This window comes from Halomicrobium mukohataei DSM 12286 (genome assembly GCF_000023965.1).
Taxonomy (GTDB): domain Archaea; phylum Halobacteriota; class Halobacteria; order Halobacteriales; family Haloarculaceae; genus Halomicrobium; species Halomicrobium mukohataei.
Window position 1 is genome coordinate 1386023 of the sequence record NC_013202.1, and the last position, 56838, is coordinate 1442860.

A 56838-nucleotide genomic window follows, 5' to 3' on the forward strand; every position below is an offset into this window, starting at 1 on the left:
ACAAGCGATACACGCTGGCGGTGCGCCGTCTCGTCGACGGCGACACCGCCAGCAGTGTCCTCGCTGAGTTTCTTGGCCTCCTCGACGGCCTTGGCCTCGGCGTCAAGGCCGTCTATCTTGATCGAGAATTCTACGATAGCAAGTGTCTCACGCTGCTTCAGGCGCACAACTACGCGTACGTGATGCCAATCGTCCGATGGGGAAAGACGATCAAGCAGGAACTCTCGGAAGGATGGAGTCGCGTCATCCAACACGAGCTGACGGGGAAACTCGACGGTCACAGCTGGACCGTCGAGTTTCCCGTCTACATCGACTGTACCTATCAAAAAGGACGGTATGGAGAACACGGAGTGGCGCGTCACGGCTACGCCGCTGACGCGCCGTTCATTGACACACCACGAGACGCTCGATACCACTACGCGAAACGCTTCGGTATCGAGGCCAGCTATCGACTCTCCGAGCAAAGCATTGTAACGACCACGACGCAGAATCCGGTCGTACGGCTGCTGTATGTCGTGGTTAGTCTACTCTTGCAGAACGTATGGCGGTATCTCCATTGGGAGTATGTGGCGACGCCCCGCCGTGGCGGGCGTCGCCTCTGGAAGTGGTCATTCGAGGAGTTCATCAACATGCTGTGTCGGGCAGCGTGGACGGCCCTCGCGGTGCGTCGGGCCGTCCCCGCGAACCGACCACCGGACGACCGGTTCCACCGGTAATTACTCACCGAGGACGCCGCCTTGTGAGTGGCAACACTGCCGCGTCGGCGGCTGATCGCCGCCGACGGCGGCAGCTCTACCTTCGATTAGCGTTCTCCAACCACTATCAACGACCCATCCCAACAGAACAGGTGACTCAGGTCAGGTTAACTGGCGACGCTTTGTGAGGTACTGACTGTGAGTTAATCCCACTCGGTCGCCGCTGCTACGCTCTCAACCTGTAAGGTGTCCGCACTATCGGGTTTAGTCTGAAACGAGCCACAGCAGTCTGTGTCAATATCGATTCGATTTGACAAGTAGTTCGGTGTCGAGGTCGATATTCGCAAGTACATCCGCGATTCGCGGGCCGCTGTTGCCGTCGCCGTAGTACGTGGTGTCGGTCTGCTCAAGGAGATCTGCCCGCCGTGTGTCGTCTGTGAGTCGCTGGACCGCCTCAACGATCTCGTCCACGTCGTGGTCGACGTAAACGACGTTGCCGGCGTTAGTCCGTCCGGTCTGCCTGTTCCCGATATTGACCGCGGGCAGTGACAGAAACGGTGCTTCGAGAATTCCCGCACTCGAGTTACCGACGAGTGCCGTTGCGTACCTGAGGAGGTTCACGAACAGGTCTCGCTCGAAATTCTCGTGTACCGAAACGAAATCATAGTTCTGGTACTCGTGCAATACGTCGATAATCTCCTCGCTTCCGGGGTCCGTGTTCGGATGGATAGCGACAGTCGGGATCGAGAGGTCCGCGAGCGCCTTCATCGTGGTTTCCATCTGCGAGCCGGCCGCCGTCCGCTCTGAGGAGAGAGGATGTTTGATTAAGACGAGAAAGGGTCCCTCGGTGATGTCGAACCCGATTTCGCGGGACAGCTCCTCGCGTGACAGTTCGGGCACGGTCCTAATACGGTCAAGCCCGGGGTTACCTACATCGAAGGTGCGAAATTCGTGTTCGCCCATCTGGACCAGTCGGTCGCGGTGGTCGGCACAAGCGGTCAGGTGAATATGTGTCATCTTCGAGACGGCGTGGCGAACCGGATCGTCCGCGTTGCCCCATACGGGGTCGCCGCCGAAGATGTGTGCGACGGGGATGTCGAGGTAGTTTCCGACGATAGCCGTCGCCAGGGGCTCCTCACGGTCACCAGCTACAAGGAGGATATCGGGCGACTCACGGCTCACGACCTCCGTCAGGGAGGCAACCAGCGTCCCGACGCCTTTGGCACGCATGCGTTTGTCATCGCCGCGCAGCAGATACGCCACGGAGTCGACCACCTCAAAGCCATTCTGCTGGATGTAGGAGATCGTATCTCCATGGGTGTCAGCCACGTGTCCGCCACTGGCAACCACGCCGGCCGATAACTCTTCGTGGGCCTGAATAGCGTCGAGAGCGGGATAGAGAATATCGTACTCTGACCGGATTCCCGTTATCGCAAGAATGTCGCGCGGCACACTTAGACTGTGCTCAACACAATCGTAAATCCGTTTTGATTGCGGCACACTGGGAACATCTAATACGCCGACCAACGAAGCACCGGGGAATGACTAACCTGACCATCCTCCGGACCGCAGTTGGCAGCCTCCCCTCACGCGGTCTCATTGATGCGCTCCGCGAGTACGGGTTCAGCGTGGTCGGTGCCGACGCAAACCCGGCGGCCTACGGCCACCTCTATCTTGACGAGTCGGAAGTCGTGCCGCGGGCTGACGAGCCGACCTTTCTCGACACCGTGACTGACCTCGTCGCGGACCACAACATCGACGCCATTCTCGCCGGGCCCGAGGCCGAGCTGTTGGCGCTCGCGGGCGAAAAGGCGAAACTCGGCAGACAGGGCGCGACGGTGCTGTGTCCCGACGCCAAGACGGTCGAATTGTGTGCGGACAAGCGACAGACTCAAGCGGCGTTTGCTGACGCAGAGATTCCGGTCCCAGACCTGTACGAGCGCGATGCCGTTGAGTTTCCGTGTATTGTCAAACCGCGGTTCGGTGGCGGCAGCACGGCCGTCAACGTCGCCCGCTCCGAGAGCGAGTTAGCGGTGTACGCCGCCGACCTCAACGACCCAATCTTCCAGAATTACGTCGATGGCCCAGAGTACACCGTGGACGTGCTATCGGGAGATGACGGCCGTCCGCTATCGGTGGTGCCCCGGCGACGCCACGGCGTCGAGTCCGGCAAGTCCGTCACGGGTGAAACGGTCGCACGCGAGGATATTATCGAGCACTGCGAAACCATCTCCCGGGAGTTTGACCTGTTCGGACCTTCTTGCATTCAGTGTATCGACGGGCCGGACGGACTGCGGTTTATCGAGGTTAACACGCGCTTTGGCGGCGGGGCAGTCCTCTCAATGCAGGCTGACGACTCGGTGTTGCCAAATGTTGAGCGGCTGATCCGCGGCGAGCGCGGTGTCAAGAGTGAAAGCTTTCGAGACGGGCTTGTTATGATACGCAACTATACCGAACTATACGCCGACCGAACAGAGGTGTGGGACGATAATGCGTGACGTGATTCTGTTTGATCTAGACAACACGCTGTTCGATGTCGAGCAGTACATGACCGGTGCGTTCGCGGATGTCGCAGCCCATCTGGAAGCAGAATACGGCGTCAATGGCGAACAGATCCACGCAGACCTGCTTGAGCTGTGGCGCAAAGAAACCAGTATGTACCCGCACCTTTTCGACGATCTCATCGCGGACCACAGCATCAACGCGGATATTGAGCAGATAGTTGCGGTGTTCAATGATCACGAGCCAGTGCTTGAGCCATACGATGGGGTACCAGAGGTGCTCAACAATCTTCAACAGAGAGGATACACGCTTGGTATCGTTACTGATGGCACGGCTCGCAGACAGCGACGGAAACTTGACGCACTTGGACTCCGGTCAGCGTTCGAGACAGTCGTGTTGACAGCCGAACTCAACGAACCAAAGCCCTCACCGCTCCCGTTCGAGGAGGCTGCGCGCCGACTCGAACGGTCTGGAGACAGGTGTGTATATGTCGGTGATAACCCACAGGTCGACTTTGCCGGGGCAAAAAAAGTCGATATGTGTACGATCAGGGTTCGCCAGGGTGAGTTCCGGCATCTACCGTCAGGCCCTCATTCCGATATTTCAATTGAAAATATTAATGAGGTCTACGAAGCTATTGTGAATGCGTCAAAAGATCACCAAGAGAGTCATTGAAGCGAAGATATGTGTAGACGGCGAGAAGTCCGCTCCTGAGCGTGACAGTCGAGTGTTCTAAAACGGTACCAGTCTGTTCTCGTACGTACAGTCATAATTCTACAGCGGTATCGTCGATAGCTGCCCTACCTAATCCATGATTCGGCAGGGCCGCCTGGACAATCGACGTCGTCACGCCGGTGAATCTGTGCCAGCAGATTAGCGGCACAACGCTTCGAGACGAACGTTTTGGTCGACATCACGACTCGTCTGGGGGCGCGTCCGGGCCACCCTTTTCGGCTATGACTCTCGGCCACCGCTAAGAACTGACCAACGGTCCTCGACCTCCTGGATGGCGTCCATCGCCGGTTTGAGCAACCCGTATTCGGCTCTAGTTCCGGTCAGTACCGTGATCGTGCGTCGACCCTGCTCGTCCATGCGAAGAACGTTCTCGCCACGGCGGCGTGTAGGTTTCGTCTTCGAGACATAGACGAACTCCAAGCCGTGAGCGGACTCACTTGATCGTCCAACCACCGTCGACGACGAGGTTGTGCCCGGTAACGTACCCCGCCGCGTCAGACGCCAAAAAGACGACAGGACCGACCATATCTTCCGGTGCAGCCATGCGCCCCAACGGCGTCCTCCGCTCGTAGTTCTCGACGAACTGCTCGTCCTGTCCGTCGAACACACCGCCCGGACTGACCGCATTCACTCGGACGTCGTACTCACCGAGGTAGGAGGCCATGTACCGGACCAGGTTCAGGATACCCCCTTTGATCGCCGAGTACTCCACGGGACTGGTCATACCCGTCCCGTCGTAGACGCCGAAGTCGGGCGCTTGCACACCGTAGACTGAGCCGAGGTTGATGATACTCCCGCCGTCGGCTTGGTCTTTCATCGCCATCGACGCGCAGTACGAACTGTAGAAGTAGCTGTTCAGGTGGAGATCGACGTTCTCTCGCCAGTCTGCGAGTGTCATCTCCTCGTAGCGCTGCCCGTAATTCTTGTTCCGTGGGTACGCCGTGTTGACGAGGACGTCAAGCGAGCCGAACTCGTCGATTACAGACGCCACCGTCTCCTCGACCGCCTCGGCCTTCGTGATATCGAGCGATCGGAACTGTCCGTTCTCGCCGATCGAATCCGCGACCGCCTGTCCCTCTTCTGCTGCCGGATCGGCGACGACGACTGTTGCTCCGTGATCCGCGAGCCCCTCACAGATCTCTCGACCCAGCAGTCCCGCGCCCCCGGTAACGAGGGCGACGTCACCGTCAAGATCGAACGCATCAATCAAAGTCGACACCCCACTCTTCGACGAGGAACTTCACGAGAGCGAAGTCGATGGGGCGATCGATGTCGACAGAGCGCTCCGGTGGCATCTCCGCGACGCCGGTTCGGTCGCCGTGAGTCGAGTCCGCATCAGCCAGGTACGATCGCTCGTAGGTGTACACGGAGGCGTTCATCTCGTAGACGCTCGGCGCGTCCTGGCGCCTGACGACCTCGTCGTCAAGCGACTTCGAGAGCGACGCATAGCCGTTCTCGTCCAGTTCGACCATGTTGAAGTACGGGTTCTTGTCGGCCTCCGTCACGGTGTAGGCGTTGGTGGCCTCCGTCCCGTGGACCCGCTGAAAGCAGTTCTCTATGTCCGCGACGAGGCGGAGCGGTGCCGTCGCGTCGAGATCGACGACGTAGTCGTAGGTCCGACCCGTGATGGACTCCATCTGCTCGTGTGCGTGCTGGATGACCGGGAGCTTGGCTGCTTCGTCCGTGGCGAGTTCGTCGGGACGGCGGAACGGGACCCGCGCACCGGCGTCCTCGGCCACCATCGAGATTCCGTCGCTGTCGGTCGAGACGACAAGATCAGTCGTCCGATCCCACTGCTTTGCCTGGCGGATCGTGTGTGTGATCAGCGGCTGTCCGTCCAGGTCACGCACGTTCTTGTCGGGGACGCCCTTCGACCCGCCCCGGGCACAGATCGTTACGAGCGTCGAAGCATCTACTGTCATACCTGATTCTCCTTTGCTTCGAGGGCAATTTCTAAAACCCTTTTTGCTTCGGGCACGTCGTTGTGGCACGGTTCTCGGGTTCGGACGTGCTCGAGGAAGTACCCCAGCTGGTCGCGAAACACGTCGTCGCGTGTGTAGTCGAACTCTCGGTGATCTGTCTCGGCTGGCGTTTCGATCGTCACCGTCTGTTCGTTCAGGTCGGCACGGACGACGCCGGCTTCGCCAATCACCACCAGTGTCCGCTTTGGCACACGTCGGAAGTAATCTAGATGGACACTACCGAGCGCGCCCGACCGCGTCCGGAGAACGATCTCAGCCACATCTTCGGTCTCGATCTCGAGAGAGCTGAGATGACCGATGTGTCCATCGACCGTCGCCACGTCGCCGAGCAACCAGTAGATATAGTCGAGTTCGTGAACGAGGTCGAGCACGACCCCGCCACCGAGTTCGGACGAAGCGCTGTACGAGTTCCGGTAGTCCTGCCCGGGTCGCCACTCTGGGAGGTGCGAGCCGGCGGTCGCACGAAAGGAGAGCACGTCACCGATCCTGTCTGCCCCCAGTGCATCCCGGACCGCCGCCAAGACGGGCGAAAACCGGAGCTGGCACCCCACGTACGTGATCAGGTCCCGTTCGTCGACGACCTGCTGGAGTTCCTCGACGCCAGCCAGTGAGTCGGATAGCGGCTTCTCGAGGAAGAGGTCACACCCACTGCGGGCACACCGTGTGGCGGTCTCAACGTGCAACGCGGTCGGGTTCGTGACGAACGCGACATCCGGGTCAACGGCGAGCCCCGCCTCTAGTGAGTCGTGCTCAACGATGCCCGCCGGCCCGTCCCCTTCTGCAGTGCCGCTCCGGTAGGCGTGTACCTCGAACTCCTCCGGCCGTTCATCGAGAAGTCGCAGATGCCGCCGACCGATCGATCCGAGACCGGTAAACAGTATACGCATACGACGCCTTTCCGGCCCGGTTACAAAAGCGTTTGAATGGCACTGTTAGTTCTGGAGCTCCTGAGCTGGCGTTCGTCCGTCGAGTGCTTGGTTCGGCCGTTCGTGGTTGTAGTGGTGTCTGAAGCGTCGTAACCATTGTCTGGCGCTCGATTGACTGCCCCGCCAGAAGGTGTGGAAGCCGTCGATTCGCATGGTGACGGTCTGGAACACTTTTCGATGTGGTTCCGAGTTCGATAGTCGAGCCGACCGCTCAATTCGTGACGCGCGAGGGCAGTCAGATAGCCGCTATCATCGACGAGAAACTCTGTATTGTCGATATCGTGTTTCTCGGTGAGTCGATGCAAAAACGCCGTCCTCAGAAATCTTCGATTTCTGATGTGCGAACGAGAGCAGCGCTCTCGTTAACGCCGCGGGGTCAGTCTCGCGGCGGCTGAAAACGTCAATGTCGAGCAATAACTTTGAGTCGGTGTCGATGGCAGCGTAGAGCCACTTTTTCTCACCATCAACCTCGATCTGCTTCTCGTCGACCGCAACCCGCGACGGCTCCGCCGTCGGTGGGTGGCTCTGTGCTTCAGACAACGTATGCACCCAATTCCAGACCGCCCCGTGAGAACGATCGACAACCAACAGTTCTAAGATCACCACCGTCTCCCTGATCGACAGCCCCGCCGTGTGGAGACGTACCCCAAACCGCCGGACGGGTGTCGGGGTGCGCTCGTTCTCCCAAACGTCATGACTGTCTATTTCCAACGTTTCTCTGAGCAGGTTTGCGAGTGATATGAACACCTCTCGCTACGGCCTGCTCGTTCCTCAATCCCTCAACTAGACAGTGCCGTTTGAATACGCCTGTCGAACCGCGGACAGTCCGTTCGCACGTGGTCAGTCGAGTGCTGCTGCCACACAGTCGACCACGCGGTCGATGTCCTCCTCGGCCATGTGCGAAAACATCGGCAGTGAGAGGACGCTCTCGGAGACGGCGTCGGTCGTCGGAAGAGACCAGGCACCATCTCCGTATCGCTCGGTGTAGTATTCTGACCGGTGGACAGGATCGAAGTAGACTTTCGATGCGATGTTCTCGTCTTCGAGTGACTGAACGACAGCGTCGCGATCGACATCGTCGTCAAACCGGACCGTGAACAGCTGGTAGACGTGGCGTCCGTCTGCCGGAGCGCGAGGCGGCGTGACTCCGGCGATTTTCTCCAGTTGTTCCCGATAGCGTGCCGCCACGCGTTGGCGGCCGGCGATGAGCGTGTCTTCGACTTTTTGCATCTGTGCGACACCGATGCTGGCGACCACGTCGGGCATCCGAAAGTTGTTCCCGAGCGCGACGTAGTCGCCGCCACTGGCCGAGTCGAAGTAGTCCCGCGAAGCTCGTCCGTGCGACCGAAGGAGCCGAGCCTTGCGTGCCACGTCGTCGTCTCCCGTCAGGACAGCCCCTCCTTCGCCCGTCGCAACCACTTTGTTCTGACAGAAGCTCAGCATCCCAGCGTCGCCGAATGTCCCGACCTTCTGTCCCCGTGATTCCGCACCGAGCGCCTCCGCTGCGTCTTCGACGAGTCGAAGATCGTGGTCGGTTGCGATCTCGCGCAGCTCCCTGATCTTGCAGGGTTTGCCTGCGTAGTGAATCGGGAGAATTGCAGCGGTGTCGTCCGTAATCCTGTCACGAACGTCGTCGGGATCGAGACCGAACGACTCCGGTTCGATGTCTGCGAAGACCGGTTTCGCGTCGACCATCTCTATGACGTTGGCCGTCGAGATGAACGTGAACGACGGGACGATGACCTCGTCGCCCGGGCCGACGTTCAACGCCCGGAGAGCGCTGACCAGCGCCGTCGTCCCCGAGTTGAATACGACGGCGTGGTCGACATCGTGATACTCCTCAAGAGCCGTCTCGAAGTCGTCGATGTAGGGACCGTTGGCCCAGTATGACCCTCGAGTGACCGAGTCAAGGACGTTCTTGACGTCGTCACGATCCCATGTGATCTCGAAGAGTGGAATTGCGTCGGCCATCGTCACCAGCCTCCATTCGGCGCTTGCGATTCGATGAGGGCCGAGAGTTCGTCCGAAGAGAGCAGGTCGGCCTCTTCGGACGTGTACTCTCTGGTGAGCGAGTTGGAGATGTTCGACGTCGTCGTGTAGCTACTGAGGTCGATCTCGGGATACAGGACGAACATCTTGTCTTCCTCTTTCGTCTGTCGACGTTCGTCCGCTGATATCAGTTTCTCGTGGGTCCGCTCGGCCGGCCGCGGACCGATGATCTCGATCTCGATGTCCTCGGGATCGTAGCCCGCTCGCGGTGCGTAGGTGTCCCGGATGACGACCGCAAGATCCTCAAGTTTGAACGCCGGCATCTTCAGGATGAACACCTCGCCGCCCTCCAGCCGTGCATGCGACTTGAGGACGAACTCAACGGCACGCTCAATCGACATGAGGAACCGGGTCATATCGGGATCGGTGACGGTCAGCGGCCCACCGTCCCTGACTTGATCGATGAAGAGGGGAACGACCGAACCGCTCGACCCGAGGACGTTGCCAAACCGGACGCATCCGAACTTCGTCTGTCGGTTCCCCTTGTACGTGTTGGCTGCGATGACCAGCCGTTCGGAGAGCAGTTTTGTCGCTCCCATCACCGACGTTGGGTTCGATGCCTTGTCCGTACTGATTGCCAGCAGCGATTCGACGTTCTCTTCTCGCGCTGCGTTGATGAGGTTCTGTGTCCCCTGGATGTTGGTCTGGACCGCTTCGAACGGATTGTACTCGCTAATTTCGACGTGTTTCAGCGCTGCGGCGTGAAAGACGACGTCTACATCTTCGACTGCCATTTCCAATCGCGATTCATCGCGGATATCACCCAATAGCATCCGGAGTGTATCACTGTGTTCTTCATGTTTCCGTTCGAGATGAAAGAGCCCCTCCTCGTCGTTGTCGAAGACGCGAACGGCCGCGGGATCCCGCTCAAGACACTGTTTCACGATCCCGGAGCCGATCGAGCCACAGCCGCCAGTAACGAGAATTTTCTTCCCCTCAAGTGAGGACATATGTGTTGTACGTTCGTACCCGAGCTACTGGATTAAGCGTTTTCGTTGCTCTGGCAGTATCGTGTTTAGTTACTTGGAACGAACATCCGGGGCCCCAACTGTTGTATTTGCTAGTTTGGGCTCAGACACCGCTCCGTGATCGGTAGTTGGTGTAACTGACAAGTAGTGGGGAAATCTTGAGATAGTCGTCCCGTCGAGAAAGGGAAAGTTAGCGTAAACTGGTGGTTTCGCGACTGTTTCGAAACAACTGTTGTGATCATAGATCTCACTGGAGAAATAAGATTGCGCTAGAGACGACACTCCACAATCTCTGGCGAATATCCAGTGATTGGTCGTACAGATTCTACACCTCCGTTTCGAACAAAGTGCCTTGTTGAATCCAGGGATGGCGTAGTGATCACTCCTTGATGGCTTGTTCGAGGTTGTAGACGGCCACGGTCAGCACCAGTTCTCTGAATTCGCGGTACCACGCGCTCGGCCCGACAGCGGAGCCGAATAGGCGGTTGATGGCCGAGAATGCGGTCTCGGCCATCCATCGCTGCCCGTAGAGATCGCTGTCCAACCGTGCGTTGTGGGCGTGATCGTAGTGCGCAAACAGCCGGTGTCTGATGACCGGCCGGACGCCTTCGGAACGGAGTGCGTCCCGCAGTGACTGATCGTCGTAGCCTTTGTCACCGGCGAGATCTCGATTTCAGCGGTATTGCGCAGTGCCACCCGACGGCCGACCTGTGTATCGTGGGGCCAGTGTGCCGAACAGTGGAGGTCGAGGACGGCACACGACGCCGTGTCTACGAGGGCCGTCGTTTTCAGCGTGCGTATGTGGCGATCCGACCGGTCGACGTAGTGGCTGGATGCCGCTTCACGGTCGAAAAATGTGGCATCCAGCGCCCCATGATTGCCGGGATCGCAGCGGGTCGCCGACCGACGGAGCAGTTGCCGCCAGATACGGGTCGGCACCCGTTCGAAGGACCGCCACAGCGTCGAGGGGGCCGGGAAGTCGGTCCGAGCCAACTGTAACAGGCCACGAACGCGATCCATCTCACTCGCCCAATCGACGATCTCGCGGTAGCTCGCGTCCATGTGGTTCCGCAAGAAATGCAGCGTCAGATGCTTCCAATCCGCAAATCCGTTGCCAGCCGGGTCACTCACCACCGCCGTGGGGCTGGCGGCACAGCGTTTTTGAGCCAGTGATGCGGCTTGTGTAACGAAGCGGAAGAGTGGCATTGGTACATTCACTCTCTCCGCTTCGCTTCCACCTTCACAGCAACGCTATCCGCTCGCAGTCATCGGATTCAACAGAGTAGCATACTGGAATTCTGAAGTCAGTCGTTTCTCGAAACGATCGATAGAAAGCCTTTTTAAAAAATATCGTATATCTCAGATATGCATAGAATAATCCACCGCCCACTTGAAATCCTCCGTGAAGGCGGTCCGAGAGCACTCTTCCGGAAGTCGTGTTCGAAACTCAATAGGCAGTTTTATCGGAACTTCACTACCGGTCATTTCAATTCTTCGGGAACAAGCGTGTTCGAACGGGACTGGGACAATCTCCTAATCCTAGATGCTTGTCGGTACGACATCTTCGAAGAAGTGAACTCTTTCCGCGGTGACCTCGAGACACATTGCTCACTCGGATCATCGAGTCGTGAGTTCGTCAGGGCGAACTTCGCTGACCGGACACTCCATGACGTTGTTGTCGTATCAGCCAATGGATGGTATAAAAAAATATCCGACACCTCTGGAAAAATAAATGTTGATGTTCACGATCTGATTGTCGTAGATAACAAAAGCGTAGAGTCCCACAAGTCTGATATTGACACGGTGCGACCGGATCGTGAATGGATTCTCCCCGAAGCAGTTACAAATGAAGCCTGCGATGCCATCGAACGATATCCGAACAAACGTATTATAGTCCACTATCACCAGCCCCATACGCCGTACATCGGACCGACAGGCAAGGAGTACGCAGGGGAGCTACCGCAGAAGTTTGACGGCAAAGAGGAGTTACGGACATCCCATGAGATTCTCCGCAGAGCGTATCGAGAAAACTTAGAGATTGTTCTGGAGGAAGTCGGAGGTCTCTATCCAGAACTGACCGGGAAAACGGTCATCTCCGCAGATCACGGCGATCTACTTGGGGAACGTGGGTTTCCGATTCCTGTCCGGGAATACGGGCACCCCTCCCAGGCGTATCGTGAGGAACTCGTCCGAGTCCCCTGGTTCAACTTACCATTCGATGAGCGAAAAGAGATTATAGCGGAGTCACCATCGGATAATAGGAAAAACGATCTCTCCATTGACGAGGTCAATGAACGACTGAAGAAACTGGGATACAAGATTTGAGGAGGACTCGTTCCGGTTGTATGATCGAAACACTTGAAAGCGCGGTTAATCGAAAAAGCACCCGTCAGGAGCGGTGGATATTCTATTCAATTATTGTGATTAGCGTCCTCTCGTCCTCGGTGATTCTCCCAAGGCTGGCCGGTATCGTGCTTCTCGTTGGCACGTATGCCGTGTTTATCCTGATAACCTTCTCTCGACGGGGATACTTCCTGATAGGTCCTCACTACGCCTTTTTTGCACTAGCTTTGCTATCGTCTTTAATGGTCTTGAACCACGTGATGGGAAAGGTCGGAGATATCACTCACGTTCTTTTCCCGGCAGTCACGGTCTTTCTATTGGTTGCGAATCTATTCGTCATCCCTCACGTGATCAATAGCGAGTACTTTGCTTTCATCACCAGCCGCGTCTCTGCTGTCGTCGTTATCGTTGGTTTACTGATGCTTGTTTTTGGTGACATCAGTTTACTCTGGTTTGAACTTCAAAACTGGCCGGGCACTGACCAAGTGTATTATTTCGGGGAGCTTCACCCATTGCGGTCGATCTATCGTGGAAGCCAGAACAACACAGCTGTCCTGTTATTCGTGGGGTTCCTGGCGTCAATCTATCAACTTGTCCAAGAGAAAACCTCTGTGTACATCGCGTTATCGGTGATAAACGGCGTCGGGTTGTATCTAACCCACAGTCGTGGCGGAATCGGCGTAGCCCTGATCGGTTTTTCCCTCATTTTTCTGTATTTAGTGTATAGGTACGAGGCCGTAGGGGTAGTCACCATATCGGGGGGAGTGCTATTCTTGGCAGGTATATTGACGTATTCCAGTATCTTCCCCGGGCCGAGCTGGTTCGACGTCGTGAATTTGAATGACCGACAGGAGATCTGGCGTGCGGGATACAAAGCCTTCAAGCAAAAGCCTGCTCTAGGATACGGGGTGAAAGAGACGGCTGATATTATAGAACTGTATCTTCCTGAAAACAAGCGAGGGCACTCCATTCACAATGCCTATTTTCGAATATTTTTATATACTGGATTTATTGGGGGTATAACATATATGGCCTTTATTTTCTACAGCCTCATAGATACTGTTTTTGACGATAGAATCAATATCTTTATTTTCGCCCTCGCTGTAGCATTTGCGGTTCATCACTTTCAAGGGGGAGCACCGCTCTTTGGAGCAAATTTCAAATCTGTCAGTATCGGACTAACCTTTGGGTACCTCATAAACGGTCGATACGACTTCTCCGAGGGCTGAGAGCAACAATATGAACGCTCGTATTGGATTCGGACGTTCGATCTATTCTGGACTCGTCAAGCTTTTAGCCGATTTTTCAAGACAACTTCACTAGAACCGATAGATACTTATTCACCCCTCGAAAACTCCTGCGAAGTGACAGAACTGCTGAAAAAAGCGAAAAATGCGTATCACCGCGAAGGTCCTACAGGAATTGTCAACGGAGGCTTAGATTTACTTCTAAGCACGTCGACATCCGCGTATTGCAAGAAGAAATCTATCGAGCAGAACTGGTATATAAAAAGATTGAATGAAAAAGGTCTCGGGACCCCACTCAATCGTTCCATCTTGACCCGGAAGAAGTCCAGCAACACGGTTTTTATCCTCGGTTCTGGAAGCTCAATAAATAGGATATCCGAAGAAGAATGGGATGTAATCGACAATCACGATTCGATGGGGCTGAATCGTTGGCCTATCCACGATTTCTCACCTACCTATCTGGTTTTTGAGATACCTTCATTGAATGCAGGTCAAGAGATAAGAAAACAGTATTGGGAGTTATTAGATATGAAAAAAAGAGACTACGAGGAGACACAGCTGATTCTTAAAGATGTGGACCGGTTCTTTCATACATCTTCTGTAGATGCAGTTCCGGATTGGTTCACTACGGGGATTATGTTGTCTCCTGACATCGAACTTCCTCCCTTGTTTGGAGATTCCAGAGAGCGATTTCGAACCGTATTGCGGTACCTGGACAACCAGAATTACCTCACCCAAGATGGCCGAATTAATCAATTATTCAAGAAACGGGGTTCGGTCAGCTACACACTCTTTCTCGCCACGGTTCTAGGATACGACCGAATCGTTCTATGTGGTGTCGACATGGTGGACTCGAAGTATTTTTGGGACGAGCGGAGAGGTCAACTGAACGAAGAAGATATTCCTATCCCGGAGCCGAACATGGAACGGAACCCCGAGGAAGTTCACAAGACGAACGACGCTTCAAGACAAGGAATCCCCCTCGAACAGATCATCTACGATATCGACGAAGAACTATTACGTCCGAACGGGATCGAATTGTATACCGAAACGAAACGCTCTGCACTTCATCCAAAGGTACCCCACTTCGAAGTCCAGTAGCCCAACGAGTCAGAAGAGTCGGTTCCAGGCGCGAATCTTAAATTGGAGAACTCCCTTAGCTGGGATAACGCTTGAGTTTATGGCTTTCCGTCCTGTTGTTGACCGGCTATATTGTCTGACGCCGTTAACACCGGTTCGCTCTTGCGAAGGAGATTGTTGATAGCGATGGCTGGAGCTGAAAGTCGAAGAGGGCAAGGGCACCGCGCTAGCGGTGCCCGATATGTTCCCAATAAGCCGGTTCGTGTCGGAATCGGCTGCAGCGGACCTGCTGGAACAGGTTCGCTGGCGTGATGGCGTCGAGTGCCCCCGCTGCCGTTCTGACCTGACGGTCAGAAACGGCAGCTACCGGGTGTATCAACGGTATCTGTGTAAGAATTGCGGTCGCACGTTCAACGACAAGACCGACACGATCTTCGCTCACTCGAAGCTGAAGCTCAAAGAATGGTACTTCACGATCTACGTGTTCTTACGGTTCAACACGAGTATTCGGCAAATCGAGGCAGAGCTTGATTGTTCCTACCGGACGGTGAGACGGCACGTCGAGCAGTTCGCCAGAACTCTCGACGCGCCTTCGATTACGCTGTCTGGACCGGTCGAAATCGACGAAGTGTACGTCTCTGCTGGTCTCAAAGGCCGCGAGCGTGACCAGGAGTCGCGCTCGCGTGGCCTGTCCACGCGTGGACGGGGATCGTACGACGGCGACAAACCGCCGGTGTTCACGCTCGTCGATCGTGGTTCGGACGAGCGGTACGTCGTGCCAGCGAAATCCGCTGACGAATCGACCGTTCGACTCCTGCTTGCTGACCACGAAGAGGAGTCACTGACCGTCTATACGGACGGATTTCGGGCCTACGACCCACTAGAAGACGACGACTCATTCACCCGCAAATACGTCGTCCACAGCGACGGTGAATACGCTGATGGCGAAGTACACGTCAACGGCTGCGAGAGCCACGCGTCGCTGACGCGACGGTGGCTCTCGCCCCATCGAGGCGTCTCGAAAGACAAGCTAACGCCGTATCTCAGAGCCTTCGAACTCCGCCGTGAACTCTACAGAAAACCAGGTGACGAAGCACTCAAACATGCTCTCAACGCCGCACTCTGAAAATCAACAACGTGCTTCACAAGAGCGACACCGGTTTGATGTCTTTCCCTACAGATGCTGATCTTGAATACGGCATTCAATTCCTAGCGGCCTCAGGGAGTCCTGCGACCGCAGCAACCCCAAAATTTCATAACCAAATTCTCGAAAGCCTTCGAAACTGCTGTAACTTTGTCCACCGGGGTGCTTCCGTAGTCTGGGAATGAGTGTCGGTAGGGTCTGATACGTTCTCCAAATCGAACTAAGCATTGCTGGGCGAATACGTCTTCGGTGAGAGATCAAGACGTTCCTGTCGAGGAGGGGCAGCACGGGTCAAGAAACGGGCCAACCTTGACTACCGAAAAGAGAGAATAGTGGAAGCGATAACCTCCCCAAAATGCCGAAATATAACCCTCCCCAATATGCATAAGAATCTCACAAGGAGATAGAGTTGCTGGCCTATCGGAGTGGAACATCGAATGCGTGATATCGACTGTAAATTCTCGAATTCACCGATTTGGGCCTGGACACTCGATGCGTATAATGTTACGTACGTCACTCATTCAATTTACCACCATGTCTTGAGGGCACTCAGTTTGGTATCCATGGCTGCGGGCTCTTCGTGGAGAAGCCGTTATTAGACAGATTCAATAGTAGACAAACTCCTCACAGCGACTATCGGAGCTTAATGACATAAATCGGTATCACAGCCGATATAGGCCTGGGCAGGCAACGGACGAGCGTTGAAGTAACATTAACAACCCACCATCCCGTCTCCAAATACTATGTATTCAATAGAGCAAGTAAAAGAGGGTGTAAAAAGCCCCTCGTTGTTTAAAAGGGGGATGATCAATATATGTTGGCGTGGCATATCAACGGTATCAAGAAAGATGCTCGGACAAAATGATCCTCCGATCCCCGAACGGGACTGGGACAATTTGCTCCTCCTGGATGCCTGTCGATACGATCTCTTCGAAGAACTCAATTCGCTTCCGGGCGAACTCAACTCCTACTATTCTGTTGCGTCCAACACGACTGAGTACGTCCAGAGGACGTTCAATGGGAATGAATTCCCGGACATCGTCTGCGTCACATCAACTCCGAAGTACTACAAGCCGAATGTCGAAGACAGTTTTCACGACATCATCCATGTCTGGAGGGAAGATTGGAATACAGAACTTGGGACGATTACTGCAGAGACGATGAACAAGCACGTCCTCCAAGCGATTGACGAGTACCCGAGTAAGCGGATTCTCGCACATTACATCCCTCCACACCAGCCTTTTATTGGACCAACCGGCCAAGAAATTCCTCACGAGGTTAGATTCTCCGGGGACGTCATCGCTCAGGACACGGAAGCACCGAACCTGTGGGGGAGCATTCGAAACGGAGAAATTGAGCCGGACCGAGTCAGGCAAGCCTACCGGGAGAACCTCGAACTGACCCTCCCAGCGATTGAGGAGATCCTTGACGAACTTCCTGGGAAGACCGTTGTAACGTCCGACCACGGTAATGTGTTCGGATCATTCAACGAGTGGGGCGTCGTCGGGCATCCGCCATATCGTCACATTGAACCGTTAATCAAAGTGCCGTGGCTCGTTCACTCCAATGGAGACCGGAAGGATATCTACGAAGGATCAATCGACAGAGACAACACGGATATAAACCACGAACTCGTGGAAGAGCGACTCGGGGATCTCGGCTACCTCGAATAGCCGCTCAAGTAGACGAGGAAGAGCCAGATTCTGAATTGGCTACTCATCCTCGTTCTGACCGGCAAGCCCGGTACCCCCACATGAACGCCTCGGGTCCCGTTTCGTACATCGAGGGGTGGCATGCGTTGCAAGCGTAGTCATCGCCCATCGTCTCCGACATGTGATCACGAAGTTCGTCAACTAATATTTCCGACGTTCGAGCGAAGTGCCGACCGGATCCACTAACAGGGAGAGGAGGAGCAAGTCATGGTGGCCGTAGTTCAGGCTTAGACAACGCACTGGCGGAACGGTTGAGGGCTCTGAAACCGCCTGAATCGATGGTTCAGTGCTTGCTAACCAAGCGACCAGTATGAGCGTGTTAGCAGTTAGGAACAATCCTCAACGAGACGAATAATTCGATATAAAAATATAATTTATTATAATATCGGGAAGATTAGAATGGGAGAATCGACGAGACACTGATTCCCGATCAAACCCTCAAACACAGTCATGCTCGCTCTGTTGTTCATCTAGATGCTCAGCCTCGTCCTCACTCGGCAGAAGACGCTGTCGGCCATCCCAGCACCAATTCTCTTTGCTTGGATCGTCGCACCAGACAGATTTCGCGCCGACTGGATACTCACAGAACTCGCTGAAAATCGCTTCGGCAGACTTGCGAAGACATTCTTCGAGCTACTATAGATTCCAAAAAAGGCCGATAATTCCATTGGGAGTCGGTGACTTTATTCTGGCTACCGAACACCACCGCATATGAGCGATGAGGGCGACGTGAACGCGCTTCTCGATGAGCGTCCGGATCTCCGAGACGCCCTCGATACAGTTATGTATGTCGACGAACAATATGACACTTGGACGTTCGAAGACGTACCGATCGCTTCCGGTCCATTCGGTGAACTCGTTTCCAGCGGTGTCGTAGAGTCTGTCGGTAACGAGTACCGACTCACGAACCCTGACGTCACGGCAGCGGCGCTCTCAAGTGGCCCAACAGACCAAGCGGAGTCGCTCGATTTCGGCGATCCCCTCTCTGGATTCGAGTGGCCAATGTTCGACCGAATAACCTCCCTTGCACTCACCGCCGCGCTCGCCGTCGTCGCACTCGTTCGCGCCCACCCTCTCGGAAGCGTCTACCGGGGTGGTAACGTCGTCCTCTCGGGCAACGATCCCTACTACTACCGGTACTGGGTCGAGCGGGTCCTCGCGGAGAGCCAGTCGGTGTTCAGTCTTGACACCCTCGCTGCGTTACCAGGCGGTGTCACGAATGGCGAACCACTGCTGGTCGCGACGCTGTGGTGGGTCTCGGAACTCCTCGGTGACGGCGCGGCTGTCGTCGGCGACGTGATGGCGTGGTACCCCGTCGTCACGGCAGTCGTCACGGCGATTTTCGTCTACCTGCTGGCAGTCGCTGTTACCGGCGACAGACGCGTCGGTCTCGCGGCAGTCCTCCTCTTCGCGATTATCCCCGGCCACGCAATGCGGACCAGCCTGGGTTTCGCGGATCACCACGCCTTCGACTACCCGTGGCTGGCGGCGACGGCCTACGCGCTGACGGTACTCGCAAGCGTCGACCGGGACGCAGTCACGACCTCGAAAACGTGGCTCGCGAGCGCCCTCCTCGGGATCGTGATCGCCGGCCAGACGCTGGCCTGGGAGTCCGCGCCGCTGCTCATCGCGGCGGTCGGCCTCGCAGTCGCCGCTGTCGCCCTGGCAGCGGTCGATCAGGGTGAGTCCCCGCTCGTCCCCGGAGCGCCGATCCTCACCGGCCTCACGATCGCTGCTGGCCTCGCCGCGGCGGGCCACATCTTCGTCGGCTGGCACACGCCACGCGTCGCGTTCTCGCCGGCGCTGGTCCTCGGTGGGGTCGCCCTCGCACTCCTCGTCGCCGAAGCCGTCCACCGGACGACCGACGATGCGCGCCACCTCCTGGTCATCGATGCCGTTCTCGCTCCGATTGGCATCCTCACCTTCCGCGAAGCTCGCCCGGAAGACTGGGAGGCGCTCCTGCGGGGCACCGGACGGATCACGGCCGAGCGCAACATCGCCGAGACGGTCGGCCTGTTCGATCCGGACTCCCTGGGAGTCTTGCTCTTGCTGGGGTTTACGCTCGTCATCGCGATCCCGGCGATGGTCGCTGGCGTCCAACGTGCTCGAACGGCACCGAAGTGGGCGGTGCCGACCGCGTACGTCTGGTACTTCTTCGGACTCGCGACGCTGTCGGTCCGTTTCGTCGGCGAACTCGCGCCGGTCCTCGCGGTGTTCGCGGGCATCGGTTTCGTGCGACTCGCGGCCTGGATCGACGCTGTCGAGGCGCTCTCGGTCGATGCGACCCGCGCGGCGCTCCCTGGACTGACCGTGCCGGATCGACGGACGCTCGGGACGCTCACCCTGATCTTCCTGCTCGTCGGCAGCCTCGGAATCGTCCAAGTGCCGGTCAAGACCGGCCAGCTCACGGTCGAGGACAGCACCTACCAGAGCGCTGCCTACGTCGCGAACCACTCGGCCCAGCTCAACGAATCCTATCCGGAGAACTACGTCCTGAGCCAGTGGGGTCGCAACCGCGTGTACAACTACTTTGTCAACGGTGCATCGGAGAGTTACAGCTACGCTCGACAGACGTACGCCGAGTTTCTCGCGAGCCCCAATGCCGACGAGTGGTACAGTCGGTTCGACGGCCGCGTCGGCTACGTCGTCCTCTCCGAGGACGTCAACACCACCGGTGGGACTGCCTACGCACACCTCACAGACCACTACGGGAGTCGAACCGCAGATCGGGACGGACTCGCTCACTTCCAGCCACTGTACGTCACGGCAGGCGGCGAGAAACTCACCTACCAGGTCGTCCCCGGTGCGAACCTGACGGGGCAGGTCGCGCCCAACGAGACAGTCACAGTCCAGACGGACGTGACGATCCCTGGTGCGTCGTTCACGTACGAACGACAGACGACGGCCGACGCGGCCGGTCACTACAGCGTCCGCGTTGCCAACCCCGGCACGTACACCATTGAGACGGCCAACGAGACGCGGGAAGCGACCGTCCAGGCCGGCGCTGTCCGGAACGGTACGGCTGTCGAAGGCTGAGGGACCAACCATCGTCCGCTCGTGAGGAATTGACTAACCGGAGCGTGTCATACACTAGTTCTCAGCTAGATCATTTCCCGAGAAATCATGCGAATATAATATAAAATACAGCGTTCCTCTGTATCAAGCGTGAGGCGAAGTGCTCAAAGTCACTGTGTAGAGGGTGTGAGACGCATTCTATGACACGCTGTAACCGACCTATTTCCGAGGTGGAACCAACCATCCCCTGGCGGAGTGAAAGGGGAAGCAGGCTTGTGGTGAGCGACCGGCGGATTCGAACCGTGTCGCCTGCGAGCCCCTCTTTGATCGAACGTCATGAGCGAGGAGATGTCGAGCAGCGACCGCGAGTCTGCCGAGGGCTTTCGAGGTATCCGTTGTCGTAGTCACCTCTCGTCAGGTCGCTGCAAAAATATCAACCGTCGTAGCGAAACCTCTTTTATAACAGCCCGACATTCCGAAGCGAATGCAACTCATCGACGACGAAGGGAACGTCTTCGGACGCGTCAACGTCATCGACGGGCTCGTGGTCCTCCTGGTTCTCGCTGTCGTGGTTGCCGGTGTCTCGCTCGTCTTCGGGAACAACGAGCAATCCGAACCGGACCTCCCGACGACGAACGTCACGCTCGATCTCGGTCCCCAACCCGATTACGTCGTCGCGGAGATGAACCAAGGCGACTCCTACAGTCCCGGCGATAATTCCAATCTCACAATCACGGACATCTATCTCTCACCACAGGACGATCAGACGCACGTCACCGTCCGTGCTGAGATCCAGGATCGGCCAGACGACAACAGCGATGGTCCCACCTACGCTGACGGTCTCCTTCGCCTCGGCCGTACACTCGATATTGCCACGAGTCGCTACGAAGTTAGCGGCCAGATCCGTGCCATCGGCGGCGGAACCTCTCTTGATCGAGAGACGACCACTGTCGTCGTTCAGGACACAGTCCCGGCAACTGATGCTCGTGCAATTACGACTGGCGATGAGATCCGACTCGCGGGACGGACCATCGCCACGGTAACGGACGTAGCCGCGTACCCGACGAATAAATCGGCGCAACGAACCGTCTACGTCGAAGCCGAACTCGAGACGTACGCCCAGCGGGGCGAGCGTCGCTTCGGGAACACGCAACTCCGTCGCGGTCAGACAGTCACCCTCCCAGCGAGCGAGTACACGATCGACGGCCGACTCGAACGAGTCGGGGGCGGTCTCGATCGCGGGGAGGTCGACGTGCTCGTCGAGAGCACCGTCGACGTCGAAACGGCAAACCGAATCGCCGAAGGTGACATCGCGACGGTCGCCGGACACGAAACAGCTGAAGTACAGCGGGTCACGACGTACGCGACGGGGAATCCCGACAAAGCGCACGTGTTCGTCGGGATCACGCTTCAGACGCTATCGGACGACCAGTACCAGCAGTTCGGAAGCACGCACGTCCAGCGGGGCAACAACGTCGAAATCGAGACCGAGAGCTACGCACTGTCGGGACCGATCCGTCGCGTCGGCGCACTCGAAGAACGTGGTACGCTCAGTAACCGTACCGTCACGCTCCGGATGACCGACATCCGCGAGGATACGACGGACGCGATCGATGTGGGCATGACCGAACACTCGGGTGGCACGACCGTCGCCCGTGTGACCCGCGTCGACATTGACCCAGCGGTCATCATCGCCACAGACGACAGCGGTTCTGTGAACGTCGTCGATCACCCGTTCCTCCGTGATGTCACACTCACGACGGAGCTGCGGGTCAGAGAAACGACCAGCGGCGTCCGGTTCAAGGGCGACACGATCAGACAGGACTCGACGGTCGTGCTCGATTTGGGGACGATCACCGTCCGGACCGAGGTCGCCAGTATCGGCGGGTGACCGCGTTCGAACACCGAAAGCGGGATATCATTCCAGTCAAACTGGTACCCACTTCGAATGGACGCTGAGGAACGCTCGATAACAGCGTATCTCGAGGCTGCGGCTGAAGAAGTGGCCCGCCTACCGGATGGTTCACACACCATTCAGATCGGCCAGTCACTCACCGGGTGGATCACAGATGTCACGCGGGAGTCGTCCCTCTACCGTTGGCTCACCAAAGAGCCGGACCCAGAGGTCATGGTTATTGACCTGGCCGAGACCTACACCGTCGGTCCGTTCATCCGATTGCTCGATCGACTTATCCCATACGTCGAGCGGGCCTGGAACGGATCAGTGCTCAAGCGCACGACTGCTCGCACGGCCGAGCTGGTACGCGATGTCCCGATCAAGGTCGCGAGCGTGCTCTTCATCGCCGTGTTACTTGCTCAGACGATTCAGCTTCTCCCGTCTATTCAAAACGAACCCACGACGACCCTCGGGATACACGCTGTCGCGTGGCTCCTCGCGCTGGGTGGCCTTCGCGTCGACTGGACGCTCGAGGAACTCTCCCAGAGTCGCGTTGGCCGACTTACCCGGGCACTTCTCGAACCGCCGGAACCACCGGACGACGACTGAATCCACCGGGGGTCGGTGACTCTGTTCTCCCCAGCGAGGACGGCGCTCAAGTGCGAGACAGTTCAGCGTGGTCGTACGGTCACATTCGACCTGGGCGAGCAGACAATCCGGGCGACGGTCGTCTCGCTGTAACGGGACACTACGATTTTGCGACGCTCTATTTCTCAGGATCTCTTTCTGTCGGTCACTCTCTCGTTGACACTCTATTCTCAAATAATTGTGCGTCCGACAATTATATTGCGGTAGGCGACGTACAGTTTGTATGGACGAGTTCGACCCTGCTCCTGAGCCCGATCGCCAGCGGTGGCAAGCGGGCACGGACACGTTCGGGCGGGTGTACGACGTGTTGCTCGGGACGACGGCACCCACGCCGTACGCCGAGATCGCGGAGACGGCCGACTGTTCGCCGAACGCGGCAAAGAAACACCTCGATCGCCTCACGGAGATGGACATCGCTCGTGCCGACACGGACGGACAGCCCGCCCGGTACGCGCGCAACGACGCGTATTTCGAGTGGCAAGAGGCCAGTCGGATCGCTCGCGAGCACAGCGTCGACGATATCGTCGAACGCGTCCACGAACTCGAAACGAAGCGTTCGGCATACGAAGAACGGTTCGATGCGACCGATCCGTCGGGAGTCTCGGCGTTCGACGCCGACGGCCACGACGCAGTACACGAGCGAATGGCCGCGATCGGCGACTGGCAAGGGATCGTCCGTGAGATTCGCCTGTACGAACTCGCGCGCCAGATCACCCAGAACGACGGCCACCTCATCCCAGCGTGACGCCGCCCACAGGCCCGTCGGGGACGACCGGTCCCCCGGATCGACAGACACTGCGACTCCTCGAGAAGCATCTCCGTGACGACCCGCTGGTCGCGGCGACGAGCTTCGAACCGAGTACACACGAGTTGCGCTCGCTCCGGGCCGAACTCGACGCGGACCGATACCCTGTGTCCGTGGTCGACACTCATCTAGATGTCCGCTGGTTCGTGTCTGGTGATTTTTCCTTTCACTATAACGAGACGCACGACAGCGGCCGATGGGAGTGTCGATGGGATCGCCATCCGAATGAGCACAACGCGCGACTCCACTTTCATCGACCTCCAGACGGGAACGCCGTCGAAACCCTCTCGCTGGAGGACACGCATCCGCTCGATCTCTATTCGATCGTGCTTGGCGCGGTCGAAGAACGTATCGACCACCTGTGGGAAGACTCGACCGAGTCCGACTGACCGAAATCAACTTCGAACCAATGCACCTGCGCTACTACGCCGAAGCCGACACCGACGTTGACCACCGTCAGACGGTCGAACTCCTCGAATCGATCGCTGATCGACACGCGATCGCAGTCGAGATCGTACAGGTCGAGCCACAGAGAGCACCACCCGAGGACTTCTCGGGGACCGTCGAACACCGCACGCTTGCGGAAGCGTGGGACGATTTCACGTACAATCCGGCGCTACAGCAGGGACTGGGCGAGCCACCGTCGAGTTGCTACGACGGCCCCGAGGACCTCGTCGGCAACGTCGGGATCGTCGTCGACGGCGATCTCGTCTGGGCCACGCGCTTCTGGGGGACACACCACGGCTGGGGACCCGTCGATCCCGAGGAGACGGCGATCGGCTTCCTCGAAGCGGTCGAAGAGCGAGGTGTCACGGCAATCGACGAACGTCTTCCGCCTGAAGCACAATTCCTTGAAGAGTCATGACCCGCTCCGATCCCGATTCCGAACTTGATCCCGACTCCCGCGACCTGACACCGACCCGCGATGCCATCAGGAGCATCTGCACCGCACAGTCATTCCAGCGCGGCGTCGAGTACGTCGAGGACGGTCGAGTGCGCGACCTCACCGTCACAGGTACCGAGGCGGAGGCGACGGTCAGGGGAAGCCACGACTACCGAACGGCCGTCGACCTGTCAGTCGAGGGGTTCGACCCGCAGTGTTCGTGCCCGTACGACCACGCCGGCGAGTGCAAGCACGTCGTCGCGGTGTTACTGACTGTGATTGAACAGTCGGCAGAACTGTTCGATGAACATGCGGAACACGATTTTGGAGTGCCAGATCACGAAATGTTGACATCAGGCGTCGCGGTTGACGATCGATCGACACGGCATGCCGTCGAACGAGCTGTCGACGAGGCTGACCCGGAGACGATGCGGGCGTTCCTGCGCGACGTGCTCGCCGAGGACTCCGACCGTCGAGAGCAGTTTCTGGTCGCCGTCGGGACGCCGGCCGAGAAGAGCGTCGCAGACTATCGGCGTGAGATCGACCGGAAGTTCGAGCAGGCCACGGATCGCCGCGGGATCGTCGCGTACGACACGCAACTCGACTTCCGCCAGTACTACGACCGCGCGGACACCTATCGGGAGCACGGCGACCACGAGCGAGCGCTGACGATCTATCGAGCGCTCGCCGAGGGAATCCAGCAGAACCTCGACCGGATCGACGACAGCGGCGGCCACTACGCGGGCCAGATCGAGCGCGCGATGGACGTAGCCGTCGACTGCATCAACGAGATGGAGTCCGACGCCGAGCGGCGACGCGAGTTCCTCGACACTCTCTTCGAGCAGTACGAGGCGACTGAATACGCCTTCGTCATGGAGTACTACGACGACGCGCTCCGGTCGATCTGTGAGACGACCGCGGACCTCGAACACCTCCGTTCGCTGCTGGAGCCACACCTCCCCTCGCCTGTGGCGGAAGGCGACAAACGCATGGACGAAACGGAAACCAGTGAGGGCGACGAGGGTGGCCTCCCGGACCCGACCCGGGACCGCCTCGACGCCGATCTGCTCACCGGTGGTGTGCTCGACATCGACCGTCTCTCCGAGAGCCCGCTCGACGTATCCGATTTCGTCGGCGAGACGCTCGCGACAAAGCTCGCGTCGACGGAGGCGGGGGGCGCGACTGCAGGCGACAGCCAGCACTCCCAGACGGGACTCTCGGCCGAGGCACAGACGGTGGTCTCGACCTACGCTTGGGTGCTGTCGGAACTCGACGAGAACGAGGCACTCCGCGCTGTGCTCGAACCGGTCGCAACCGAGACCCCGACGCTCTGTTGCCGATACGTCGAGGCGCTCCTCGCGGACGGCAGCGACGAACGCGCCCCAGCGGCGCTCGAATGCGGACTCGATCGGTTCGGCCACTCACGGGAACTCCATCGCTTCGCGGCCGATTGCTACCGTGATCGCGACGACGAGCGCTACCGCGACCTCCTGCAGACGATGTTCGTCCGCTTTGCGGACTGGGAGGCCTACGACGAACTCGTGAGCGCCTGTCCCGACGACGAGTGGGAGTCAGTCTTCCACGGGCTCGTCTCGCAACTCGGACGACTCGACGCCGACCGGCTGATCGACCTCTACATCCGCGAGGGGGAACGCGAGAAAGCCCTGTCGCGCGTGCTCGACGGCGAGGATCCCGAACTCCTTCGTCAGTACCAGACAGACCTCGCCGATCTTGATCCCGAGGCGTACTTCGAGACCTACCGAGAGGTACTGGCGTCGCATCTGGCCGACGACACCGGGCGAGACCACTACCGGGCGGTGATCGGCCACCTCCGTGAGATGTCACAGCTGGCCTTCGACGAGGAACTGGCCGCGTTCGTCGCCCGGCTGCGAGAGAGCCACTCGAACCGCCCGGCGCTGCTGGACGAACTCGACGACGCCAGATTCTAGCGCCGCCGCGAATCCGCGTCGTGGCTCCGGTTTCGCGTCGATTTAGTACTTCATCGAGTGGATTTCGACGGATCGGCCGTCAGTTCCGTCGTCGCCGTCTCGGGTCACAACTCTGCGAGCGCCTCGCAACCTGAACTGTCCGCTCGCCGATGTCGTGGTTTCACGGTGCGGTCGAGGAGAACCGACCGGCCCTCGGCCTGCAGGCGGAACTCCTCGAGAAGTTCCAGGCTCGCGAGGAATCGTTCAAACTCGATGGGGGCTTACTGTTCAAAGGACATCAGTCGGCAGCTTCGCACCGTGTTCAACTAGCTCACTATCGAACGAGACGAGTGTTGCGTCGATCGCATCCGCGGCCGCGAGTATCATCGCGTCCATCGGATACAGCAGGGTCTCGGACTGAAGCCGGTTGGCTGCTATCATATCTGACGCGTCGGGAAAGGTGACTGTTGTCCGAGACGAGATGCGTTGCTCGATCTGCTCGATTCGCTCTCGTTCGAACTGCTTCTTTTTCGTTAGCACACTGCGGAGTTCCATGAGACTCAACACGGAAACGTGGGGGTCGTCTGCTTGATTGAGCAATTCGATCGCTTCGTCGGAACGGTCGGTATCGGCTGTCACTGCTGCAACGAGCACGTTCGTGTCGAACAGAACCGTCATAGCTGTTCGCGCACGTCACGAACGGCTTCGACAGCGTCGACCTCGACATCGACGGCTAACTCGTCGAGTGCATCCCCGAGTGGGTCTGTCTCGTCGTCATCAGGATCCGTTATCAAGAAATCACGGAAATCCTCTGCTGTGAGACTCATAACTGTCTCTTGCAGCAGAGTTTGCAAAAAGCTGCTGGTGATATGAGTTGCAGCCCTCGTTCTGTCTTGACGTCAGGAACTTGTTCTTGGACTGAACTGCTGGCCGACCCACCCAGTTATCCGGCTCGCGCTCTCACACCCGACCGTATGCACTACCGACGACTCGGTACCACGGGACTGCAGGTATCGCCGATCTGTCTCGGGACGTGGCGCTTCGGCAAGGAACACGAGGACAGCGGCGTCGTCGAGACGGACCGCGAGGACGCCCACGAGCTGCTCGACGCCTTCGCAGAGCGCGGCGGCAACTTCATCGACACCGCCAACGGCTACGGCGGCGGGGACTCCGAGCGGTGGATCGGCGAGTGGCTCGAAGACCGGGACCGCGAGGACTACGTCATCGCCTCGAAGTGCTTCTGGTCGACGGTCTCGCGCTTTCAGGAGAACCTCTCGAAGAAGAACGTCCGCGCGGAGGTCGAGGGATCGCTCGACCGGCTGGGCACCGACTACCTCGATGTTCTCTACCTGCATCGGTTCGACGACGACACGCCGATCGAGCAGACGCTGCGCGCCGTCGACGACCTCGTCAGCGAGGGGAAAGTCCACAACGTCGGCCTGTCGACGGCCGACGCCTGGAAGCTCACAAAGGGACTGTGGAAGGCGGACGTGAACAACTACGAGGCCTTTACCGTCACGCAGCCCCTCTTTCACGCCGCCTACTACGAGGACGTGGCCGAGTACCTCGACGTGTGTGCCGACCAGAATCTCGCGGTCTGTCCGTACTCGCCACTGGCCGGTGGCTTCCTCACTGGCAAGTACGAGCGTGCGGGCGACGGGACTTACGAGCTGGACGCGCCCGAAGACACCCGCGCCCAGTTCGACGATCGCTTCCTCGATTTCTACGTCTCGGAACGGGGCTGGCACGTCCTCGACGAGGTCCGAGCCGTCGCCGAGGAGGTCGACGCCTCGCCGGCACAGGTCGCTCTGCGGTGGCTAATGGACCAGCCGGACTTCGACTGCGTCCCGATCGTCGGCGCGCGGACCGTCGACCAGCTCGACGAGAACCTCGGGGCGATCGACGTGACCATCTCCGACGATCAGTTCGACCGGATCTTCGAGGCCCGCTACGACGACGACGGCAGCCTGTACAGGACGAACGCCTAGGAAGACGCCTCGTCGCCGCGAGCCCGTCGCCCGCGACCACATCGCTTTTAGCCCTCTCTGTCGGCAACGTAGCCAATGAACGACCTTCGCGTCCCGCTGTTGCCGTCGCGGCTCCGGTGGCTCGCCGTCGCCGTGGTGGGCGGTGTGATCTTCACGCTCTCGGTGGTCGTCGCGCCGCCGGTAGAGCCGGTCGTCAGGCCCTTCGATTTCCTCCCGCTGGACAAGTGGCGTCACTTCCTCGCGTACGCCGCCTTCGGTGGGACACTGGCGTACGCCACGAGCACCTGGCGGTGGTCGACCGGTCGGCTCGCGGTGTTCGTCCTCGGGATCACCGTGGCCTACGGCGTCGGCATCGAGATCTGGCAGTCGTTCCTGCCGAACCGCTACTTCGGGCTGGGAGACGCCTACGCCAACGCGCTCGGGGCGGTGCTGGCGAGTCCGTGGTTCCTCCTCCGCGATCGCCTCTCGTTCGTGTCGCTGTCGGAGTGGGCGTCCGCGATCGTCGACTGACACGGACGGTCGTCACGACCGTTCGAACGAGGCCCGAAAGTCGGCGGTGGCGTCGCGCCACGCGTCGATCAGCGCGTCGTCGGTCTCGCTGTCCCATGGTTCGATCCGGTCCTCGGCGTCGAGTCGCTCGACGGTACGACCAACCCCTTCCTCGAAGGTGACGGTGTACTCGAAGTCCAGGTCCCGTCTCGCCTTGCTGTTGTCGAAGACCGTCGAGAACTGGAAGTGATCGAGCAGCATCGCCGTGCGGTCCGGGGCGGCCTCGACGAGCGCGTCAGTGGGGATGTGGACCAGTTCTGGCTCGGGAGCGTCCAGCGCGTCGGCGACGGTCCGGTGGTACTGGTTCCAGGTGATCACCTCCTCGCTGGTGACGTGGTAGCATTCGCCGTAGGCGTCTCCGTTGCCGACGGCGGCGACGAACGCCGCGGCCACGTCGTCGCGGTAGCACGGTCCCCACAGCGACTGGCCGTCGCCGTGGACGACGATCGGCTTGCCCTTCCGGATCCGGTCGACGTAGTAGGTGCCGACGCCGAGCGTGTGCAGCACCGGCCCGCCCTCGCCGTAGGTGCTCCACGGGCGGAGCACGGTGGCGGCGAACGCGCCCTCGTCGTGGGCGGCCAGGAAGCGGTCCTCGCAGGCGGCCTTGTCCGCGCCGTACTCGCTGACGGCCGGCTCGCGGGCGGCGTCTTCCGTGACGGGGTTGGTCGCCAGCGGGCGGTGGTACACGTCGACCGTCGAGCAGAAGACGTACTGCTCGATCCCCGCGAAGATCTCGACGGCGGCCTCGGCCTGTGCGGGGGCGAAACAGACCATGTCGATCACGCAGTCGGGCTCGACCGCGTCGCGAGCGCGTTTCAGGGCGGCGTCGTCGTCGCGGTCCCCGTGGACGAACGACACCGCGTCCGGCAACTCGGCGTCGGTCTCCCCGCGAGTGAAACAGGTCACGTCGTGGCCGGCCTCGACGAGCTGGCGCGAGACGCCCGTGCTGATCAGTCCGGTGCCGCCGATGACGAGTACGTCCATGCCGGTGGGTGCGACCGCAGAGAGATAAAGCACCGCCACGCGGCCGCGGCGTCCGAGCGGGCGCTGGGTCGCGTTCGGAGGGGATCCGCGGCGGTGGAGAGTAGTAGCCGGCGGCCGAACGGTCGCGTATGGAGATCATCGCAGTCGCGGCGGTCGGCGAAAACGGCGTCATCGGCAGCGGTGACGAACTGCCCTGGCACCTCCCCCACGAGTCCCGGCGCTACCGCGAGCGAGTCGCCGACGACACCGTCGTGCTCGGCCGCAAGACCTTCGAGATGTTCGAGGAACTGCCCGGCGCGCGACAGCTCGTGTTGAGTCGGAGCGAGCGCTCCTTCGAGGCCGAGACGGCGACTCACGCGGCGAGCGTGGACGCGGCGATCGATCTCGCCCGCGAGCGCGGCGATCCGGTGCTGTACGTGCTGGGCGGTGCCGGAGTCTACGAGGCGTTCCTGCCACGGTACGACCGGATGTTGCTGAGCCGCGTCGACGGCGAGTACGAGGGCGACGCGACGTTCCCGGCGTTCGACCGCGAGGCGTGGACACTCGTCGACGAGACGCCGTACGACGGGTACACGCTCGAAACGTGGGAACCCGCGGCGTGAGCGCCACCGACACCCGACAGTATCTTAGGGCGGCCCCGCCACCGACCGGATATGGAAGTCGGACTCGTCATTCTGGACGGCTGGGGACTGAACCCCGACACGGACACCCGGGACGCGGTCGCCGCGGCTGACACGCCCAACGTCGACCGATACCGCGAGATCGGTGCCGACAGCACGCTCGAAACCCACGGGCGTCGCGTCGGTCTCCCCGAGGGCCAGATGGGCAACTCCGAGGTCGGCCACCTCAACATCGGGGCCGGCCGCGTCGTCACGCAGGACTCGGCTCGCGTCACCGACGGGATCGCAGACGGCACCTTCTTCGAGAACGACCGCCTGGAATCGGCCTTCGACTACGCCGAGGCCAACGACGGCGCGGTCCACTTCATGGGGCTGGTCTCCGACGGCGGCGTCCACTCCTACCAGAAGCACCTCCACGCGCTGATCGACCTCGCCGCCGACCGCGGCGTCGAGGCGGTCACCCACGCCTTCACCGACGGCCGGGACACCTCGCCGACCGGCGGCGAGGAGTATCTCGCCGACCTGGCAGCCCACGCCGAGGAGCGTGGCACGGGCCACGTCGCCACCGTCGCCGGGCGCTACTACGCGATGGACCGAGACCAGAACTGGGAGCGCACCCGCCGGGCCTACGACGCCATCGTCTCGCGCGAGGCCGACCACAGCGCCGACACGGCGGTCGAGGCGGTCACCGGCTCCTACGACCGCGGCGACACCGACGAGTTCGTCGAGCCGACGCTGGTCGAGGGCGATGCCCGACGGGCCCCGGAGAGCGAACGCCGGCGCGGTGAGCGGGACCGGCCGGCCCTCGACGACGGCGATGCCGTGATCTTCTTCAACTTCCGCTCGGACCGCGCGCGTCAGCTCACGCGCATGCTGGGCGACGTTCGCCCCGAGGACTGGGGCGGCGACACGGAACCGCCGGAGATCCGGCTGGTCACCATGACCCAGTACGACGCGACCTTCGATCTCCCGGTGGCCTACCCGCCCAACCAGCCCGAGGACGTGCTCGGAGAGGTGCTGGCCGAGACCGGCCACACGCAGCTTCGCCTGGCCGAGACCGAGAAGTACGCCCACGTCACCTACTTCCTCAACGGCGGCCGCGAGGTCGAGTTCGACGGCGAGATCCGCCGGATCGTCGAGAGCCCGGACGTGCCGACCTACGACCAGCAACCGGAGATGAGCGCACCCGAAGTCACCGACACCGCCATCGCGGTCATCGAGGACGACGATCCGGACGCGATGGTCTGTAACTACGCCAACGCCGACATGGTGGGCCACACCGGCGACTTCGAGGCCGCCACCGCGGCCGTCGAGGCCGTCGACGAGCAGCTCGGGCGCATGGTCGAGGCGATCACCGAGGCCGGCGGTCACGTCCTCGTCTGTGCCGACCACGGCAACGCCGACGACATGGGAACCGCCGAGGATCCACACACGGCCCACACGCTCAATCCCGTCCCGTTCGTCTATCTCGGCCCCGACGGGACGGCGGCGGGCCGAGAGGCCCGCGACGGCGGGACGCTCGCGGACCTCGCGCCGACGATGCTGTCGCTGCTGGGGATCGACCGACCCGACGCGATGACCGGCGAACCGCTGGTCGAGTGAGGGCACCGATCGGCCGTCCGAAGCCGTCGTCGATCGGCTCGGCGTTTCGTATCGACGCACGATCGGTGGCCGTCGCCGCGCGTTTCCGCGCTGTTCGACAGAAATGCACACTATAAATGATTAATTTTTAGCCGGCGAAACACCACAGTACTGTCGCGGTCGGGCGTCCGCTACGGTCGCGGCCATCGGGGTGTCCGGATGTTGGGGGCACTGGCAGCTGCCCGATCGGTGTCGCCGTCGTACTGCCGTCCCGGCCGTCGAGGGATCACATATGCGACGACGGACGTACGTACGATCACTGTCGGCGCTCGTGGGGCTCACGGGCGTCGGCGCGGCATCGGCACAGCAAGAGTACCCGACGTGGGATGCGAGCGCGACCTACACGGAGGGTGACCGGGTCGTCTACGAGGGGACGATCTACGAGGCCCAGTGGTGGACACAGGGCGACGAACCCGGTAGCACCCAGTGGGGACCGTGGACCGTCGTCGACTCTTCGGACGGTGGCTCCGACGGGGGGAGTGACGGAGGTAGCGACGACGGGAGCGACGACGGCACGGACGGTGGCAGTGGGGAGACCGACTATCCGGCCTGGGACGCCGGCACCACGTACACCGGCGGCGATCGGGTCGTCTACGAGGGGACGATCTACGAGGCCCAGTGGTGGACTCGGGGAGACGAGCCCGACGCCGGTGGACCGTGGGACGAAGTCGGTCCCGCAGACGGTGGCGGTGGGGACGACGGCAGCGGTGACGACGACAGCGACGATTCAGACGGGGGCACGGGCACACCGGGCGCGATCCCGGAGAACGTCTTCGCCCCGTTCGTCGACGTGGCACTGGACGACCAGCAGGCGCTCACCGACGCGGTCTCGAACGCCGGAACGAAGTACTTCACGCTCGCGTTCGTCAACTCCGCCGGGGGCGAGCCGGCGTGGGCCGGCGACTCGAACCTGATCGTCGGCGAGAGCGGAGCACGCCTCGACATGCAGGGCCAGATCGCCGATCTCAGGGCCGACCACGGCGGCGAGGTCGTCGTCTCCTTTGGCGGTCTCAGTGGCACGTACCTCGCGGAGGCGGTGACGAGCGCGAGCACGCTCAAAGAGAAGTACGCGACCGTCGTCGATCGGCTCGACGCGCAGTTCATCGACTTCGACGAGGAACAACACATCCGGGACAATCCGGAAGTCATCGAGCGTCGGAACGAGGCACTCGCTCTGCTCCAGGAGGAGTACCCGGAGCTGTCGATCTCGTACACGCTGCCGGTGATGCCCAGCGGGCTCCCCGAGCAATCGAGCAACGACGTGCTGTTCGTGCTCGAAGACGCGGCCCAGCGCGGCGTCGAACTCGACGCCGTGAACCTCATGACGATGAACTACGGCTCGGCGTTCGAACTGAACGGCGAGACCGTCGTCGACGCCGCCGAGAGCGTCCACGGACAGCTGGCCGACATCTATCCGGAGCGGTCGGCCGCCGAGCGCTGGAACGCGATCGGCCTGACGCCGATGATCGGCCAGAACGACGTGGACTCGAACGTGTTCTACCCCGAGGACGCACAGACGGTGCTCGATTTCGCCCAGGAGAAGAACCTCCGGTGGCTGTCGTTCTGGGAGCTCGTCCGCGACAACGGCGAGGGGAGCGCGCTCTACGAGAGCAGCCAGATCGATCAGGAACCCTACGAGTTCTCGTCGATCTTCGACGAGTTCACGAGCGACAGCTGACGTTCGCTCAGGCGTTCGCGACGGCGAATCTCACCTTCAGCGGCTCCAGCGTCTCGACGACGGCCGCGCGTTCGCGTTCGATCGCGTCGGGATCGCCGGGCGGGTACGCCCGTGCGAGTTCGAGTGCCCGGTCGTAGGCCTCGCGCGCGTCGACGAGGAGTTCGTAGGCCGATTCGTCGTTGTCGGCCGCCAGCTCCCAGTCGGCGGCGTCTGCACACGCCGCCGCGTGCTCTCGGTGGGCGGCGACGAGCCGAGCGAGCACGGCTTCGGCGTCCTCGCGGGCCGCCCGTTCGGCGTCGCTGACCGGCTCGTCCTCGTCGCCCAGCAGCGTGGCCGCGCGGCGGTACGCGTCGAGCGCCGCCTCCAGCTCTGTGGCGCTGTCGGCGGGCTCAGTGGCCTCGCGCGCGGACTCGTGGTGGGCGCTGGCCCGATCGAGGACGTGCTCGGCGAGCGTCGACTCCAGCACGTCGACGGCCTCGTCGACCGCTCGTGCCTTGCGCGCGGTGAACTCGAATCGCTCCCTTTCCGTCTCGACGACGAGTGACTGTGTCAGGGTCTCCGTTCGTTTCTCGACGGCCTCGACGTCGTCGTAGGCGACTTCCGTACGGAAATCCGTCTCGTGGCCGGGCGGCACGCCCACGAGAAACAGGAGCCGACGGTCCGTGATCGCGGCGACGGCACCGTAGTCGGTGCCGGGTTCGATCACCGTCGTCTCGTCGCCGCCTCTGGTGAGGCCGACGCGCCTGTTGGTCAGGACGTGGTGGACCGTCTCCTCCGTGTCGCAGACGGCAGAGAGCGGCCGCTGGAGGAGATCGTCGGCGAGCGCGGCTGTCTCGTTGTTTTCCGACGCCATGTGTCCCTACTCGTCGTTGTCCCCAGCGTCCACTGTCTCGATCGAACTATCAGCGATACGTCGCATAAGCGTAACGGTCCCCCCCAACGTGTGTGGGTGATCGGAGCCGGCGGCCCAGTCGGCTCCGCAGTGCTCGGCGTGGCGTCGATCTCACCCGGTCCGAAAGGACAGATCCAGCGTCGGCGCGGAGTGAGTGAGACTGCCCATCGAGAGCACATCGACGCCGGTCGCGGCGTAGTCGGGGACCGTCTCGACGGTGATCCCGCCCGAGGCCTCGGTGAGTGCGTCGGCGTCGCTCTCAGCCACGAGATCGACGGCTTCCCTCGTTTCTTCGGGCGTCATGTTGTCCAGCAGAACGATGTCTGCGCCGGCCTCGGCGGCCAGCGGAGCGTCGGCTGACTCCTCGACTTCCACGTCGAGTTGGGTGGCAAACGAGGCTCGCTCGCGGAAGTGCTCGATCGCGCCTTCGAGGCCCATCTCGGCGACGTGGTTGTCCTTGACCATCACCATATGAGAGAGGTCGAGCCGGTGGGTGTCGCCGCCTGCCGCGACGACAGCTCGCTTCTCGACGCCGCGGAGGCCGGGCGTGGTCTTGCGCGTCGCGGCGATCCGCACGTCCTCGTCTACTTCGCGGGCGGCGGCGACCGCGGCGTCGGTCTTCGTCGCGATGCCGGCGGCGTGGCCGGTGATGTTGACCGCCACGCGCTCGCCGCGTAGCACCGCTTGGGCCGGCCCTTCGACCCGGAGGACCACGTCGCCCGGCTCGATCAGTGTACCGTCGTCGGCGCGCTCGGTCACGGCTACGTCGAGGTAGTCGAAGACGGCTGCGGCGGCGTCGAGCCCTGCGACGACGCCGGCCTCCTTGGCGACGAGTCGCCCGGTCGTCTCGCCCGGCACGTCGTTGGTCACGTCGTGATGGCCCACGTCCTCGCGGAGCCACCGCTCGATGTCGCTGTCGGTGAGCATCAGTCGTCGGCCTGTGTTTCGGGCTGCTGGGCCGCTTCGTCGTCGGTCACCACGTAGTGAGTGCCGACGCTCTCGTCGTTCTCCAGTGCGTGGCGAGTCACCAGCAGCGCCGTCACGCTGGCGTTGCGCAGTTCGTACAGCGACCGGGAGGTACGGGTGCGGACGTAGGCGTCGACCTCGCCCTTGAGCCGTCGGAGCACCCCCAGCGCCCGGTTCAGGTCTGCCGGATCGCGTTCGAGGCCGACGTACTCCTCGGTCACGCGGCGCAGGCGGTGGAACTTCTGGCGGGCGAAGTCCTCGGGCAGATCGGGGTCTCGCTCCAGCAGGTCCGGTGCCTCGATGACCTCGGCCTCGTTGCCGGCGGCGTCGGCACCGGCGCGAAGGCCCCAGACCAGCCCTTCGAGCAGGCTCGTCGAGGCCAGTCGGTTCGCACCGTGGACGCCGGTGCGAGCACACTCGCCGACGGCGTACAGGCGGTCGAGGCTCGTCTGTCCACGGTCGTCGACGGCGACGCCGCCACAGAGGAAGTGTTCGGCGGGTGCGACCGGGATACCCTCGGTCCAGTCGACACCGCGGTCCTCGCACTTCTCGACGAGCCCGGGGAACTCGCTCTCGAAGTCCAGCGGGCTCACGTCCAGCACGACGGTGCCAGTCGCCTCGCGCTCGGCGGCGACCGCACGCGCGACCACGTCGCGAGGAGCGAGTTCGGCGTCCGTGTGGTAGTCTGGCATGAATCGCTCGCCACCGGGAGACTCCGTCTCCCGAGCCTCCGAGTCAGAAGACTCGGAGACGTCGCCGTTCCGGAGGAGTGCGCCCTCGCCCCGGACGGCCTCGCTGAGGAGGAAGCCGTCTTCCCCGTCTTCTGCGGCATAGGCGGTCGGGTGGAACTGAACGAACTCCATGTCCTCGACGTCCGCGCCAGCAAGGGCCGCCATGGCGATGCCGTCGCCGGTCGAGCCAGTCGGATTCGTCGAGTGGGTGAACAGGTCACCAATACCGCCGGTGGCCAGCACGGTCGCGCCGGCGTAGACGGGCGAGTACTCGCCGTCGGATTCGAGCATCGCGCCGTGGACCCGCCCCTCGTGGCGGATCAGATCGAGCGCGGCCGTGTCGTCTCGCATCTCCACGTTCTCGTGATCGTCGAGATAGTTCAGGAACGGGATATGGATGTGCTTGCCCGTCGCGGCGTCGACGTGGAGGATTCGGTCCTCGCTGTGGGCGGCCTCGCGTCCGAAGTCGAACTCCTCGTCTCCGTCGCCGTCGTTCTCGCTCACGGGTCGTTCCTCCCCGTTCGCCCGTTCCGAGGACTCCCGCTGGTCGTCCTCGCCCTCGACATCAAATTCCACGTCCAGCGTCTCGACGAGCACGTCACGGACTGCCTCGTTGGCGTTCTCGACGAGCACGTCGACCGCGTCGGGGTCGGCCGTGTTGTCAGAGGCCGCGAGGATGTCCTGCTTGAACTGCTCGGGGTGGTCGCGGGCGACGGCGATGCCACCCTGTGCCCACCAGGAGGAAGCCCCCTCGGGCCGCGTTGCCTTTGTCGCGACGACGACGTTCTCGCCCTGGCGGGCGGCGGCGAGTGCCGCGGCGAGGCCGGCAATCCCGGAGCCCACGACGAGCACGTCAGTCGTCTCGTGGTCTGTTCCACTCATGTCAGATCTCTATCATCCGGTCGAGCGCGACCTGAGCGAGTTCCTTCTCTTCGGGTGCGACCTCGATAACGTTGCGCTCGCGACCTTCGACCAGCTCTTCGAGCACCCACGCGAGGTAGTTCGGGTCGATCTGTCGCATGGCGTTGCAGTCCATGCAGGCCTCGCCACACAGCGGGACCACGTTCACCTCTGGGTGCCACCGCTGGAGGTGGTGGGTCAGGTGGATCTCCGTGCCGATAGCCCACGTGTCGCCGGGGTCGGCCTCTTCGACGACCTCGCAGATCCGGGCCGTGGAGCCAGCCTCGTCCGCCGCCTCGACGACCTCTCGGCGACACTCCGGGTGGACGATGACGTTGGCGTCGTCGTACTCCTCGCGCACTTGCTCGATGTGGGACTCGCGGAACCGCTCGTGGACCTGGCAGTAGCCGTCCCAGAGGATGATGTCGTTCTCGACGGCCTTGCTGGCGTCCTTGGAGTCGGGGTCCCACGGGTCCCACTCGACGATCTCGTCTTCGAGTCCCAGCCGGTGGGCCGTGTTCTCGCCCAGGTGCTTGTCGGGCAGGAACAGGACCTTGTCGCCCTGCTCGAAGGCGTACTCGAAGGCCTCGTGGGCGTTGGAGGACGTACAGACCAGCCCGCCCTGCTCGGCACAGAAGGCCTTCAGGTCGGCGTAGCTGTTCATGTACGTGATCGGGACGACGTTGGCGTCGGTCTCGGCGGTCAACTCGGCCCACGCCGCGTCGACCTGGAGAGCCTCTGCCATGCCGGCCATCGGACAGGACGCCTCCATGCTCGGGAGGATCACGCTCTGGTCGTCGTCCGTGATGATGTCGGCGGACTCGGCCATGAACGTCACGCCGCCGAAGATCACGTAGTCGGCGTCGGCGTTGGCTGCCTCCTTGCTCAGCTGGTAGGAGTCGCCGATGAAGTCGGCGTGCTCGACGATCTCCCGGCGCTGGTAGTTGTGTCCGAGGATCACCACGTCGTCCCCGAGTGTGTCGAGCGCGCTCTCGATTCGCTCGGTCCGTTCGTCCTCCCCGAGATCCCGATACTCCGGCGGGAGCTGTTCGAGGTTGTCGTACTTGAAGAGACTGAGGTCAGTCTCGAACTCCGCGGATTCCATTGCTGGCATAGCTGGCTACCCCTGTTGTCTCTTCCTACGGAACCCCGTATTGAAAAGATTTTACCTTCAATATGCGGGACCGGTGGCATTCTGGGAGTCGATAGCCGCCGTTGTAGTATCGTGATGTTTGTTAGCACACAATCGGCGCGGCCGCCGAGCCGACGGGCCGCGTGGAGGCCCGAAAGCCTCGGTACGGTTGACTTACCGATCGTCGGTCGGCGGTTGGCTCCAAATAACAAACCGCCCCACGGAGAGAGACGAGGGGTATGGGAGACAATTCGGGCGGTAATCCCGGACCGAACGGCGAGTCTGACGGGAGCACACGGCGGGCGTTTCTGGGAGTGACACTCGGGGGCGCGCTCGTGGGAACCGCTGGCGTCGCCGGCACCGCGACGGCACAGGTAAGCGACAGCCAGTTCGCGATCGGCTGTGACTACGTCGAGGTTACCAACTCGACCGGCATCGACGCCGTCCGGGTCGCCTTCGAAGACGGCAGCTCCGTCCAGTCGAGAAACGGGGTCTCTCTCGACGACGGCGAACCGGTCCGCTACGGCTCGCCGGGACGGATCGTCGACTCGGTCACGATCAACGGCACGCAGACGGTCGACAACCCGGACCCGTGCCAGCGTCGACACAGAGCCACGACGTTTACGGCCGCCAGCGTCCACGTCCCCGTCGGCGAGTTCGTCCTCTCTGGGGGCGTGCCGTCGGTGCTGACCTCGCGAGTTCGCTTGCACTTCGTCGACGGGACGACCGAGACGAAGCAGCGCTACAGCGAGGACGGAGTGGGCGACACCGACGACTTCCCGGAGCTGTCCGGCATCCGCGACACCGACGGCATGGACGCCGTCCCGAACGTCTACCGGGGGAGCGGCCAGCACGCGGGCAAGACGATCGAGGCCATCGAGATCGAAACCGACCAGGACTACCGTCGACACTACCTCTGCAGCGACGTGGCCGAGGCCGCCACACTCGGCACGGAGACGCCCCAAGAGCGCTGCGTCGAGGTCGTCGGAGCGAGCCAGGGCGACGTGAGCTACGAGCTGACCGCGACCGGACCGATCCGGCCGACGACGATCAACGACCGGATCGGTGCCGGCGACAACGACACCGTCAGCCGGAACGACGACGGCACGTGGACGGTCAGTGGCTTCACCGGGAACACCGGATACGGCGACTCGTTCGTGGTCAACGGCGCGATCACGGAGATCAGACAGACCGGCGGCGACGGCGACTACGTCGTCCGCGAGATGGACCGGCGCGTCGTCGGCGGGAGCACGGACGCCGTCGGCGGCTCCCCGGACGGTACCAGTGACGGCGGTGGGGAGGACGGCAGCGGCGACGAACCCACCACTCACGAGGTCGCCGTCGTCGCCACCGAACGGGGCGAGGTGCGCTACGAGTTCACCGTCGACGGATCGGTCGAGCGAGCGGCCGACGTGGCCGACGACCTCGTCGCCGAGGACAACGACGCGATCACCGACAGCGGCGACGGGACGGTCACCGTCTCGGGGTACACGGGCAACCCCGGCTACGGCGACACCTTCCTCGTGACCGGGGACCTGACCGCCTTCGAGCGCACCGGCGGTGACGCGGCCTTCCGGATCGAACTCGACGGCGCGTCCGTCACCGCCGACGAACTGGTCGAACGCCTGTCCTGACGGATCAGAACTGTTAGGGGAGTCGCCCGCAAGCATCCGGTCATGACCGACGCCGAGGAGCTCGCAGCGCGCGTCCGCGATGGGGAGCTTCGCCTCTACGAACTCGAAGAGCACGCCGACGCCGAGACCGCCGCGACGGCACGCCGACGGTTGCTGGCCGAAGAGACCGGCGTCGACCTCGAATCGATCGGCGACTACACCTTCGAGGCCGCCGACGCCGAACCCAACGTCGAGAACATGATCGGCGCGGCCCAGCTGCCGATGGGCGTCGTCGGACCCCTTCCCGTCGACGGGAGCGCCGCCGACGGCGAGCACTATCTCCCGCTGGCCACGACCGAGGGCGCGCTCGTGGCCAGCGTCAACCGCGGCGTCAGCACGATCAGGCGCGCCGGGGGTGCGACCGCTCGCGTGCTCAAGTCGGGGATGACCCGCGCGCCGGTCTTCCGCGTCGAGGACGTGGCCGCGGCCGGCGAGGTGTCGGCCTGGGTGCGCGAACACGTCGAGGACCTCGCCGAGGCCGCCGAGGCGACCACCGGACACGGCGAACTCCAGGACGTGACCCCCTACGTCGTCGGCGACAACGTCTTCCTGCGGTTTTCCTACGACACCAAAGACGCCATGGGGATGAACATGGCGACGATCGCGACCGAAGCCGCCTGCGAGATCGTCGAGCGCGAGACGCCCGCCGAGCTGGTCGCGCTGTCGGGCAACCTCTGTTCGGACAAGAAGCCCGCCGCGATCAACGCCGTCGAGGGACGGGGCCGCACCGTCGCCGCGGACGTGTTGATCCCCCACGAACAGGTCGAGGAGCGACTCGGGACGACCACCGAGGCCATCGCCGAGGCGAACACGCGCAAGAACCTCGTGGGCTCGGCCAAGGCCGGGGCGCTCGGCTTCAACGCCCACGCGGCAAACGTCGTCGCCGCGGCCTTCCTCGCGACCGGCCAGGACGCCGCACAGGTCGTCGAAGGCGCGAACGCGATCACGACCGTCGACGCCCGCGAGGACGGGCTGTACGCCTCCGTGACGCTGGCGTCGCTGGAGGTCGGCACCGTCGGCGGCGGCACGAGCCTCCCGACCCAGGCCGAGGGGCTGGACGTGCTGGGCTACGCCGGTGGCGGCGACCCCGCGGGCAGCAACGCCGACGCCCTCGCGGAAGTGATCGCCGCCGGGGCGCTGGCCGGCGAACTCTCCCTGTTGGCGGCACTCTCCTCGCGGCACCTCTCCAGTGCTCACGAGGATCTCGGCCGATAGCAGCACTCGAACGATCGATTTCGAGCGATATCGTCCAGACAACGCCGGTGTTCGGCCTGCTGTCTTGCGTGTCGCCATACGTTCGGCGTGGCTTCGACCTTAATCTTGCCGAACGAATTCAGTACACTTATGTTGGCAATATTTGACAGGTGTAGCTGTAGCCGTCGAACGGTCACCGAGTCAACATCACTGTCATGTCTCAGTACAACCGTCGGTCACTGCTCCGTGCGGGTGTCGTCGCCGGAACGGTCGCTACTGCCGGCTGCCGTTCTCCGCGGCGTCCGGAGCGGACGATCCGATCCGATCGACGACCTCCGGCGGGGACGTGGCCGTCACAGCACCGCGGCGTTCGAAACAGTCGCCACACTCCAACTGCTGTGCCACCGAGACAGACACCCGAACGCGAGTGGCGCGTCGACCTCCGGGGAACGGTGTTTCGGATGGTCGCAACCGACGCGACAGTGTACTGTCTGACGCTGCGATCGGGTGGGTCGGGTGACGTGTACGCCGTTCGGACGGACGGTGTGATACGGTGGCACGAGGCGGATCTCGACGGTGTCGGATCGCTCGACTACGTCGCTGGGCGGCTGTACCTCGGCGGACGGACGTTCCGGGCGCTGGAAGCGGACTCGGGCGGGGAGCTGTTCGAAACGAAGCTCCCGGACGGACAAGCGTACTCGGCCGTCGAGCACCGCGGCACGATCTACGTCGCGACGAACACTGACTCGTTCTACGGACTCGACGCGGACACGGGGGCGATCCAGTGGCACGCGTCGATCGGTGGCGACCACGGCGTCAGCATCTACCGGGGGCAGCCACTCGTCTCGTCGCCGTACCGAATCCGCTGCTACCGGTCCGACCGTTCGCCGTTGACGGCCCTCCTCGGTGAGCCACCGGCGATTCACACGTCCTGGCAGCCACCGCATCAGAGCGTCGCCGTCCTGTGGCCTGCCGTCGTCGATGGAACGCTGTACCGGGGAGCCGTCGGCACGGACCGATCGACCGTTCCGCTGATAGCGTACGATCTCGACGCCGGCAGACGGCGGTGGCACCGAGAACTGGCCAGTTACGTCTACACGCCGGCAGTCGATCCCGACGCCGGCCGCGTATACACGTTTGCCCGTCCAGCGGGCGCTCGAACGTCCCACGGCACCGTGTACGCACTCGACAGTGCCAGCGGCGCGACAGCGTGGTCACAGCCCCTCGACTTTCGCGCGGGCTGTCCCGTGATCGCCAACGAGACGGTGTACCTTTCGGGACCGGATGACGACGGCGGGCGCGTCGTCGCCCTCGACAGCTCGACCGGAGCGGTGCGGTGGGAGGCCGGCGTCGGAGACAGCCAGGTCAACCACGCGCTCCTCTCGGTCGGCGAGCGACTCTACGTCGGCGGCACTGGAGAGATGGTTGCACTGGCGTAGCCTGCTCTGAAGCTACCACGAAACACACGCTAGCGCGTGCCACGCTGTGGCTCGTCTGTGACGCGGTCCAGCGGTCGCGACTGTCTCGAAACAGCGAGAACGGGCCGTGGTCAGGACGCCCGTCGCTGGATCGTCACCAGCCACCCTGCGCCGCCGACGAGCGCCGCCACGCCGACCACGAGCAGCAGGTCGCTCCCCAGCGCGACGCCCCCGACGAAGCCGACCAGCGAGACGGCGAAGACCGCGTGTGCCGCCGCGAACAGCGCGTAGCCCTGCCGGTAGAACACGAAAGCCCCGAGCGCGAGTCCCGCAGCGAGCACGATCGGAGCGGCCAGCGCCGGCTGGATCGGGACCCCGCCCACGTCGATCGGTCCCGTGATCGGCTGGGCGAGAAAGAGCAGTCCGGCGGTCCCGACCAGGACACCGACGGCGGTCCGGCCCGGCTCGACGGCGTAGCCGGCGACGTTCATAGTCGCCGGTAGGTCCCACCGCTCTCGGTCACCTCGCCGCGGCGACGGAGCTTCGCCAGTGCGTCGCGGACGTAGTCGGCCGGGACGCCGCGCTCGGTCGCGTAGTCGATCACGTCTGCCTCGGTGGGCGCTTCGCACTCGCGCAGCGCCGACAGGACGATCTCCGTTCGGCTCTGGCCGCCGCCAGCGCCGCCTTCGGACCGCTCGGCGGCGGCCGCGACTTCCTCCGTGTCGACGCCGGCCGCTTCGAGCACCGCCTCGTCGCTCGGACCGGCGTCGTCGAGTCGCCCCTCCATCTCGGAAAACGAATCGAGTTCGGCGAACGCCTCACCGTGGTCCTGCCGGTTGGCCAGCATCGACGACCGGACCTCGCGAGCGTGGTCTTCGTCGTCGGTCTCGACGAACTTGCGGCGCTTCTCGTGCTTTCTGGTCGTGCCACAGCGGGGACACTGGGTCGTCGCCGGCCGCCCCTCGACGATCCACAGCGCCGAACAGTCGCTACACCCCACGACGGCGTACATACTCACCGTTGGGACGGTCGCCGATTGAATCTGGCGGTCACACCGGCAGGGCGGCCAGCAGCGTCTCGGGAGCTGCCGCCATCTCGTCGCCGTAGACGAGACCGATGTACAGGAACAGGACGAGCGTCGAGTTGTAGACGCCGTGGATCACCGCCGGGACGACGATGTTGTCCGTGTACTCGTAGCTCGTGCCAAACACCAGCGCCGGCCACAGCAACACGACCAGCACGAGCGCGTTCCCGACGGTCGACCCGCCGACCAGTGCGAACCCGTGCATCCCGGCGAAAGCGGCGCTGGCAAGGAGGATCGCGACCGCTGGACTGAGGACCTCCCGGAGGCGACCCTGGACGACGCCACGGAAGAGCAACTCCTCGCTGGGGCCGACGACGAACAGCATCACCGGGATCAGGTAGAGGACGATTCCGGGGTTCGCCATCGCGACCTCGCCGAGCTGGTTCTGTCCGGTCTCGACCTGTAGCTGTGAGAGGACGAGGAGGCCGACGAACACGCCCGCGAAGGCGGTACAGTACCCCCCGAAGATCACACCGAAATCGCGCAGGTCTGGCACGCCGTAACCGATGTCGAAGGGCGTCGATCCGGGTTCGAAACCCAGTCGCTCTCTGAGCTTCGGCCCGAGCGACGGTCTGGCGTTGACATACAGCATCGACACGCCGAAACAGCCGACGCCTTGAATGAAAAACAGCGAGAGAATCAGGAACTCGACGCTCGTCGGCTCGATGTCGAATCCGGCCAGAAGCAGCCCGAGTGCTGCGACGTTCGCCAGGAGGGCTCCCAGGAGCAAGCCGCCAGCGCCGAGCCCGAGCGCGGAGACCAGTGCGACGGCCGTTCGCTTCGATTGCTCGTTCATCTTGGTGGTACTCGATCCTTGGAGGCGACGGCATGAAAACTGTTCTCCAGTCCGCCGACGCGTCCCGGCTCGCCCCTCCCCACTGATCATCCCCGGTAGGCTTACCTGCCGCCCTCTACTCACCTCGATTATGCAGGTCTGTGACACCGCCGACAGCGAGTTCACCGAGGTCGTCGACGGCGTCCACATCGCGCCGCTGGCGGTCGGCGAGCGGATGAACGTCCAGCACTTCCACATCGAGCCGGGCGCGGTCGTCCCGGAGCACAGCCACCCCAACGAGCAGGTCGGTTTCGTCGCTCGCGGCACGTTCACGTTTCTCGTCGACGGTGAGGAACAGGTCGTCGGTGCCGGCGACTCCTACGTCGTCCCGGCCGAGGAGCCCCACGAGGCGGCCAATCGGACCGACGAGCCCGTTCGCGGGATCGACGTGTTCAGCCCGCCACGCGACGAGCCAAACTGGGAGTGAGCGCAGCGTGACGCGGGACGCTGCCCGCGCCCGCTGGCCGGCTACTGCCAGTCGACCAGATCAGACTGGTAGTAGTTGACGTTCGCCTGCGCCCAGCGTGGGCCCTGCAGGGCCAGACGCTGGCTGAACGCGTCGAAGTCGCCGATATCGGACGACGACGACCAGCCCAGTTCCGCGATGGCCGCCAGCCGCGGGAACACCATGTACTCGATGTCGTCCTGGGTCTCGACGAACTCCGTCCACAGCGGTGCCTCGACGCCGGCGACCGAGGACTCGTCGACGCCGTCGATGTAGCTGCCCGGATCCCAGGTGTAGGCGTCCTCGACCGAGACCGGTCCCGCCCAGTCCTGGCCCACACCGTCCTGATAGTTGTAGTCTTGATCGAGGTACGCGAGGTGGGCGGGCGAGGCGATGACGTCGTTGCCCTCGCTGGCCCGGGCCGCGACCTCCGGGGCCTGTGCGTCGGTTCCCCAGTAGTGGAGGAGCGCAGACGTAACGGGCTCCGTGCTGGCGATCTGGTGCCATCCGATGGGGGTCTTTCCGGCGTCCTCGATCATCGGGAGGACCGCGTCGATGAACTCCTCGTACTTGGCATCCGACAGCACGTCGGCTTCGTCGCCTCCGACGTGGAAGTACGGGCCGTCCGTCATCTCGGCGACCGCGCTGATGACGTCGGCTGCGAACTGGAGACTCGTCTCCTTGTGCTCGTCGTCCATGCACAGCGTGGTGTCGCCGACGTTGATGCCGGTGTCTTCCTCGCGTTTCGTGTCGTCACAGTTCAGTTCCGCGTACGACTCCAGGGCCGCCCCGGTGTGGCCGGGCATGTCGATCTCCGGGACGACCGTCATGTGGCGATCCTGCGCGTACTGGATGATCTCCTGGTAGTCGGCCTTCGTGAAGTAGCCGCCGGGCCCGCCGTCGACCTCCGAGTCTGCCCCTTCGTCGGTGAGGTTCGGCCAGTCGTCGATCTCGATACGCCAGCCCTGGTCGTCGGTCAGGTGCAGGTGCAGGTGATTGATCTTGTAGGCCGCCACCTGGTCGATGAACTCCTTGACGACCGACTTGTCGAAGAAGTGCCGTGCCACGTCGAGCATCGCGCCGCGGTACTCGAAGCGCGGTGTGTCGGTGACCGAACCGCCGGGGACGACCCAGTCGACGGACTGATCGGTGTCGGCCTCGACCGCCGCCGGGAGCACCTGGCGAAGCGACTGGACGCCGTAGAACAGCCCCGCGGCCTCGTTGGCTCGGATCGTGACGCCGTCGCTGTCGACGCTCATCTCGTAGCCCTCGTCGCCGACCGACGAGGGAGCGCCGTTGAGCAACAGCGCGATGCTGTCCGCGGACGCGGACGAGCCACTCTCGACGGACAGATCGAAGCCGGTCGCCGGCCCCAGCAGGTCGGCGAGGTACTGTCCGACTTCGGTCCCGCTGCCCTCGGCGACGATCGTCGTCGAGGACGTGATCTCGAAGCCGTCGTCGGCGGTCGTGATGTCGCCCGGCTTCGGCACGAGATCGGCCAGCGTCTTCGTGACTGGCTCGGGCGGCCCACAGGCGGTGATCTGCTTCCAGGGGCCTCCATCGCTACTGGGCTCGTCGCCCTTGCTCCACCACTTGGCTTCCCAGAGCGTGCCGTCGTAGATGACCTGGTCGCCGCCGGTGTACGTCGTTCCGGAGTCCCACTCCGAGACGCCGCTACACTCGCCGCCGTCGCCGCCGACGCTGACTGTCGTCGCGTTGGTGTCGGTCGCACCGTCGTCGTCGGTGACGGTGAGTGTGATCGTGTACTCGCCCGACGAGTCGTACGTGTGGGTCGCGGTCTGACCGCTGGCGGTCGCGTCGTCGCCGAAGTCCCAGGCGTACGACGAAATCGACCCGTCGGCGTCCGAGGAGTCGGCAGCGTCGACGGTCACCGACTCGCCCGTCGTCGGCGAGGACGGCGAGACGGTGAACGACGCGTTCGGAGCCTCGTTGTCGCTTTCCGAGACGGACACCGTCGTCGATGCCGTCCCGCTCGCGCCGTCGTCGTCGGTGACGGTGAGTGTGACCGTGTAATCGCCTGCAGAGCCATACGTGTGACTCGCGGTCTGTCCGGTCGCCGTGTCGCCGTCGCCAAAGTCCCAGGCGTACGAACTCACGGAGCCGTCCGGATCGGACGAGCCCGACGCGTCGAAGGTGACGGACTCGCCCGGCGCGGGTGTACTGATGCTCGCCGTGAACGACGCGACCGGAGCCTCGTTCTCGGTGTCGCCACTACAGTCGCCGATCTTCGTCCAGACCGAGTCGCTCTCTTCGGGTTCGTTGGCCTGGGTCCACCACTCGGCTTCCCAGAGAACGTCGTCGTAAACGACGCGGTCGCCGCCGTTGTAGGCGGTGCCGGATTGCCACTGCTGAACGTCGCTGCAATCTGCTGCCGATGCGGTCCCGCTGACGCCGATCGCCAGCGCAGACAGTGCCGATGCCTTCCGTAGGATGTTGCGTCGTGTCTCTCTCATGTGTTCGAATGTCGCCTTCGGCAGTCGCTCGCTGGCCGGGTCGGGCCGACCGATAGTCCGCGCGACCGCACGGTGTCCACATCCCCCAACCGGGCCGTTGCGATCCGAAGCGTCCGTCGTCGATCGTCTCCCTGTACTCGAACTGACGGATCACACGCCAGTCAACACTAGCCACGAACCCTCACGTATTAGTACATTTCCACTGTATTTTTATATAAAGAGTTGTAGATGTGTATCGAACTGGGCGGCGTCTGGCGAGACCGTGCCAGTCGGGCGAGAAAGTGAACGGACGGGAATGGATGTGTCCAGTCTGCAGGGACTGCTGTGGACGATCGCACCGATCCGAGACGAGAGAACAGTCGAACGGCGACGACGTCGGTGGCGCGAGCGTCTCGCCGTTCACGCGGTGACGCTACGCGAGCCAGGCGACTCGCTTACGCGAACTTCTCGATGTCCTCAGAACGCAGGACGTTCTGACTGCCCGAAAAATCGTCTTCAGGCCAGTTCTTCGATGTTCTGACGGCGCAGCCGTCAGAGGACGAGAAACGGTCTACGACAGTTTCTCGATGTTTTCGCGGCTACGCCGCGAAAGCCCGAGAAGCTTGCGTACGCAAGCTTCTCGATGTTCCCGGAAGTCTCCGATTTCCGGGCGCACGAAAAGTTGGCCTTAGGCCAACTTTTCGATGTTTTCGACGATGGCGTCCGAGTACTCCTCGGTGCCGAGCTTCTCGGCGTCTTCGAGCTGGCGTTCGAGGTCGTAGGTGACCGTGCCCGAGGAGATCGTCTCCTCGACGGCGTCGCGAACGAGGTCGGCTGCGTCCTTCCAGCCCATGTAGTCGAACATCAGACGGCCCGAGAGGATCATCGCGGTCGGGTTGGCCATGTTCTGGCCGGCGCGTTTCGGGGCCGAGCCGTGGACGGGCTCTGCGAGCACGCGGGCGTCACCGAAGTTCGCGCCGGGCGCGATGCCGAGGCCGCCGATCTGTGCGCCGGCGGCGTCCGAGAGGTAGTCGCCGTTGAGGTTCGGCATGGCGAGAACGCTGAACTCGTCGGTCCGGAGCTGCATCCACTGGAGCATCGCGTCGGCGAGTCTGGACTCGACCATGACGGCGTCCTCGGGAATGTCGATCTCGTCCTGGGTCTCCCAGAGAGAGTCGGGCGCGGCGAAGACCTCGTCGTCGGGGTACTCCTCGTCGGCGACTTCCATGCCCCACTCGGTGAACTGGCCCTCGGTGAACTTCATGATGTTGCCCTTGCCGACGAGCGTGACCTTGTCGCGGTCGTGCTCGATGGCGTAGTCGATGGCCTTGCGGACCAGCCGCTTGGAACCGAACTCGGTGATCGGCTTGATGCCGATGCCGATCGGGCCGTCGTGCATCACGTCGTCGAAGCCCATGTCCTCCTCGACGAACTCCCGGACCTGCTCGACCTCTTCGGTGCCGGCCTCCCACTCGATGCCGGCGTAGACGTCTTCCGTGTTCTCACGGAAGGTGACCATGTCCATCTCCTCGGGCGCTTTCATCGGCGACGGGACGCCGTCGAGGTAGTAGGTCGGTCGGACGTTCGAGTAGAAGTCGAGCGTCTGGCGCAGCGCGACGTTGAGCGAGCGGAAGCCAGCGCCGACCGGGGTCGTCAGCGGCCCCTTGATGGCGACGCGGTGCTCGTCGATCGCGTTGACGGTGTCGTCGGGGAGGTTCTCGTCGTACTTCTCTCGGGCGGACTCGCCAGCGAAGACGCGCATCCACGAGATCTCGCGGCCTGTGGCGTTCGCGGCGGCCTCCAGGACCTTCTGGGCGGCCGGTCCCACGTCCTTCCCGATGCCGTCCCCGTGGATGATGGGGACGATCGGATTCTCAGGAATATCGAGTTCGTCGTTGTCCTCGTCGACGACCTCGATCTTCTCGCCTTCGGCAGGCACCTCGACCTTGTCGTAATCGTAGCTCATACCCGGCCAATCGAAAGTCGCGCCTAAAGGAGTGCCGCTTTCCGCGAGGGCGTGGTAACAGGGAACACAGGCCCTCTCCGCTTCGTTCGCCCGGTCGCTTTTGGCCGTGGCGGCGCTCGACCCCCATATGGATCTGATCGTCCACGGCGGCGCTGGATCGGCCCCCGACGAACCCACGGCCCGGCAGGCGGTCCTCGACGACGCCGCTCGTGCGGGCAGCGACGCCGCGTCGCCACTCGACGCAGTCCGGGACGCGGTCGCCGTCCTGGAGTCGAACCCCCGCTTCAACGCTGGCGTCGGAAGCACCGTCCAGAGCGACGGCGTCGTCCGGACGGACGCGAGCGTGATGACCGACGACGGTCTCGCCGGGGCCGCCTGCGCGATGCCCGGTGTCGAACACGCCGTCGACGTGGCGCGAGCGGTCGCGACGGAGACGCCCCACGTCTTGCTGGCCGGGGATCGCGCCGTCGAGTTCGCGGACGCGGTCGGCGTCGAGACGGACGCGGATCTGTGGACGGACGACACGCGGGAGCGCTGGCAGGCGGCCGATCCGCCGGACGGAGACGCCGCCGAGCAACTGGCGTGGGTCCGCGAGCGGTTCGGTGCGAGCCACGACACGGTCGGTGCGGTCGCGACCGACGGCGATCGAGTGGCGGCCGCGACCTCGACGGGCGGCCGGTGGTTCGCGCTGGCGGGCCGCGTCGGCGACGTGCCACAGCTCGGGGCGGGTGTCTACGCCGACGAGCGAGGCGGTGCGAGCGCGACCGGCGAGGGAGAGGCGATCGCTCGGTTCGGACTCGCGAAGGAGGCCGTCCGGGCGCTGGATCGACACGACCCGAGCAAGGCCGCCCAGACGGCCGTGGACGCCTTCGCGGACGCGATCGGCGGCCGAGCGGGCGTGATCGTCCTCGACCGCGCCGGCCGCGTCGGAGCGGCCGAAAACACCGACGCGATGCAGACGGCCACGCGGTAGGGCAGGTCGCTACTCGTCCCAGGGGTCGAGCTTGTTGTCGTACTGGGGTTCGCGATCGAACCGGTCGACGACGGCGAGCAACGCGGTCATGAGGGCCACGGCCGCGCCGGCACTCGCGAAGACGACGACACCCGACCAGAGGTCGCGCGCCACGATGACGGCGGCCGTCGCCAGGAGCACGAGCCCCCACAGGAGCGTGCTGGCGTAGATCGGTCCCTCACGGTTGGTAGCCATTACACCCCTATTCACGTACAACGGCAAACCCTTTGCCCCACAGTTCCGAACCCACTCCCATGACAGACGTGGACCTGGCCGCCGAGAAGTACGAGAAACATCGCGAGGCCGGAGAGATCCTGGCACAGGTGCGCAACGAGGCCGCCGATCGACTCGAAGTGGGGACCGGCTACCTCGAAATCTCCCAGTGGGCCGAAGACCGGATCCGGGAACTGGGCGGCGAGCCCGCCTTCCCGGTCAACGTCAGCGTCGACCACGAGGCCGCCCACGGGGCCGCCGGGCCGGACGACGACCGCACCGTCGGCGAGCAGATGGTGAAACTGGACATCGGCGTCCACATCGACGGGTGGCTGGCAGACACGGCCGTCACGGTGGATCTCTCGGGCAACGACGAGCTGAAGACCGCCGCCGACGAGGCCCTCGACGCGGCACTGGACGCCGTCGAGGCCGGCGTCCAGACCGGCGAAATCGGTGCCGTCATCGAGGACGTCATCGAGGGGTACGGCTACAACCCGGTGGTCAACCTGACGGGCCACGGGCTGGGCCACTGGGAGCAACACACCGAGCCGAACGTCCCCAACCGGTCGATTCCCGGCGGTGCGACCCTGGAGGCGGGACAGGTCGTCGCGATCGAGCCGTTCGCCACGACCGGGACGGGGAAGGTAAACGAGGGCGCGACAGAGGAGATCTTCTCGCTGGAACGGGAGGGGTCGGTCCGCAACCGGGAGGCCCGACAGGCGCTGAACCAGATCACCGAGGAGTTCAGGACCCTGCCGTTCGCGGCCCGGTGGCTCGACGTGTCCCGTCCGGGGATGGCGCTCCGTCGCCTGAAACAGCAAGACATCGTTCACGGCTATCCGGTCCTCCAGGAAGCCGAGGGCGAACTCGTCAGCCAGAGAGAACACACCGTCATCGTCACCGAGGACGGCTGTGAAGTGACGACGCGGCTGTAGCACCGGTCGCGACGGAGGAGCGATCGGCTTTTTCCCCCAGGTTTTTCCACGAGGGGTCGTGAGCGTAGCGAACGACCCGCAGTGGAAAAAGGTGGTAGCCGACGGCTGTGAAGTGACGACGCGTCTCGACTGACGCGCTCTCGGTGGACTGCCGTCGAGTACGCTGGCGCTCGACGGTGAGCGCTCAGAAGGTGGCGTGGGTGGTGGGTGGTGCCGGGATGTCGGTCGCGTACGGCTTCTCGTCGCCGTTTTCCCGGTCGACCGCACGTCGTCGTGCGATCGATCCGGTGCAGACCGACAATACTCCGTCAGGCGTTGTTCATTCGCGTCTCTGTCGTGGTGCCACAGACTCGACACTCACTGACGCGATACGGTTCCCGCGAGAACGCTGCGTTCTTCGATTTGGTGCTTTCGGTCAGTATCTGGACGGAGACGTCGTGTGGCGTCGTTCGTTCACACGTCGAGCACGTCTCCGACATGTGGGTGTCGGTGTCTGTGACTGCCATCCCAGTTCGACTAACGCGAGAGATGCGCATAAAAACCCCCCACAGTTCGGGGCCGTTTAGACCGTTTTATCGCAATACGGCGGCCGAATACGCAGCAGTACTGTCTTAGAGGGGTCCAGATTGTTTATAGTTATCTCTGGCTCCGTCTCGGTGGATAACAGTCCGTGAACGGCAACAAGAGTTAAATACTACTTTCTCCCGTCCTGTGGCAAAGCGATTTACCGTCTCGCGGCCGATCCACGGCCATGGAACAGGTGTTCGCGCCGTGGCGGATCGAGTGGGTCGAACGGGAGGAGAAGAACCCGGACGTCGACTGCGTGTTCTGTGCGTTGCCCGAGCGCGACGACGACCGGGAGCACAGAGTCGTCGCCCGCAACGACCACGCCTACGTGTTGCTGAACAACGCGCCGTACAGTCCCGGCCACCTCATGGTCATCCCCTACCAGCACACGGGCGACTATCGAGCCCTCCCGGAGGAGGTGTTGCTCGCGCACGGGCGACTGAAACAGCGGACGTTCGACGCCCTGGAGGCGTCGCTCGACCCGGACGCCTTCAACGCCGGGCTGAACCTCGGTGGGGGACCCGCGGGCGGCTCGATCGAGGATCACCTCCACACCCACGTCGTCCCCCGCTGGGAGGGAGACACGAACTTCATGCCGGTGATCAGCGACACGCAGGTGATCGTCGAGGGTCTCGAAGACACGTACGACCGCGTTCACGAAGGGTTCGCGGCCCAGGACGACGCCACGGTCGTCGACGACGACACCGCCGTCGCGTTCGGGTCCGAACGTGGCTCGAACTGTCGGGAGCGATAATGTCATGATCGTCGGGCGGTGAGCACTGCAACAGACGGAGTCTTCGAGTGATCATTCAGTTGGCTGGTGACCTCACCTACGCGGGCTATCTCCTGGTGTTCGCTGTGGCAACACTGGCCTGCTTCGTGAGCATCGACCGGGTCCAACAGCTCGAAGAGCCGGGCACGCGGCGTGGACTGACGGCGCTGCTCCTGGCCAGCGGCGGCTGGGCGCTCTCGTATCTGGGCTACTTCCTCGTGCCAGACCCCCAGCTCAAAACCGCGTTCTACGTCGCCGGCCTCGTCGTCGGCCTCGCGACGGTCGGTGCGTGGCTCTACTTCTGCTCGGCTTTCACCGGTCGGACGCTGCATCGCAGCACCGGTCTACGACGCGCGGCCGTCGCGATCTTCCTTGCGATCGTCGCCGTGAAAGTCACGAACTATCACGGCCTGTACTTCGCGACCCGGACAGCGACGGAACCGTTCCCACACATGGCGGTGACACACGAGCCGCTGCACTGGGTCGTCGTCGGACTCTGCTACGCGCTGACGGCCGTCGGATACTTCATGCTCTTCGAGCGGCTCCGACAGGTCAGCTACCAGACGTGGTCTTTCGGCCTCCTCGTCGGGGTGACGGCTGTTCCTCTCCTGCTCAACCTCGTGGGCCACGCGACCCCGCTGCTCGCCGACGTGAGCCACGAACCCCTCGGTGTCGCGGTCTTCGCCGTCGGCGTCTCGTTCGTCTTCCACGAGCGGTTTCAGGCGATCGGGCTCGCGGAGGGAGACGACAAGCCCATCGTCATCGTGAACGAACGCGATCAGCTCCGCGAGTACAACGCGGCGGCGGCCGACCTCTTTCCCGCGCTCACCCGGCCGGACGTGATCGGGAAACCGCTGTGGAGCGTCGTTCCGTCCGTCGCCGAGGTGCTCGACTCCGAGTCGGGCGTATTGTCCGTTCGTGACGGCGAGGAAACCCGATACTACCAGCTCACCGAGAGCCCGTTCGCGGCCGGACGGTCACCGGTCGGTCGGCTCGTGCTCTTTACCGACATCACGGAGCGCGAACGCGACCGACGCGAACTCCAGCGCCAGAACGAGCGCCTCGAAGAGTTCGCCAGCGTCGTCTCTCACGACCTCCGGAACCCCTTGCAGGTCTTGCGGGGCGCGTTCGAGGGGGCTCGCGAGACCGGCGACCCCTCGCACTTCGACCGCGGGGAGCGAGCGCTCGACCGGATGGAGACGCTCATCGACGACGTGCTCTCGCTCGCCCGGCAGGGCCAGCCCATCGACGAGACCGAACCGATCTCGCTCGCGTCGCTGGCGGCGTCGTGCTGGGAGGTCATCGAGGCCGGCGACGCCGATCTCGTCGTCGAAACCGATCTCGATCTCGTCGCCGATCCCGACCGCTTCCGTCAACTGCTGGAGAACCTCTTTCGGAACGCGGTCGAACACGGCGGTGACGACGTGACCGTTCGAGTCGGGCGACTACCGGACGGCAACGGATTCTACCTCGCAGACGACGGTCCCGGCATCCCGGTCGACGAGCGCGAGGCGGTGTTCGAGTCCGGCTACTCGACGACCGACGGGGGGACCGGCTTCGGACTGGCGATCGTCAGCGAGATCGTCGACGCCCACGGCTGGGAGATCACGGTGTCGGGGCGAGCGGCCGACGACGCCCCCGACGGACACACGGACTCGGAATCCGGTTCGAGAACGGCCACCGGTGCCTCCTTCGAGATCACTGGGATCGGTTCTCCAGACGGCGTCGACGCGAGCGAAGCGGCTTAGTCACCCCCGGCGCAACGACGACGTGATGTCACGTCGGGACGTACTCCGCCGGGTCGGTCTCGTCATCTTGGGCGCGAATCTCGCCCTCGCGCTCCTGAAGGGCGTCGTCTGGGCGGAGACCGGGAGCCTGGCCGTCGGTTCCGAGGCGGTCAACAGCCTCGCCGACACCGCCTACAGCCTCGTCATCGTCGCCGGGCTCTACCTGACGACACAGCCGCCGGACTTCGAGCACCCCCACGGCCACGAGCGGATCGAGCCGTTCGTCTCGCTGTTCGTCGCCGTCGGGATCTTCGCTGCCGGTGGGATCATCCTCTGGCAGGCCGCCAGCTCGCTGCTGTCGGGCGACGTCGGCGTGAGCCGTGGCCCCGCCGCCGTCGGCGTCCTCGTCTTCTCCGGCGTGCTGAAGTACGCCCTGTATCGGTACTGTCTGTCCGCCGGGCGAGACCACAACTCTCCCGCGCTGGTCGCGACGGCACTGGACAACCGCAACGACATTCTCACGGCAGCCGCGGCCCTCGTCGGCGTCGTCGGCGCGACGCTTGGCTACCCGGTCCTGGACCCGATCGCCGCGATGGTCGTCTCCGTGGGCATCATCTACACCGGCGTCGAGGTCGTCCGGGACAACCTCGATTACCTCGTCGGTGCTGCCCCGCCCGAGGAGCTGCGGGCGGAGATCGTCCGCCGCGCGCTCGAACAGGACGACGTGGAGGGTGCCCACGACGTGATCGCCCACTACGTCGGCCCGGAGATCGACGTGAGCCTCCACGTCGAGGTCGAGGGCGACAAGACGCTGTTCGAGGCCCACGACATCGAGACCGCCGTCATCGAGGCGATCCAGGAACTGCCGGAGGTCGACGACGTGTTCGTCCACGTCGACCCCAAGGAACTGGGCGAGTGGAAAGCCGACGCCGACGTGGACCGCCTCGTCGACTAAGCGCCGGTAAACGCGTACAGCACGGTCAGCAGTCCGGCGATTCGACACGTCTGGGCGAGCAGCTCCGCCTCGGCGGTCGTCGCCAGCGAGAGGAGGACGAGGGGCTGTTTCAGCACGAACGGAATCGTCGTCAACAGCAGGATGCCGACGGCCAGGGACAGCATCGCACGGCTGGCGTTGCGCCGGTAGCCCCGGTAGGCCTGGTAGGCGACGAAGCCGCCCACGACCGCCGTCAGGAGCGCGGTCACCGTCGTCAGCGCCAGCGACGTCTGGAGGAGTTCACTCACGGCTACTCGCCCCCGCTGTCGGCAGTGGTGTCGTGTGTCGAGTCATCGCTGTGTGCGGTAGATGACGAACAGGATCAGACCGAGCCCGCTCAGTCTGGTCAGGTCCGTGACGATCCGGATCGTCTCCGTGCTGGCTCCCGTCGTGTTGCCCAGGATCAGATTCACCACGAGCGGCACGCCGCTCAACAGCAGGATGCCCGCAGCCATGCCCAGCAGCGCCGAGTCGTGGGTGCGCCGGTAGCTCTGGACGCCCTTGATGAGGATGATGATCGAGAGGACGACCGAGAGGACGAACCCCAGGAAGAACAGCAAGACGAGCAGCTGTCCCGGCGAGGCCGTCGACTGGAGCGGCGTCGACCCGCTCGCGGCGTGTGTCGCCAGTGGTTCGGTCGTCATTTGAGCCCCTCGAACAGTTCGGTGAAGCGGTCGGCCGCGTCGGGTTCGCGGCGTTCGATGTCGATGCTGTACTCGCCGTCCGCCAGATCGACCGTGACGCGGGACAGCTGAGCCCGGAACACGTCGTAGTGGTGGCCCTGGGGATCGAGCTGTTGCTGGGCGACGACGAGGTCTTGCTCGCGCAGCCGTTCGAGCCGGCGGTACACGGTCGGCGGCGAGGCGTCACAGGCGTCGGCCAGTTCCTCTGCCGACATCGGTTCCGTGCT

Annotated in this window: 52 protein-coding genes and 3 pseudogenes (2 of these 55 only partly in view); 29 read left to right on the plus strand and 26 right to left on the minus strand. The window is 62.8% G+C overall.

Annotated elements, in window-relative coordinates; genetic code table 11:
* Positions 1-716, plus strand: the 3' portion of a protein-coding gene (locus HMUK_RS06970) for an ISH3 family transposase (RefSeq protein WP_015762425.1). Its footprint begins 454 nt before the window's first position; only the last 716 of its 1170 coding nucleotides appear in the window; its start codon lies off the left edge, out of view; its stop codon occupies positions 714-716.
* 273 nt (positions 717-989) lie between these two features.
* Here the strand turns inward: HMUK_RS06970 and neuC are convergent, their stop codons facing one another.
* On the minus strand, positions 990-2147 hold the full coding sequence (gene neuC, locus HMUK_RS06975) for a UDP-N-acetylglucosamine 2-epimerase (RefSeq protein ID WP_015762426.1): 1158 nt from the start codon (positions 2145-2147) through the stop codon (positions 990-992).
* Positions 2148-2236: 89 nt separating this feature from the next.
* Here neuC and HMUK_RS06980 point away from each other — a divergent pair, with 89 nt between their 5' ends.
* Entirely contained in the window at positions 2237-3193 is a 957-nt protein-coding gene (locus tag HMUK_RS06980) for an ATP-grasp domain-containing protein (RefSeq protein WP_015762427.1), read from the plus strand.
* The gene (locus tag HMUK_RS16700; RefSeq protein WP_015762428.1) at positions 3186-3872 is read left to right on the plus strand and encodes an HAD family hydrolase; all 687 of its coding nucleotides are present in this window, start codon (positions 3186-3188) and stop codon (positions 3870-3872) included. The genes HMUK_RS06980 and HMUK_RS16700 overlap by 8 nt, the downstream gene beginning before the upstream one ends.
* Here HMUK_RS16700 and HMUK_RS17880 read toward each other — a convergent pair.
* The 8 genes and pseudogenes from HMUK_RS17880 to HMUK_RS16705 form a co-directional block, all read right to left on the minus strand.
* Positions 3850-4111 (minus strand): annotated as a pseudogene (locus HMUK_RS17880) (IS1595 family transposase); the annotation flags it as partial. The gene HMUK_RS16700 and the pseudogene HMUK_RS17880 overlap by 23 nt on opposite strands.
* A gap of 254 nt (positions 4112-4365) precedes the next feature.
* Entirely contained in the window at positions 4366-5142 is a 777-nt protein-coding gene (locus HMUK_RS06990) for an oxidoreductase (RefSeq protein WP_049940769.1), read from the minus strand.
* Positions 5135-5854: an acylneuraminate cytidylyltransferase family protein gene (locus tag HMUK_RS06995; protein WP_015762430.1), complete on the minus strand. Its 720-nt coding sequence runs from the start codon at positions 5852-5854 to the stop codon at positions 5135-5137. The genes HMUK_RS06990 and HMUK_RS06995 overlap by 8 nt, the downstream gene beginning before the upstream one ends.
* The gene (locus tag HMUK_RS07000) at positions 5851-6801 is read right to left on the minus strand and encodes a Gfo/Idh/MocA family protein (protein ID WP_015762431.1); all 951 of its coding nucleotides are present in this window, start codon (positions 6799-6801) and stop codon (positions 5851-5853) included. The genes HMUK_RS06995 and HMUK_RS07000 overlap by 4 nt, the downstream gene beginning before the upstream one ends.
* A 45-nt stretch (positions 6802-6846) precedes the next feature.
* A pseudogene (locus tag HMUK_RS07005) lies at positions 6847-7581 on the minus strand (IS6 family transposase).
* 99 nt (positions 7582-7680) lie between these two features.
* Positions 7681-8811 (minus strand): DegT/DnrJ/EryC1/StrS family aminotransferase, encoded by a 1131-nt coding sequence (locus HMUK_RS07010; RefSeq protein WP_015762432.1) that lies wholly within the window; start codon positions 8809-8811, stop codon positions 7681-7683.
* Positions 8812-8813: 2 nt separating this feature from the next.
* Positions 8814-9839, minus strand: coding sequence for an SDR family NAD(P)-dependent oxidoreductase (locus HMUK_RS07015; RefSeq protein ID WP_015762433.1), 1026 nt, complete (start codon positions 9837-9839; stop codon positions 8814-8816).
* 397 nt (positions 9840-10236) lie between these two features.
* Positions 10237-11063 (minus strand): annotated as a pseudogene (locus HMUK_RS16705) (IS5 family transposase).
* Between the two features lie 159 nt (positions 11064-11222).
* On the opposite strand from HMUK_RS16705, the gene HMUK_RS17130 reads away from it, so the two are divergent.
* The 12 genes from HMUK_RS17130 (at position 11223) to HMUK_RS07075 (ending at position 26580) form a co-directional block, all read left to right on the plus strand.
* Positions 11223-12182: an alkaline phosphatase family protein gene (locus HMUK_RS17130; RefSeq protein WP_015762434.1), complete on the plus strand. Its 960-nt coding sequence runs from the start codon at positions 11223-11225 to the stop codon at positions 12180-12182.
* Between the two features lie 20 nt (positions 12183-12202).
* Entirely contained in the window at positions 12203-13429 is a 1227-nt protein-coding gene (locus HMUK_RS07030; RefSeq protein WP_015762435.1) for an O-antigen ligase family protein, read from the plus strand.
* Positions 13430-13564: 135 nt separating this feature from the next.
* The gene (locus HMUK_RS17135; RefSeq protein ID WP_126967207.1) at positions 13565-14548 is read left to right on the plus strand and encodes a hypothetical protein; all 984 of its coding nucleotides are present in this window, start codon (positions 13565-13567) and stop codon (positions 14546-14548) included.
* Positions 14549-14768: 220 nt separating this feature from the next.
* The gene (locus tag HMUK_RS07040) at positions 14769-15653 is read left to right on the plus strand and encodes an IS1595 family transposase (RefSeq protein ID WP_012807489.1); all 885 of its coding nucleotides are present in this window, start codon (positions 14769-14771) and stop codon (positions 15651-15653) included.
* 761 nt (positions 15654-16414) lie between these two features.
* Complete coding sequence (locus HMUK_RS07045) at positions 16415-17344, plus strand: hypothetical protein (protein ID WP_126967186.1); 930 nt, start codon at positions 16415-16417, stop codon at positions 17342-17344.
* Positions 17345-18385: 1041 nt separating this feature from the next.
* The gene (locus HMUK_RS07050) at positions 18386-20419 is read left to right on the plus strand and encodes an STT3 domain-containing protein (protein ID WP_049940771.1); all 2034 of its coding nucleotides are present in this window, start codon (positions 18386-18388) and stop codon (positions 20417-20419) included.
* Between the two features lie 463 nt (positions 20420-20882).
* The gene (locus HMUK_RS07055) at positions 20883-22289 is read left to right on the plus strand and encodes a DUF4330 family protein (RefSeq protein WP_015762440.1); all 1407 of its coding nucleotides are present in this window, start codon (positions 20883-20885) and stop codon (positions 22287-22289) included.
* A 57-nt stretch (positions 22290-22346) separates the two neighbouring features.
* Positions 22347-22904 (plus strand): hypothetical protein, encoded by a 558-nt coding sequence (locus tag HMUK_RS07060; RefSeq protein ID WP_015762441.1) that lies wholly within the window; start codon positions 22347-22349, stop codon positions 22902-22904.
* A gap of 262 nt (positions 22905-23166) precedes the next feature.
* Positions 23167-23688, plus strand: a complete 522-nt coding sequence (locus HMUK_RS07065) for a DUF7342 family protein (protein ID WP_015762442.1) — start codon at positions 23167-23169, stop codon at positions 23686-23688.
* On the plus strand, positions 23685-24137 hold the full coding sequence (locus HMUK_RS18140; RefSeq protein ID WP_015762443.1) for a hypothetical protein: 453 nt from the start codon (positions 23685-23687) through the stop codon (positions 24135-24137). Before HMUK_RS07065 ends, HMUK_RS18140 begins: the two co-directional genes overlap by 4 nt.
* Positions 24138-24157: 20 nt before the next feature.
* Positions 24158-24613 (plus strand): hypothetical protein, encoded by a 456-nt coding sequence (locus HMUK_RS17795; protein ID WP_015762444.1) that lies wholly within the window; start codon positions 24158-24160, stop codon positions 24611-24613.
* Positions 24610-26580, plus strand: a complete 1971-nt coding sequence (locus HMUK_RS07075; RefSeq protein ID WP_015762445.1) for an SWIM zinc finger family protein — start codon at positions 24610-24612, stop codon at positions 26578-26580. The genes HMUK_RS17795 and HMUK_RS07075 overlap by 4 nt, the downstream gene beginning before the upstream one ends.
* Positions 26581-26847: 267 nt before the next feature.
* Here HMUK_RS07075 and HMUK_RS07080 read toward each other — a convergent pair whose 3' ends face one another.
* Entirely contained in the window at positions 26848-27237 is a 390-nt protein-coding gene (locus HMUK_RS07080) for a type II toxin-antitoxin system VapC family toxin (protein WP_015762446.1), read from the minus strand.
* Complete coding sequence (locus HMUK_RS17550) at positions 27234-27386, minus strand: hypothetical protein (RefSeq protein ID WP_015762447.1); 153 nt, start codon at positions 27384-27386, stop codon at positions 27234-27236. The genes HMUK_RS07080 and HMUK_RS17550 overlap by 4 nt, the downstream gene beginning before the upstream one ends.
* A gap of 147 nt (positions 27387-27533) precedes the next feature.
* Between HMUK_RS17550 and HMUK_RS07085 the strand changes: the two genes are divergently transcribed.
* Positions 27534-28547, plus strand: coding sequence for an aldo/keto reductase (locus HMUK_RS07085; protein ID WP_015762448.1), 1014 nt, complete (start codon positions 27534-27536; stop codon positions 28545-28547).
* Positions 28548-28622: 75 nt separating this feature from the next.
* Entirely contained in the window at positions 28623-29057 is a 435-nt protein-coding gene (locus HMUK_RS07090; protein WP_015762449.1) for a VanZ family protein, read from the plus strand.
* 12 nt (positions 29058-29069) lie between these two features.
* Here the strand turns inward: HMUK_RS07090 and HMUK_RS07095 are convergent, their stop codons facing one another.
* The gene (locus tag HMUK_RS07095) at positions 29070-30080 is read right to left on the minus strand and encodes an NAD-dependent epimerase/dehydratase family protein (protein ID WP_015762450.1); all 1011 of its coding nucleotides are present in this window, start codon (positions 30078-30080) and stop codon (positions 29070-29072) included.
* Positions 30081-30208: 128 nt separating this feature from the next.
* Here HMUK_RS07095 and HMUK_RS07100 point away from each other — a divergent pair, with 128 nt between their 5' ends.
* The 3 genes from HMUK_RS07100 to HMUK_RS07110 all read left to right on the plus strand — a co-directional run bounded on the left by HMUK_RS07100 (position 30209) and on the right by HMUK_RS07110 (position 34019).
* Positions 30209-30682, plus strand: a complete 474-nt coding sequence (locus HMUK_RS07100) for a dihydrofolate reductase (RefSeq protein ID WP_015762451.1) — start codon at positions 30209-30211, stop codon at positions 30680-30682.
* Between the two features lie 51 nt (positions 30683-30733).
* Positions 30734-32302, plus strand: coding sequence for a 2,3-bisphosphoglycerate-independent phosphoglycerate mutase (gene gpmI / locus HMUK_RS07105; protein ID WP_015762452.1), 1569 nt, complete (start codon positions 30734-30736; stop codon positions 32300-32302).
* 271 nt (positions 32303-32573) lie between these two features.
* Positions 32574-34019, plus strand: coding sequence for a carbohydrate-binding protein (locus HMUK_RS07110; RefSeq protein WP_015762453.1), 1446 nt, complete (start codon positions 32574-32576; stop codon positions 34017-34019).
* A 7-nt stretch (positions 34020-34026) separates the two neighbouring features.
* Here HMUK_RS07110 and HMUK_RS07115 read toward each other — a convergent pair whose 3' ends face one another.
* From HMUK_RS07115 to nadA, 4 genes are all read right to left on the minus strand, one after another.
* Positions 34027-34872 (minus strand): PH domain-containing protein, encoded by an 846-nt coding sequence (locus HMUK_RS07115; protein WP_015762454.1) that lies wholly within the window; start codon positions 34870-34872, stop codon positions 34027-34029.
* A 150-nt stretch (positions 34873-35022) separates the two neighbouring features.
* Positions 35023-35838, minus strand: a complete 816-nt coding sequence (gene nadC / locus HMUK_RS07120) for a carboxylating nicotinate-nucleotide diphosphorylase (protein WP_015762455.1) — start codon at positions 35836-35838, stop codon at positions 35023-35025.
* Complete coding sequence (locus tag HMUK_RS07125; protein WP_015762456.1) at positions 35838-37490, minus strand: L-aspartate oxidase; 1653 nt, start codon at positions 37488-37490, stop codon at positions 35838-35840. Before HMUK_RS07125 ends, nadC begins: the two co-directional genes overlap by 1 nt.
* Position 37491: 1 nt before the next feature.
* The gene (gene nadA / locus HMUK_RS07130) at positions 37492-38622 is read right to left on the minus strand and encodes a quinolinate synthase NadA (protein ID WP_049940772.1); all 1131 of its coding nucleotides are present in this window, start codon (positions 38620-38622) and stop codon (positions 37492-37494) included.
* Between the two features lie 257 nt (positions 38623-38879).
* Between nadA and HMUK_RS07135 the strand changes: the two genes are divergently transcribed.
* The 3 genes from HMUK_RS07135 to HMUK_RS07145 all read left to right on the plus strand — a co-directional run bounded on the left by HMUK_RS07135 (position 38880) and on the right by HMUK_RS07145 (position 42946).
* Positions 38880-40274, plus strand: a complete 1395-nt coding sequence (locus HMUK_RS07135; RefSeq protein ID WP_015762458.1) for a hypothetical protein — start codon at positions 38880-38882, stop codon at positions 40272-40274.
* A gap of 42 nt (positions 40275-40316) precedes the next feature.
* Positions 40317-41528: a hydroxymethylglutaryl-CoA reductase (NADPH) gene (gene hmgA, locus HMUK_RS07140; protein ID WP_015762459.1), complete on the plus strand. Its 1212-nt coding sequence runs from the start codon at positions 40317-40319 to the stop codon at positions 41526-41528.
* A 377-nt stretch (positions 41529-41905) separates the two neighbouring features.
* Entirely contained in the window at positions 41906-42946 is a 1041-nt protein-coding gene (locus HMUK_RS07145) for an outer membrane protein assembly factor BamB family protein (protein WP_126967185.1), read from the plus strand.
* 110 nt (positions 42947-43056) lie between these two features.
* On the opposite strand, the gene HMUK_RS07150 is transcribed toward HMUK_RS07145, so the two are convergent.
* Genes HMUK_RS07150 through HMUK_RS07160 form a run of 3 tightly spaced genes read right to left on the minus strand, consistent with a single transcriptional unit; the run spans position 43057 to position 44805 of the window.
* Positions 43057-43416 (minus strand): hypothetical protein, encoded by a 360-nt coding sequence (locus tag HMUK_RS07150; RefSeq protein ID WP_015762461.1) that lies wholly within the window; start codon positions 43414-43416, stop codon positions 43057-43059.
* On the minus strand, positions 43413-43937 hold the full coding sequence (locus tag HMUK_RS07155) for a DUF5817 domain-containing protein (protein WP_015762462.1): 525 nt from the start codon (positions 43935-43937) through the stop codon (positions 43413-43415). Before HMUK_RS07155 ends, HMUK_RS07150 begins: the two co-directional genes overlap by 4 nt.
* 37 nt (positions 43938-43974) lie before the next feature.
* Entirely contained in the window at positions 43975-44805 is an 831-nt protein-coding gene (locus HMUK_RS07160) for a CPBP family intramembrane glutamic endopeptidase (protein ID WP_015762463.1), read from the minus strand.
* 130 nt (positions 44806-44935) lie between these two features.
* On the opposite strand from HMUK_RS07160, the gene HMUK_RS07165 reads away from it, so the two are divergent.
* Complete coding sequence (locus HMUK_RS07165; protein WP_015762464.1) at positions 44936-45271, plus strand: cupin domain-containing protein; 336 nt, start codon at positions 44936-44938, stop codon at positions 45269-45271.
* Positions 45272-45312: 41 nt separating this feature from the next.
* Here the strand turns inward: HMUK_RS07165 and HMUK_RS17140 are convergent, their stop codons facing one another.
* Both HMUK_RS17140 and icd read right to left on the minus strand, forming a co-directional pair.
* Positions 45313-47763 (minus strand): family 20 glycosylhydrolase, encoded by a 2451-nt coding sequence (locus HMUK_RS17140; protein ID WP_015762465.1) that lies wholly within the window; start codon positions 47761-47763, stop codon positions 45313-45315.
* Positions 47764-48430: 667 nt separating this feature from the next.
* The gene (icd, locus tag HMUK_RS07185) at positions 48431-49708 is read right to left on the minus strand and encodes an NADP-dependent isocitrate dehydrogenase (protein WP_015762466.1); all 1278 of its coding nucleotides are present in this window, start codon (positions 49706-49708) and stop codon (positions 48431-48433) included.
* Between the two features lie 127 nt (positions 49709-49835).
* Between icd and HMUK_RS07190 the strand changes: the two genes are divergently transcribed.
* Positions 49836-50681: an isoaspartyl peptidase/L-asparaginase gene (locus tag HMUK_RS07190; protein WP_015762467.1), complete on the plus strand. Its 846-nt coding sequence runs from the start codon at positions 49836-49838 to the stop codon at positions 50679-50681.
* A gap of 9 nt (positions 50682-50690) precedes the next feature.
* On the opposite strand, the gene HMUK_RS07195 is transcribed toward HMUK_RS07190, so the two are convergent.
* The gene (locus HMUK_RS07195) at positions 50691-50915 is read right to left on the minus strand and encodes a hypothetical protein (RefSeq protein WP_015762468.1); all 225 of its coding nucleotides are present in this window, start codon (positions 50913-50915) and stop codon (positions 50691-50693) included.
* Positions 50916-50974: 59 nt separating this feature from the next.
* On the opposite strand from HMUK_RS07195, the gene map reads away from it, so the two are divergent.
* On the plus strand, positions 50975-51868 hold the full coding sequence (gene map, locus HMUK_RS07200) for a type II methionyl aminopeptidase (RefSeq protein ID WP_015762469.1): 894 nt from the start codon (positions 50975-50977) through the stop codon (positions 51866-51868).
* A gap of 308 nt (positions 51869-52176) precedes the next feature.
* Here map and HMUK_RS17890 read toward each other — a convergent pair whose 3' ends face one another.
* A complete protein-coding gene (locus HMUK_RS17890; protein WP_015762470.1) occupies positions 52177-52374 on the minus strand; it encodes a DUF7835 family putative zinc beta-ribbon protein in 198 nt (65 codons plus the stop codon).
* Positions 52375-52619: 245 nt separating this feature from the next.
* Between HMUK_RS17890 and HMUK_RS07210 the strand changes: the two genes are divergently transcribed.
* The 3 genes from HMUK_RS07210 to HMUK_RS07220 are packed head-to-tail and all read left to right on the plus strand — an operon-like array spanning position 52620 to position 55889.
* Positions 52620-53189 carry an HIT family protein gene (locus HMUK_RS07210; protein ID WP_015762471.1) on the plus strand — a complete coding sequence of 190 codons (570 nt, stop codon included), beginning with the start codon at positions 52620-52622 and terminating at the stop codon, positions 53187-53189.
* 47 nt (positions 53190-53236) lie between these two features.
* A complete protein-coding gene (locus tag HMUK_RS07215) occupies positions 53237-54955 on the plus strand; it encodes a sensor histidine kinase (protein ID WP_015762472.1) in 1719 nt (572 codons plus the stop codon).
* 25 nt (positions 54956-54980) lie between these two features.
* Entirely contained in the window at positions 54981-55889 is a 909-nt protein-coding gene (locus tag HMUK_RS07220) for a cation diffusion facilitator family transporter (RefSeq protein WP_015762473.1), read from the plus strand.
* Here HMUK_RS07220 and HMUK_RS07225 read toward each other — a convergent pair.
* The 3 genes in view from HMUK_RS07225 to HMUK_RS07235 are tightly spaced (at most 42 nt apart) and all read right to left on the minus strand, a layout consistent with a single transcriptional unit that may run on beyond the window.
* Positions 55886-56176: a DUF7521 family protein gene (locus HMUK_RS07225; RefSeq protein ID WP_015762474.1), complete on the minus strand. Its 291-nt coding sequence runs from the start codon at positions 56174-56176 to the stop codon at positions 55886-55888. The genes HMUK_RS07220 and HMUK_RS07225 overlap by 4 nt on opposite strands.
* Before the next feature lie 42 nt (positions 56177-56218).
* Positions 56219-56572, minus strand: coding sequence for a hypothetical protein (locus tag HMUK_RS07230; protein ID WP_015762475.1), 354 nt, complete (start codon positions 56570-56572; stop codon positions 56219-56221).
* On the minus strand, positions 56569-56838 hold the 3' portion of the coding sequence (locus HMUK_RS07235) for an ArsR/SmtB family transcription factor (RefSeq protein ID WP_015762476.1). The gene runs 78 nt beyond the window's last position; 270 of the gene's 348 nt are visible here — the last part of the coding sequence; its start codon lies beyond the right edge, outside the window; its stop codon occupies positions 56569-56571. The genes HMUK_RS07230 and HMUK_RS07235 overlap by 4 nt, the downstream gene beginning before the upstream one ends.

What these genes read in the sequence shown, in the direction of transcription:
- HMUK_RS06980 (WP_015762427.1), top strand. Translation starts at nt 2,237, where the DNA reads ATGACTAACCTGACCATCCTCCGGACCGCAGTTGGCAGCCTCCCCTCA.
- HMUK_RS16700 (WP_015762428.1), top strand. Translation starts at nt 3,186, where the DNA reads ATGCGTGACGTGATTCTGTTTGATCTAGACAACACGCTGTTCGATGTC.
- HMUK_RS06995 (WP_015762430.1), bottom strand. Translation starts at nt 5,854, where the DNA reads ATGACAGTAGATGCTTCGACGCTCGTAACGATCTGTGCCCGGGGCGGG.
- HMUK_RS07000 (WP_015762431.1), bottom strand. Translation starts at nt 6,801, where the DNA reads ATGCGTATACTGTTTACCGGTCTCGGATCGATCGGTCGGCGGCATCTG.
- HMUK_RS07010 (WP_015762432.1), bottom strand. Translation starts at nt 8,811, where the DNA reads ATGGCCGACGCAATTCCACTCTTCGAGATCACATGGGATCGTGACGAC.
- HMUK_RS07015 (WP_015762433.1), bottom strand. Translation starts at nt 9,839, where the DNA reads ATGTCCTCACTTGAGGGGAAGAAAATTCTCGTTACTGGCGGCTGTGGC.
- HMUK_RS17130 (WP_015762434.1), top strand. Translation starts at nt 11,223, where the DNA reads ATGCATAGAATAATCCACCGCCCACTTGAAATCCTCCGTGAAGGCGGT.
- HMUK_RS07030 (WP_015762435.1), top strand. Translation starts at nt 12,203, where the DNA reads ATGATCGAAACACTTGAAAGCGCGGTTAATCGAAAAAGCACCCGTCAG.
- HMUK_RS07040 (WP_012807489.1), top strand. Translation starts at nt 14,769, where the DNA reads ATGTTCCCAATAAGCCGGTTCGTGTCGGAATCGGCTGCAGCGGACCTG.
- HMUK_RS07045 (WP_126967186.1), top strand. Translation starts at nt 16,415, where the DNA reads ATGTATTCAATAGAGCAAGTAAAAGAGGGTGTAAAAAGCCCCTCGTTG.
- HMUK_RS07050 (WP_049940771.1), top strand. Translation starts at nt 18,386, where the DNA reads ATGTTCGACCGAATAACCTCCCTTGCACTCACCGCCGCGCTCGCCGTC.
- HMUK_RS07055 (WP_015762440.1), top strand. Translation starts at nt 20,883, where the DNA reads ATGCAACTCATCGACGACGAAGGGAACGTCTTCGGACGCGTCAACGTC.
- HMUK_RS07060 (WP_015762441.1), top strand. Translation starts at nt 22,347, where the DNA reads ATGGACGCTGAGGAACGCTCGATAACAGCGTATCTCGAGGCTGCGGCT.
- HMUK_RS07065 (WP_015762442.1), top strand. Translation starts at nt 23,167, where the DNA reads ATGGACGAGTTCGACCCTGCTCCTGAGCCCGATCGCCAGCGGTGGCAA.
- HMUK_RS17795 (WP_015762444.1), top strand. Translation starts at nt 24,158, where the DNA reads ATGCACCTGCGCTACTACGCCGAAGCCGACACCGACGTTGACCACCGT.
- HMUK_RS07075 (WP_015762445.1), top strand. Translation starts at nt 24,610, where the DNA reads ATGACCCGCTCCGATCCCGATTCCGAACTTGATCCCGACTCCCGCGAC.
- HMUK_RS07080 (WP_015762446.1), bottom strand. Translation starts at nt 27,237, where the DNA reads ATGACGGTTCTGTTCGACACGAACGTGCTCGTTGCAGCAGTGACAGCC.
- HMUK_RS17550 (WP_015762447.1), bottom strand. Translation starts at nt 27,386, where the DNA reads ATGAGTCTCACAGCAGAGGATTTCCGTGATTTCTTGATAACGGATCCT.
- HMUK_RS07085 (WP_015762448.1), top strand. Translation starts at nt 27,534, where the DNA reads ATGCACTACCGACGACTCGGTACCACGGGACTGCAGGTATCGCCGATC.
- HMUK_RS07090 (WP_015762449.1), top strand. Translation starts at nt 28,623, where the DNA reads ATGAACGACCTTCGCGTCCCGCTGTTGCCGTCGCGGCTCCGGTGGCTC.
- HMUK_RS07095 (WP_015762450.1), bottom strand. Translation starts at nt 30,080, where the DNA reads ATGGACGTACTCGTCATCGGCGGCACCGGACTGATCAGCACGGGCGTC.
- HMUK_RS07100 (WP_015762451.1), top strand. Translation starts at nt 30,209, where the DNA reads ATGGAGATCATCGCAGTCGCGGCGGTCGGCGAAAACGGCGTCATCGGC.
- gpmI (WP_015762452.1), top strand. Translation starts at nt 30,734, where the DNA reads ATGGAAGTCGGACTCGTCATTCTGGACGGCTGGGGACTGAACCCCGAC.
- HMUK_RS07110 (WP_015762453.1), top strand. Translation starts at nt 32,574, where the DNA reads ATGCGACGACGGACGTACGTACGATCACTGTCGGCGCTCGTGGGGCTC.
- HMUK_RS07115 (WP_015762454.1), bottom strand. Translation starts at nt 34,872, where the DNA reads ATGGCGTCGGAAAACAACGAGACAGCCGCGCTCGCCGACGATCTCCTC.
- nadC (WP_015762455.1), bottom strand. Translation starts at nt 35,838, where the DNA reads ATGCTCACCGACAGCGACATCGAGCGGTGGCTCCGCGAGGACGTGGGC.
- HMUK_RS07125 (WP_015762456.1), bottom strand. Translation starts at nt 37,490, where the DNA reads ATGAGTGGAACAGACCACGAGACGACTGACGTGCTCGTCGTGGGCTCC.
- nadA (WP_049940772.1), bottom strand. Translation starts at nt 38,622, where the DNA reads ATGCCAGCAATGGAATCCGCGGAGTTCGAGACTGACCTCAGTCTCTTC.
- HMUK_RS07135 (WP_015762458.1), top strand. Translation starts at nt 38,880, where the DNA reads ATGGGAGACAATTCGGGCGGTAATCCCGGACCGAACGGCGAGTCTGAC.
- hmgA (WP_015762459.1), top strand. Translation starts at nt 40,317, where the DNA reads ATGACCGACGCCGAGGAGCTCGCAGCGCGCGTCCGCGATGGGGAGCTT.
- HMUK_RS07150 (WP_015762461.1), bottom strand. Translation starts at nt 43,416, where the DNA reads ATGAACGTCGCCGGCTACGCCGTCGAGCCGGGCCGGACCGCCGTCGGT.
- HMUK_RS07155 (WP_015762462.1), bottom strand. Translation starts at nt 43,937, where the DNA reads ATGTACGCCGTCGTGGGGTGTAGCGACTGTTCGGCGCTGTGGATCGTC.
- HMUK_RS07160 (WP_015762463.1), bottom strand. Translation starts at nt 44,805, where the DNA reads ATGAACGAGCAATCGAAGCGAACGGCCGTCGCACTGGTCTCCGCGCTC.
- HMUK_RS07165 (WP_015762464.1), top strand. Translation starts at nt 44,936, where the DNA reads ATGCAGGTCTGTGACACCGCCGACAGCGAGTTCACCGAGGTCGTCGAC.
- HMUK_RS17140 (WP_015762465.1), bottom strand. Translation starts at nt 47,763, where the DNA reads ATGAGAGAGACACGACGCAACATCCTACGGAAGGCATCGGCACTGTCT.
- icd (WP_015762466.1), bottom strand. Translation starts at nt 49,708, where the DNA reads ATGAGCTACGATTACGACAAGGTCGAGGTGCCTGCCGAAGGCGAGAAG.
- HMUK_RS07190 (WP_015762467.1), top strand. Translation starts at nt 49,836, where the DNA reads ATGGATCTGATCGTCCACGGCGGCGCTGGATCGGCCCCCGACGAACCC.
- HMUK_RS07195 (WP_015762468.1), bottom strand. Translation starts at nt 50,915, where the DNA reads ATGGCTACCAACCGTGAGGGACCGATCTACGCCAGCACGCTCCTGTGG.
- map (WP_015762469.1), top strand. Translation starts at nt 50,975, where the DNA reads ATGACAGACGTGGACCTGGCCGCCGAGAAGTACGAGAAACATCGCGAG.
- HMUK_RS17890 (WP_015762470.1), bottom strand. Translation starts at nt 52,374, where the DNA reads ATGGCAGTCACAGACACCGACACCCACATGTCGGAGACGTGCTCGACG.
- HMUK_RS07210 (WP_015762471.1), top strand. Translation starts at nt 52,620, where the DNA reads ATGGAACAGGTGTTCGCGCCGTGGCGGATCGAGTGGGTCGAACGGGAG.
- HMUK_RS07220 (WP_015762473.1), top strand. Translation starts at nt 54,981, where the DNA reads ATGTCACGTCGGGACGTACTCCGCCGGGTCGGTCTCGTCATCTTGGGC.
- HMUK_RS07230 (WP_015762475.1), bottom strand. Translation starts at nt 56,572, where the DNA reads ATGACGACCGAACCACTGGCGACACACGCCGCGAGCGGGTCGACGCCG.